The sequence below is a fragment of the Pseudomonas sp. GW822-FHT02E03 genome (assembly GCF_058802325.1).
Genome location: NZ_JBXAOA010000031.1, coordinates 1 through 42941, shown reverse-complemented (window position 1 = coordinate 42941; position 42941 = coordinate 1). Strand labels below are relative to the sequence as shown.

The window sequence follows — 42941 nt, the reverse complement described above, 5'->3', positions numbered from 1 at the left end:
TTTGCTTTGGCTTTGGCTTTGGCTTTGCTTTGGCTTTGGCTTTGCTTTGGCTTTGGCTTTGGCTTTGGCTTTGGCTTTGCTTTGGCTTTGGCTTTGGCTTTGCTTTGGCTTTGGCTTTGCTTTGGCTTTGGCTTTGGCTTTGGCTTTGGCTTTTGATCTTGATCTGCCCCGTCGGAAGGCCGAGCGCAGGTTCTGCGCAGTGGGCAACCCGGCATGGATGCCGGGTTAGCCGCCCCCGGCCATGGATGGCCGATGGCGGCGGGCCCACGGAGCAGGACCGGAGCGAGGGTATGGCGAGCCTGGGCGAGCCACCGTACGTCAGGGGCGAAAGCGCTTTGGTTACTTTCGCGCTTTTCGAAAGTGACCCGCTGTAAGAGCGGAACCAATAGTAGTCGTTACGGCAGAAATGGATATGTACTCGGTCAACAAACCACGGACCACATCACCCCAACGAATAACCGTTATCAACCTTCCAATCCTGCCCATAAACACCCCGGGCGCCTTGGGACAGTTGAAAGATAATCACATTGGCCACCGCCGACGCATCCAGAAAATGCCCCGGCAGCAGACGTTTGCCCAAGGTGTCAGCGACGTCATCGAGCTCACCGTCACTCAACCCCAGGTTGTCCCACATCGAAGTCGCGGTCGGCCCCGGCGAGACCAGATTGATGCGCACGTCATAACGCGCAAACTCCACCGCCAATGTGCGTGCCTGAGCCACCAGCGCAGCCTTGCTGGCGATGCAGGCAGCCAGACCGGGAAAGCTCGAACCGGTCAGGAAACTACCGACAAACACCACCGAAGCCGGGCTCGCCAACTCACCGCGCAACGCCGCCAGGGTGTTCAACGCCCCGGCACCGTTGACCGCCCATTGGCGCTGGAAGGCCGGCATGTCCAGGCTGTCGGCCATTTCGGCAATGCCCGCGTTGGGCACCAGATAATCCACCCGCCCCAGCGCCGCCGCCCTCCGGGCCAGCCCTTGCAAGTCGTCCTCGCACGTGACGTCCCCGGCACACCATTGCAGCCGTTCACCGTAGATCTGCTGCAAGGCTGGCAAATCACCGGCAGTGCGTGACATCGCCAGCACCTTGACCCCACGCGGCAACAGCGCGGCGCACAACGCCAGGCCAATCCCGGAACTGGCACCGGTGATCACCGCCAGACGATCCTGAAACTCGGTTTGCATCATGTTCTCCTGGGCATCGTTAATGCCAAGCACTGGGGACGTTGTGAGCCCCTATCTTTGAACAGACGCAGAAATACTGACTTGACGGCGATCACTTTTCTCGATGGCTCGCCGATCAATGAGTCGAGTGCGACATCGCTGGCTGCTGCTGAAGCACCGCCTGATCGATCTCGCTGAACCGCAGCACACGACCGCCCTGCTCGGCGGCCATTTTTTCCGCAGCCTGCTGACTGGAGAAGGACGCCAGTACCACACCCATTGCCCCCTTGAGCTGGGTGCCGACCACGTAAAACGCATCCTTGGCATCGATCAGATGGGCATCATTGGGTGCGTTCCATGGGCTGCGGCCCATGTCGTGGACATACAACCGGGCCTCGCCATGATGATTTTCCGGTTGCAGCCACCAACCGATCATCTCCGCCGTGGAGCAGAATTTCTTGATGCCGCTGCGCTCGACCACTTCGCCCTTGGGCCCGGGGAAGCCGTCGATGATCATGCCGCAAACATGGCATTCATCACTGGGATGGAAGGCAGCGGCGGCATCGCTGTAGGTGGCTTGCACCGGTTTGTCACAGGCCGCCAGCAGCAGACAGACTATCAGGCCCGCCGCGGCGCGTACCGTCGTCGAATACAGATTACTCATCGTCAGATGCTCCAAAAACCAAGGTGTGAATTCATGTCGCCCGTCGACGGAACAGCAACCAGGCCAAGCCCAAAGGCACCGCCACCCACAGCAACAGGCACAACCAGAGCATCGAGCCCGGTACAGGCAAATCGCTGCCCAGGGTCAGCACACCAGCGCTACCGGCACCGGGCTCGAAACCGGAGAGATTGATCAGGCGATAGACATCGGCGGGGTTGAGTAGCAGTAACCAGGGCAATACTTTCGGGTTGAACTGCCCTTCGCTGAGCACCAGCAGTGCCAACAGTGCCAGGTCGAACACCAGCACGAAGAAGAACCACACCCCCAGCGCCAACCCAGCGGCGGTGGATTTCTCGGCAGACACACTGCTCAGCACATAGGCCAGCCCTAGAAAGCCCCAACCCAGTAACGTCGACGACAGCATGAATCGTCCAAACGCCCAGAGCAGCAGGTTCAGTTCGACGTCCTCCACCAGCACCGCAATCGCGAGCATCGCGCAGCCGAAACCGATGAGGGTCGCCAGCGCCAGGATCAATCCGTGGCCGACGAATTTGCCGAGCAGGATGTGCCCGCGCCCCAGCGGATAGGTCAGCAACAGCAGCAACGTGCCGCTTTCGTCTTCGCCGACGATGGCGTCATAGGCCAGCAGCAAGGCAATCAGCGGCATCAGGAACGTCGCCAGGCTGGCCAGGCTGGCGATGGTGGCGGGCACCGAGGTGAAGCCCAATTGCCCGGAAGCCGCGGCCCCCAACCAGGCGATGCCGGTCGCCAACACGGCGAACAACAGGCTGATCGCCAACAACCAGCGGTTGCGCAAACCGTCATTGAATTCCTTGCGGGCCATGTTCCAGATCGGGTTCATACGGTCTCTCCACTGGGGGTCGCACCGGCCCGGCCCATGTAATAGCGGTAGATGTCCTCCAGGGACGGCGGGTCGATTTCCACGTCGGCCGGCTCGTGTTCATTGAGTAATTGGCGCAACAGGTCCAATTTGTTGCCATTGAGCGCAGCCACTTCAAGGCCCTCCACGCCCCAGCGCTGAGTGACATGCCCGGCATTGTTCCAGGATCGCTGCAACGGCCCGACGTGCTTGAGCCCGTTGGCCCGAATCAACGTCGGCAACCCGGCTTCCTCGCGCAAACTGCGCAGACTGCCGAGAGCCAGCAGGCGCCCCTGGGTCAGAATCGCGGCACGGTTGATATGCGCCTCGACCCCCGGCAATACATGGGAACAGAGAATGATGCTGGTGCCCTGGCTGCGCAGCCGATCGAGCAACCGATAGAGGTCTTGAGTGGCAATCGGATCGAGGCCGACGGTCGGTTCGTCGAGCAGCAATAAACGCGGCTCGCCGAGCAAGGCTTGCGCCAGTCCCAGGCGCTGGCGCATGCCTTTGGAATAGGTCTTGACCCGTCGATGAGCCGCGCCCGCCAGGCCGACTTCCTCCAGCAGCACGTCCACCTGCGCGAGCGCTGCGCCTTTGAGTCGGGCGAAATGCCGCAAGGTCTCCAGGCCGCTCATCTGCGGATAGAAGGTCACGTTCTCCGGCAAATAGCCCAGCAGTCGCCGAACCTGCGGATCACTGGGCAATCGGCCGAACACCCGGACCTGCCCTTCACTGGCCTGAAGCAGACCGAGCACCAGTTTCATGCTGGTGGTCTTGCCCGCGCCGTTGTGCCCGAACAAGCCCAGCACTTCGCCTTCGCCCAGACTCAGGTTCAATTGATGCAACACCGTGGTGTACCCATAGCGCTGGCTGACGCCTTCCATGTCGATGACGTTCATGCGGTGGGCTCCTGGGTCAGGGGTTGGGTGGTGGGATTCATCAGCGGATGGCTGTCCAGAACGCCCGGCGACTTCATCACCGGAAAGGCCCGTTGCACCCAACGCAGCAATTCGATCCCGGGGCTGTTCATCAACAGCCGCACCTGCGGGTACAGCCACAGCAAGCGGTCGACGTTGTCGTTGGGTTCATAGGCGACATCGCCCAGGCCATCGTTGTTGCGATCCCAGCCCAGATAATCGCTCCAGTAATTGCCCCGACCATCCGCCGACCATTCCTGCAAGCGGGTGGCGACGTATTTGACCTGCCGTTGGTTGCCGACAAAGGCGTTGTCGGCGATGCGGTTGTCTTCGGAACCGGCGGTGAGGTGAATGCCCACGGCGCTGTGCTCGAAGTGGTTGTGTTCGATGCTGTTGAACAGCGAGTTGTAGATGAACAACGCCTTGCCCTCGGCGCCGCTGATCATGCTGTCGCCGGTCGAGCCGTCGCGCACGTCCGTGACGAAGTTGTCGCGCAAGGTTGAATAGGTGATGTAGTTCATCAGGATGCCGTAGTTCTGATCCTGTTCGGAGCGGTTGCCGATCACCGTGAGCTTGCGGCTTTGCATCAGGGCGTAGCCGGTGCGGGTGCGGCGGGTGGTATTGCCGATCAGCCGGTTGTCGTTGGCGAACATGTAATGCACGCCGTAACGCAGGTCTTCCAGGGTATTGCCCTGCAGCAGGTTGCCGTTGGAAGTGTCGATGTAGATGCCATCGCGGGTGTCGCGCACATGGTTGCCGATGACCCGGGCGCCATGCACCGCATACAGGTGAATACCGTTGCCGCGATCCTGGGAGCGCAGCGCCGGATCCCCCTGAATGTTGTTATCGATCAGGCTCGCATCCTGCGTCCCGTCGACCCAGATACCGAAACCCTGGCCCTGCAGGCGATTGCCTTTGATCACCGCGCCATGGGCCTTGGGCTGGAGAAACACCGCCGCATTCATGGCTGTGAGGTCGTGCCCCCAGTCCACAAAGGTACAGCCCTCAATCCGCACATCGGGCGCGCTGACAATCACCCCGTTGCCCTGCCCTTGCGCCTGAAACACCGCGCCGGGCTCGCAGAGAATCTGCATCGGTTGATCGACGCTGAACGAACCAACGTACTCGCCCGCCGGCAAGTGCCAGCGTTGTTCAGCGTCAACCCGCAACGGCAACGTGGTGATGGGTTGCACCGCCGCCAGTGCGCCGCCTGACATCAACAGGAGCGCAAGGGCAATGACCTTCACCGGGTTTTCCTTGATCTCGGTCATCGGCCCGCTCCCGTCGATTGGCAACTGTCAGGCCCGCTCGACCTTCATGCGACCGACCATTTCCATGTGCAGCGCATGGCAGAACCAGCTGCAGTAGTACCAATGCAGGCCGGCCTTGTCGGCGGTAAAGGTGATAGACGAGGTTTGCTGCGGGCTGATCTCCATGCTGGCGCCATGGTTGGTCATGACGAAACCGTGGGACACGTCCTCGATCTGGTCGATGTTGGTGATGATCACGGTGACCTCGTTGCCCTGCTTGACCGTGAACTCGGTCAGCCCATAGGCCGGGGCCATGGAGGTCATGTAGACCCGCACATGATTGCCGTCGCGGATGACCTTGTTGTCAGTCTCCAAGTTGATCCCGTCTTTCTTGGCCAGTTCCACGGTGGCGGCGAAGAACGGGTCGTTGCGGTTCCAGATCTTCTGGGTCTTGATCTGGTCCCGGCGCGCCAGGATGCAATCGTGGGGTTCGGCAAACGCAGGGCCGTCATGCACCAGCTTCATCTCGTCGCCGGAAATATCGATCAACTGGTCATTTTCCGGGTGCAGCGGCCCGGTCGGCAGGAAGCGGTCCTTGGAGAATTTGCACAACACCACCAGCCACTTGCCGTCCGCTTCACTGGTTTCGGTCAGCGAGGCGTGGTTGTGGCCGGGCTGGTAATGCACGTCGAGCTTCTGCTTGATGTAATTGACCTTCTCGCCCTTGTAGGCGCGTATCGCTTCTTCCATGTTCCACTTCACCACCTGGCTGTCGATGAACAGCGTGGTGTAGGCGTTGCCGCGACCGTCGAAGGTGGTGTGCAACGGGCCCAGGCCCAGTTCCGGCTCGGCGACGATAACCTCGCGCGGGTCCTTGAATTTATCAGCGAACAGGTCGTCCAGCCGGTCGATGGCAATCATCGATACCGTTGGCGACAGCTTGCCGTTGGCAATGAAGTACTTGCCATCGGATGAGGTGTTGAGGCCGTGGGGGTTCTTCGGCACCGGGATGTAGCGAGTGAACTCGGAGTCCTTGCCATCGGTTTTACGACCGTCGACCACCGGCACTTTCGAGTCTTCCAGGGTGATGAATTTGCCAGCCTTGATCGCAGCCTCGATGCGCGGGATGTTGAACACCACGACCCAGTCGCGCTCGTTGCGCATCATGCCGCCAAGGTCGTAAGCCTTCTCCGAGTTGTAGCAGGTGGACGCGGCGTACTTGCCGGTGTAATCCGCGTCGGAGTTGTCCAGGTTGCCGTCGACAATGACCTGGAAGGCCATCTCCATTTTCTCGGCATCGATGGCGTTGAACATGGTGAAGCTGTTCTTGTCTTGCAGGTCGAAGGTGCGGCCATCATTGGGGTGCGGGATGACGAATTCAGCATTGGCGAACACGTACTTGGTATAGGGCACTTTTTGCAGACGCAGGCCGTGGATGGCCTGCACGTTCGGCACGGTGAGGATCTTGTCGCACTTCATGATGTCCAGGCGGATGCGCGCGACCCGGGAGTTGGCCTTGTCGTTGATGAACAGGTATTTGCCGTCGTACTTGCCATCGGTCATGGAGATATGCGGGTGATGGCAATCGCCGTTCTGGAACTTTGCACTGTCGCCCAGGATCCGTTTGCTTTCGTTGGTCAGACCCCAACCGGTGGCCGAGTCGACGTTGAACACCGGAATACGCATCAACTCACGCATCGACGGCACGCCGAGCACCCGCACTTCGCCCTGATGACCGCCGCTCCAGAAGCCGTAATATTCGTCCAGCTCACCGGGGCCGACATGGATTTTCGCCTGCGCATCCTTGACCGCCGCGGCCCACGACTCGCGGCTGAACACTGCGCCGCCCAACGTCGTCGCACCCGCCAGCACCGCACCGGTGACGGCGCTGCTGCCCAGAAAACCGCGACGGCTGAGTCCCGCGTGTTCTTCTTCCTGCACGGGTTTTGTGGATTCTGTGTCAGTCATGTTGCGTACTCCTTGAAGGGATAAAACGGTCACTGCGCAGGTGCGCTCGCGAGCTTCATTCAGCCGCCTGCAATTCCACGACGGGTATCAGCTGCACCGCCACGGGTGCCGCTTTGCCGCGCTTCTTGCGCTTGTTGATCAGCGGCGGGCATTTGTCTTCGTTGTGGTAGGTCATCTGGCAATCGAGGCAGTAGTGACACTCGTTGGCATTGATCCGGCCATCAGGGTGAATCGCCTGGATCTCGCATTCCTTGGCGCACAACTGGCAGGGGCTGCCGCATTCCTGGCGGCGTTTGAGCCAGTCGAACAGACGAAATTTGCTCGGAATCGCCAGCGCCGCACCCAACGGGCAGATGTAGCGGCAATAGACTTTGCGCGTGAAAATGTTGATCACCAGCAGCGCCACCGCGTAGAGCACGAACCACCACTGGCGGTCGAACCTGAGGGTGATGGCGGTCTTGAACGGTTCCACCTCGGCGAACAGCTCGGCGGTGGACATCGATTCCAGGGAGATGCCGAAAAGCAGCAGCAAGATGATGTATTTGATCGCCCACAGCCGCTCATGCACCGCAAAGGGCAATTCGTACTGGGGAATTTTCAACTTGCGCGCGGCTTCGTTGATCAGCTCTTGCAAGGCGCCGAACGGGCACAGCCAGCCGCAGAACACGCCACGGCCCCACAGCAGAATGCTCGCGGCGGTAAAGACCCAGAGCATGAAGATCAGCGGATCGGTGAGAAACAGCTCCCAGCGAAAGTGCTCGAACAGCGCATGCACAAAGGTCAGGACATTGACCACCGACAGCTGCCCCAGGGCATACCAACCCAGAAAGACCACGGTAAAGAGCAAGTAACCACGACGCAGCCAGTGCAGAAAGCGTGGCCGGCGGGTGAGCTTGTCTTGCAGGAACAGGATGGCCGTCAGCAGCAACAATGCGCTCGCGAGGACGGCGATCTGGAAGTGTTTCTGGTACCAGATGTTCAACCACATCGGCCGGCTGGCTTCCTCGATGGCCGCCCGTTCTTCGGCACTGGGCGCAGGTCGCTCAAGGTAGGGTTCGGGCAGTTGATAAGGCAGTTCGAAGCTGCTGAAGGTGCCGCTGACCGGTCCCGTCTGACGCCGCACCAGGAGTTCCAGGGACCAGGGTGATCCCGGATCGAACCCCGCCGGTTTGCGCACAATGAACACCGACATTTCAGTGAACTCGGGCATGCCCTTGGCAAACACGTCGGAGAGCCGCTGATGGTCCATGTCGCGAAAGCTGATGACGTTGCCGAACTGGCGCAATTGCACCCGATCGAAAATCCCTCCGCGCACATAACCCGAGCCTTTATAGGAAAACAGCCCACGCCCCAGCACCACGATGGCCTGTTCGCCGGGTTTGAGTTCCTGCATGAGGAAGCGATATTGATTGTCGCCCAGTAGCGCACGGCCAATGGTCGGTGGGTTCAAGTCGGCGGTGTACAGCTCGATAAAGGTGTCATCGACTTGATCCGCGCCGGCGTTGTCGACGCCTTCGGCGTCGGTGCCCTTGAAGGCAGCATCGACCTGCCCACGGGTCAGGTTCAACCGGCGAATGGCGCCGTTACCGGTCAGTTGCTCCCAGGTGGCAGGCTCGTAAAAATCCTGGCGCACGGTGGCGGGCCTGTTCACCACCCCGCCCCTGTCCTCAATCAGCTTCAACGATACGGCCACCTCATGGGCGGCACGCATGATGACCTCATTGACCACCATGGCGGTGACGGTTGCGCCGGCGATGGCATCCACGGTGACCGCGCTCGGATCGCTGGAATGCCCGACGACTACCCGCTGGCTGACCTTGATCCCTTTGTATCGGGCGCTGAAGCCGTGGAGTTTTTCTTCGGGGATGCCGATCAGCAGAATCGGTTCGTGGTGCTCCAGTACATAGGCGTCCTGAATCACCCCGGCGGTGTCGAGGATCACCTGAGTGTTGATCGGCTTGCCCGAGTAGGCCGGAATGTCCACCACATCCAGGCTCTGGAACACATAACCGATGACCTTGCCGGCCGCCGACAGCGTGCGTACCTTGAACGCGCCTTCGGCGGCGGAGATTGAATCGGTTTGCGGGAAGACCTTCTCGATGCGCTGCTGCTCGATGTCGCCGTATGACTTGGCATGCACCGTCGCGAACGCGGCGATCATCAGCAAGACCATCATCACCAGCCCGACGCTCCAGATGCGCGGATTGCCATGTGTCGAAGGCTGATGGATTGTCATGAATTCGCTGATTTCAAGAGGGCTTGCGGCCATGTTAGGCAGCGTTGTGTGCCTCGCCCTTGATTGAAATCAACTCGATAAAATTCCTCGCGCCAGAGCGCCCGACGCCTCAAACGGTGCGGGAAAACCGGCCTTTTTGCTCCCCTCCCAGATAGGCATCAAATGCCATCGCGGCACTGCGCATCATCAAATGCCCTTGCGGCAACAGCACCAACTCGTCGCTGTGAATCTGCAACAGTCCGTCACGCACCTGCTCGTCCAGTTGCGCCAGCGAATCGGCAAAATACTCGGTGAAGCAAATGCCATGACCCGCTTCGAACTTGGCGAAATCGATCCTGCCGTGGCACATCAGGTCGCTGATCACTTCGCGGCGCAGCAAGTCATCGGCGCTCAAGCGGTAACCTCGATGCACCGGCAACAAGCCTTGATCGATACGGGCGTAGTACTGCGAAAGCTCTTTGACGCTCTGGCTGTAGCTGTCGCCGACCTTGCCGATCGAAGACACCCCAAGGCCGATCAAGTCGCAGTCGGCATGGGTCGAGTAGCCCTGAAAATTGCGTTGCAGGGTGCCATGGGTGCGGGCCAGCGCCAGTTCGTCGTCCGGCAAGGCGAAATGGTCCATGCCGATATAGACATAACCGGCCTCGGTCAGGCGGCGGATGGTCAGCTCGAGCAACTCCAGCTTGCGCTCCGGTGGCGGCATGTCCGCCGGACGAATCATCCGTTGCGCGCGCACCAGCTCCGGCAAATGTGCGTAGCTGTAAGCGGCAATCCGGTCCGGGCGCAGGGCGATGATCTTGCTGAGGGTGATGTCGAAACTGTTCACGGTTTGCAGTGGCAGGCCGTAAATCAGATCGACGCTGATCGACTTGAATTGCGCCTCACGCGCCGCCGCAACCAGCGCGTAAATCTGTTCTTCACTTTGCTGGCGATTGACCGCCGCCTGCACGTCGGGATCGAAGTCCTGCACGCCGAAGCTCAGGCGATTGAACCCCAGTTGGCGCAGCGACTGGATCTGCTCGGTGCTGATGGTGCGTGGATCGACCTCGATGGAAAACTCATGCTCATCGCTGTCGTCCATGTCGAACGCCTGGTGCAGGCAGTCCATCAGATCCGCCAGCTGTTCACGGGTCAAATACGTCGGCGTGCCCCCGCCCAGGTGCAGTTGCGTGAGCTTGCGCGTGCTGTCGAACAAGGCCGCCTGCATGGCGATTTCACGTTTGAGGTACGTCAGGTATTCGACGGCCCGATGGGTTTTCTGGGTAATGATTTTGTTGCAGGCGCAGTAATAGCAAAGGCTCTTGCAGAACGGAATATGGATATACACCGACAACGGCTTGGGCACCGCCGCCAGGTTGCTGTCGGAGGCGGCACGCTGATAGTCGTCGACGGCAAACGCCTGATGAAACTGCGGCGCCGTAGGGTAAGAGGTATAACGCGGCCCGGGACGGTCATACTTTTCGACCAGGGCTCGATCGAAATCGAATGCAGGTTTCATGATCAATCAACTCGCAGGTGGGTTAATGCCTTGCATTGCCCGAATCTTTTTCAAACAGGTTGCAAATGGCATCCACTTCCGGCCGGCCGGCGGGAAGAATGCTGATGAAACGGTCCGACAATTCAATCAACCCCTCACGACTCAATTGCTCCAGCAATGGCCAGACAGATGAAAAATACTGATGGAAAATCAGCCCATAGCGCCGCTCGATGGCGCGGATATCCAGCTCTTGATCACACGCCAGACGCTCCATGACCATGTGCCGTATCTGATCCCCCGCCTCGAAACGCCAGCCACGAGACGTCGGCAATTGGCCCCGGTCCAGTTGCTGCTGATAGCGCTCGATTGCGTCGGTGTTTTGCGTGTACAAATCGTCGATCTGACTGATAGCCCCCAAACCGAAGCCGATATGGTCGCAATAGCCGTGACGGGTAAAACCGTCACACGTGCGACGTAACCGGCCGCGCTCCTGAGCGATCGCCAGATCATCGTCGGGCCGCACAAACTGCCCCATACCGATGTAGTGATAGCCCACAGCGATCAACTGTTCGAAGGCGATCTGGCGCATCGCGCCTTTATCGTCCTGGCTGCACAGTCCCTGACCTTGTGGCCGAGCCTTGGCCGATAGCGGCGTGGTGGTCGGGCATAGTCGAACACCATCAACCTGTCCGGCTCCAGCTCAATGATCGCCGCCAGCTTCAGCGCGAAGCTTTCTGGCGTTTGCCAGGCATGGCCAAAACCCAGATCGACATTGATCGATCGATAACCAAAGGTGCGGGCGGCATCGATCAGTGAATGAATGGGGGCCGGATTCTGATAGCAGGCCACCGACATGTCACAGTCGGTGTCGATATCCGGTACGCCAATGCTGACATGATTGAATCCCTGGTTGCGCAGCGCGCCCATGGTCGTCCAATCGGTATGGTGAAGGTCGACGTCAACGCTGTAGTCGCCGCACTCATGTTCGAGAAAGTTGAACCGGCCACGCAGATGACTCATCAGCCGCTCGAGATCAGCGCTGGTGGGTGTTCCGCCGCCCAGATGAAATTGTTCGACCCGCTGCTGCGAACTCAGGTGGCAACCGACGAGGTCGATCTCGTGTTCCAGGCGCTGGAGGTACTGTTCGATGTCGCCATGCTCGCAGGAGGCATCGCGCGGGGAACAAAAGGATGGCTTGAGCCGGGAAGGCAACTGCACGTTCAGGGCGATCGGGCGTCGTTTCTGGCGGCTGACGCGCAAGGCACGGAGCAAATCCAGGGAGCCTATGCCGTCATGAAACTTTTGCGTGTCGGCATGGCAGTTGGGGTCGAGTACGCCCTGATCGCACCGAGCGATCAGCTCGCCGGGGGTGTGAGAAAAATCGAGCATGACAGGTCTCCGAGACTGGCTGCGGATCAACAGTGTCCGGGATTGGCGATCCATGCTCCTTGACTTGTATCAAGCGCAAGCCACGTGCTTGCAGGACAGACCTTGGGGCAAGGCCGCTCACCACGTCAGGTAGAACATCCCCTTGGCCAGCAGCACGATGACGACCATATGGCAGAACACACTGCCATGGATGAAATGCAGGTAGCGAGCGTTCATTCGGCCGCTTTTGAACAAAAACATGGCGACCAGGAAATGCAGCAGCACGCTCACGGCAACCATGATTTTCAGCAGCAACAAGGTGCTGAACGATGAGGCCATTGGCGTTGCAAGAACGGGTAAATAGCGCAGCCAGACCATGCCCAGCCCCGCGCCGAACAGTACCAGCAGCACCCACGGCATCAGCGTGCGGGCGCGGCGGCCAATACCCTGCTCGACCAGCAGCATTACTTTGGCGGGCAACTGTTTGCGGATGCTTTCCAGGAACAGGACTTCGAAGAACACCGTGCCGATAAAGATCAGGGCGGCAAACAGATGAAAGGTCAAAAACAGCGGATAGAGCATGAATGTTCGCCCTCGGTTCAGCTGTCGGTTTCTGCGCAGAATACAGAGCAGGTCGACTCAGGCGATTGACATCAATCAAGAAACCCGCGATGCGGCCTGGCCGCGGGTTGCGAACACAAGCGGCGACCCTGTTTTTTTGAAGGCGTTGCTGGTTAGACAGCCTCAACGATCACCTTGAAACTATTGTCTAAGCTTAAGCTTCAGCATGAGGGCCCAGCCATGTGCGGACGACTTTCGCAGTATCGGGGTATTCACGAGTTCGTGGCGGCGCTGAGCATGCCCAACGCCCTGGTCAATAATGCTGGCGATCAGCCGCTCGAGCTCTACAACGCCGCGCCGTCGACTCCGCTCGCCCTCCTCCACGAAGAAAGCGGCATGCTGCACGCCGACAGGGTTCGTTGGGGCTGGCGACCGCACTGGGCCAGGGATCACGCGACACCGATCAACGCCAGGGTCGAGAAAGTTGCCCACGACCCGTTCTTTAAGGAGATATGGCCGCACCGGGCAATTATTGCCATCGACAACTGGTTTGAATGGGTTTACGAGGGCGGTCCGAAGAAACAGCCTTACCTGATCCGCCGCAAGGATCGTGCGCCGATCCTGTGCGCCGCGATTGGTCAGTATCCAAGGTACGAAAAGCAGCCGGACGAGCATGACGGCTTCGTGATCATTACCGCGGACAGTGAAGGCGGCATGGTGGATGTTCACGATCGGCGGCCAGTGACGCTCAGTCCCGAATTGGCACGGGAATGGATTGATCCATACACACCCAAGGAGCGCGCCCAACAGATACTCCTGCAGCAACGCGAACCTTGCGACGTCTTCGAATGGTTCAAAGTGGACATGGCCGTGGGTAATGTGAGGAACCAGGGCTCAGAACTGATAGAGCCTATCGACGGCCCGAGCACATGACTTGCCCCTGGATTGCGAATCCCCAATGAGGCTGCGCCACCATGACGAGCGGGGACAAAACAATCGGAACCCGCACTTCCCCTCCCAGTCGAAAAATTTGGCAGCCCTTAATCACCGAAGCATCACTTTAAAGGAGTCTTTTCATGAAGATTTCGGAAGTCATGACGAAAGATGTTTTAACAGCCAAGCCAAGCCAGACGATCCAGGAGGCCGCGAACATGATGGCCAGGATCGATAGCGGCGCCATTATGGTTGAGGAGCAAGAGCGTCTGATTGGCATGATCACGGACCGGGATATAGCTATTAGGGCCGTAGCCGAAGGACTCCCCGGCAAAACCCCTATCAGCAAAGTAATGACTGGCGGCATCCGTTACTGCTTTGAGGATGAAGACATAGAGAATGTGGCTAAAAACATGGCGGACGTGCAACTGCGTCGCCTGCCCGTGCTCAACCGGGACAAGCGTCTGGTTGGCGTCGTATCGCTGGGAAACATTGCCAGCACTCGATCTCAATCCGCCGCTGTTACTGTTTTGCGCGGAGTGGCGCAGGCCCATTGACCGGTGGGACAACGGGTCGTCTAAACGCTCATCAGGATTAAAGTGGCCATGGATCCGGCATTCGCTCGCCTGGCTTGGGCTGGAATCCTTGCATCCGGTTTCAGCGGTCAGGCGAGTCATTCTCCCGGCATCCGCTAAGGCATCAAGCAAGCGCCTTTCGCTGGATCCGGCGCACGCTCTGTGACAAGTCAGTCCGGCTCGATGAGCAGGTCTTTGTCTTCCGCGCCTAGCGCCGGCTCTTGGTCTTCCAGGTCGTCAGTTTCACGCTTCTTTTTCAGTCGGGCTCGAGCGCGCTCGGTGTCATAGATTTTTCCGTCGGCCAAGCCGTTCAGGGTTGTTGAAATCCGATAGTAACCACCGCACGGCTCGCAATGAATGCGTAAGCCGGCCCCGTACGAAGAATCTTCCAGCGCATAAGTATTTCCACAAAGCGGACAGTTCATAGCCACCTCCTGATCACTCAGCCATAGCCGCTTCAGCCCGCCATCAACGCTGACAACCTGGATAGGGAGAGTGACAAATAGCGGGGACGCTCTTCTGAAACTTGTTCCTCATCGACCTATCGTCCGATAGATCGAGCAAATGCCTGCGCTGACGGTGTTACAGCCAGGACCTAATCCGAAGTCAGCGGCTCCCTGGAGCGAATCGGCGCGATGATCGACCTCTCCTCGGTGTCGCGATGCAATAAGGCAACGTGATAGTCATAGGTGGATATCAACGGCACCGGCTCATCGATGCGTGACATCTCAAGCCATCGTCTTGTGCGTTCGATGTCAAAGAACTCGTTCTTTAATTTCATTTTCGCCACAAGGTTCGCAGAGACCTTGTAGCGTCCACATCCGGCCGGGCATTTGATTTCTGACCAGTCTCCAGCCGCGTGAACAGCATTAGAGGTAGCCTGACAGATTAGGCACTTCATGTTCGATCTCCGTATCCATGAACTACCAACTGTAGACGATCCGCGACCAAGGAGCGTTCACTTCGCAGAAAGATAAAGCATCAAAAAGCGAAGAGCCCAGCGCAATGGCTGGGCTCAAGTTATCTTCTGTTTTCCAGCATCTTATCGGCGAGTGCTTTGGCCCTTTGGATTAACAGATTCTGCCTGTCTTCGTGGGTGGCTTCTCCTACCACCGGTGCCGTCAGATGGCTTTCGGCAATCAACGCGGCACAGAAGTATTGATCCCAAACAGCGCCTTGCTCCGACTCCTGTCTATTCATTTGGTCGGCGATCATATGCGGCTCCTTTTGCTGAGGTAGCTTTTTAAGTTTACTCCCGAATCGTGGACTACCCGCGTCGCGAAGGATGACCGGCACCTCATTGCCATCCGCCCACTGGCGACAAGTCGTTTCCTCAACTAGGATTTTTAGCGCACAGGACTTCGCCCACTGTGTTGTCGGGCGATTCATCAAAGGAGAGATAGATGACATCTACTCGAATTTCCGAGCAAACCTATCGTGGATGGTCCAACCCCATCTTGCTCGAACTCAAGGAGAGAGAACATCAGCTAAGCCCTTCGGCACGCCAGGCTCTGCAAAATGTCCTGGTGGAAAGAAGGCTTCTTGACACTGGCAACCCATCCGGCAGCGATCGCCGCAAGGCTGATCCAGCCGGGTAACGACAGGCATCAATAACGTTTGTCCATCATGCTCATCATCGATGCTGCTGGCTCTCTGCCGGCAGCACGCTCATAAGCCATTCCAAATTCCAGACAAAAAAAAGCCCAGGCAGCTGATGGACGCCTGGGCTTTAAAAATGCATAAACCGTGGTGGTGAACGCGGGGCGATATTACCCAATTGCGCGACTTGTAACAAGAAATTCTGACTCACTATCCAGTTACTAAATCTTCTAACCCATTAAATATCCACACTATTTTCAAGTCATCTGCTGACTGTTCCGCTCCCGACACCATCGCTTGTAGCAGAAAAAGCTCCCCGTGCATCGCGCACCAGCTCACGCCATTCGGCGTTGTTTATGAGCCCGGCCCCTTCCATTTCATCCGCCGCCTTCAGCAGTTTGTCGTAGTGTTCTTCACAATCCATCCCGGCCTCCGGTTCTCTCAAGAGCCGGTACCAGGCATCGAGGGCTGCCTTTTTTCGATCATCATTCATAGCCAAACTCCCTAGGGCTGTCAGCTCTTGGAAGTTGATTCAGGAATGACCGTTCCTCAGTTCCGACATACGGCAGCTGCGGGCGTTACAAACAATCCCGGACAGCCTGGCGCAGCGCCCCTGACTTGGCCCACGGAGGCCCTTGGTAAAGCGATACCCGGCTGCCATCCTTCGATTTCACGATAACCAGAATTTCGTCAGCTGTAATGACGCTGGGTGCGGTGATCCGGTAGCCATTGGAAATCGGCGATTGCGTCGATCCCGGAATGTCCTGACGCCATAACGGTAATACACACGCGGCATATTCCTTGGGCGCCTTATCGCTGTATTTGCTGATATTGGGCTCGCCGGGCACCACGGATGCGGGTAATGAACAGCCCGCCAACACAGCCACCGCTATTCCCGCTATCAACATGCGCATAACGCTTCCTTATCCTGAAAAACGGGAAATGTAGCCTGCAATTGCGCAGACATCCAGCGGACACCCGACGCTCTCTATACAGGGGCTTCGCCCTGCCCCGGCTCGGCCCCCGGGCCGGAATCGGGATACGACCTCGCATTCAGGTACGTCATCCATCGCTCATACGCTTCATGCTGCCATTTCGTGACCCGCTCCCATTCCGGGCCGCTCAACTGATGGGTCGAGATCAGTTTCATCATTTCCGTGGTTGCCGTATCCAGGTCAACGATCAGCTCATGCGCATGGTGTCTGAAATCATCGGTAATCGTCATTTGAGATGGCCTCCCTAGCGAATGAATCATTACCTCAATACGACAGCAGAGCTGTTCATTCGCGTTAATGTTCCCGACCAATGGAAGCACCTTCCCTCTCTACCCCTTCACGCAGACCACCTGTCGCAAGGTGTGCACTACTTCCACCAGATCACGCTGGGCGTACATGACTTTATCGATGTCCTTGTAAGCCATCGGAATCTCATCGATGACCGCCGCATCCTTGCGGCACTCCACATGAGCGGTCGCGCGGATCTGGTCTGCGACAGTGAAGGTGTTTTTGGCTTTGGTGCGGCTCATGGTCCGACCGGCACCGTGGCTGCAGGAACAGAACGATTGCTCGTTGCCGAGCCCTCGAACGATAAAGCTTTTGGCGCCCATGGAGCCGGGAATGATCCCCAGTTCGCCCTTCTTCGCCGACACCGCGCCCTTGCGGGTGACCAGCACGTCTTCGCCGAAGTGCCGCTCTTTCTGCACGTAATTGTGGTGACAGTTCACTGCCTCCAGCGCGACCTCGAAGGGTTTGCGGATCACTTGCCGCGCTGCCTGAATCACCGCCTGCATCATCAAGGCCCGGTTCTGCCGGGCGAAGTCCTGAGCCCAGCCCACCGCTTCGACGTAGTCAGCGAAGTGCCGGCTGCCTTCCTTGAAATAGGCCAGATCGCGGTCCGGCAGATTGGCGATGTGCTGGCGCATGTCCGCTTGGGCCAATTGAATGAACAGAGTCCCGATGGCATTGCCAACGCCGCGAGAACCGCTGTGCAACATGAACCAGACGCGGTTGGCCTCGTCCAGGCAGACCTCGATGAAGTGATTACCGGTACCGAGAGTGCCCAGGTGCTGACGGTTGTTGGTGCTGGCGAGTTTCGGGTATTTGTCGGTGATCGCCTTGAACCGTGAGCTAAGCGCCGCCCAGGCTTGATCGGCCTGGTGTGGAACGTGGTTCCAGGCGCCTTCATCGCGGCGGCCACGGCTCAACGTGCGGCCATGGGGCACGGCCTTTTCGATGGCGCTGCGCAGGCCGTGCAGGTTGTCTGGCAAGTCGGCGGCGGTCAGTGACGTGCGCGCGGCAATCATGCCGCAGCCGATGTCCACCCCCACGGCCGCCGGAATGATCGCGCCCACGGTGGGGATCACGCTGCCGATGGTGGACCCTTTGCCCAGATGCACATCCGGCATCACCGCCAGGTGCTTGAAGATGAACGGCATCTTCGCGATATTGATCAATTGCTGCCGGGCTTCGCTTTCAACCGGCACTCCCTCGGCCCAGAGTTTGATCGGCTTGCCGTTGGCGACTTCCAGCAATTGGTAGACAGGTTTTTGCATGATTTCGACTCTCTTGCGATCAGACGAACATAACGCTCCAGACAGGTAAATAGGACTACTATTTCGTAGCGGGGAATTGCAGGAGGTCATCATGTGGCTTAACGAATATGAACAGCAACTTCGGCGCGACCTGCAAGGTGTAGCCTCGGACCTGAGGTGGTCGGCGGTAGAGCTTTTGCGCATCGCAGAGCAGTTGCGCCAGGCCGGCAATGATGTGGACGCAGAGGCAACACTAAGGTTGTGCGCGTTGTTCCAGGGCGATGAAGAGCGACTGGCGGGCTATGCTGAAGAAGTGAAAGCAAAATCCATCACTCGAACGAAAGTTCACTAGAGAGCGCTGCCATGAACAAGCCTCTATGCGCGCTGATCGCCGTGCTGGCGGCGTCAGGTGGCTGCAACACGGAATCACATATTTATCGAGACCAACCGCTGGTCGCCAAGGTCGAGACTGGCATGAGCAAGGAACAAGTCCAGCAGATTGGCGGCCAGCCTTTATCAATAACAAAGCGCACGGTGGAACCTGGTACCTGCTTTGACTACAAGCTGATCCAGGCCGGCCATCAGCAGCCGTACAACGTCAGTTTCGACAAGCTGGGCAAGGTCGACCACAAAAGCTTCATGACCTGTGCGCAATGGAGTCGTGCCCAACAAAAAGCCAGAGAATATTCCCCTTCCACAGGCGGGATGGGTGGCGGCGGGTATTGACCCCCTGTAGCAGCTGCCGAGCCTGCGAGGCTGCGTTCGGCTGCGAAGCAGTCGTAAACCTGCATACAAGGTCATACTGAAACACCGCGCCGCCTGAAATAACGACCGCTTCGCGGCCGAACGCAGCCTCGCAGGCTCGGCAGCTGCTACCACGCCCCGGCGTACCGGGGCTTCAGCGCGCTATTTGTCTGATTTGTGGCTACGCGACGCTTTACTCGACCGGGCTCTGTAGGCGGGAAGCGAAGCTGCATAAGCCAGCGCCTCCTCTCTGCTGCCAAAGGCTCCCAACCGGTCACCTTTGGTGCACACCCGCCAGGGGCCGTTGTTCACGCTGAGTACGTCGTAGCCGTTCATGTGCATTTTGGTCAGCATCGGAACGCTCATAGTCACCTCCATTTCGGCAGTGATAGTCCTGGATCGACTCAATTACCTTACACCCGACCTTCACTGAAGTGCCAGCCAGACGTCGCGTCAGGATTCCGGCATTTCATTGCACTTTCAGCCGCCCTGTCGACTCCAACCCTTGAAGAAGACACTTCTTCGGATTTCGGTCTGAATATTGCATTTTTATGACTGTTTTGTGACAGACAGCAGTCGAGTAACCCATGAAAGTACGTGCAACCGTCATTTGCGAGCAGTATCGGCATATTCTCCTGGTGCGCAAACCCAAGTGTCGCTGGACCTTGCCAGGCGGAAAAGTCGAGCCTGGCGAAACCGCTGCGGGCGCGGCCATGCGAGAGCTCTACGAGGAAACAGGGCTTGAGGTCGATGACATGCTGTACTTGATGGAATGGGAAACGACCAGCACCCGGCACCATGTATATGAGGCGTCGGTCGTAAACCTGGCAGAGGCTCGGCCACAGAATGAAATCTTCGACTGCATCTGGTATCCGCTGGAGGCCGTCCACAACCTGAAAATAAGCGACGCCGCGCTCAGAATCGTCAAAGCGTTTCAGCGTCGCTTGTAGGTCGCAGGTATTCAGGCTTTAGCCGACGCCATCTGCAAGCTTTTCAGCCCAGATCGCCGCCACCGACCGGCATGACCATGCCGGTGATGTAGGAGGCTTCGTCGCTGGCCAGAAACAGGATAGCGCTCGCCTGCTCATCCAGCGTGCCATAGCGCTTCATCAAACTGCTGTCGAGGGTCTGGTCGACAATCTGCTGGTACCAAAACTTTTCCTGAGCGCTCTGTTGCGCGGTGTTGCGTGGGATCAGTCGCGGTGGCGCCTCGGTGCCACCGGGGGCGGTCGCGTTGACCCGCACGCCACGACCGGCCGTTTCGAAGGCCAGGCATGCGGTCAGCGCATTGACCCCGCCCTTCGCCGCACCGTATGGCACGCGATTGACACTACGGGTGGCAATGGACGAAACGTTAACGATAGCGCCGCTGCCTTGTTCGAGCATGAACGGCAGTGCGGCATGGCAACACCACAGCGTCGGGAACAACGAACGGCGGACTTCGGCTTCGATCTGCTGCTCTTCATAGTGCTCGAAAGGCTTGGTCCAGATCGTGCCGCCGACGTTATTGACCAGCACATCGAGGCGATCAAAACGTTCGACAGCGGTGCGCATCACGCGGCTGCATTCGCTGTACTGCTCAAGGTCGGCGGTCAGGGCAAGTACCTGGCTGCTCTGCCCCAATTCCTTCTGGAGTTCGAACACCAGATCGGAGCGGTCGACCAGAATCAACCGCGCACCTTCGGCGGCCATGCGTTCAGCCACGCGCCGGCCGATGCCCTGGGCGGCACCGGTAATCAGCGCGACTTTTTCGTGGAATCTGTTCATGTGTACCTCGTGACGAAGGATGCCGGCCAGTTAGTTCTGTGGGAGCGAACCAGGTAAGTTAAAACGCAGAACCTGTGGGAGCGTGGCTTGCCCGCGATGAACGATGACGCGTAATGCCTGTAAAACCGCGGTGCATTCTTCGCGGGCAAGCCACGCTCCCACAGGATTTTCATCGCGCCCCCCAGCACGGCTCAGGCCGCGCTGGCGGCAAATTTCTCGTAGTAAAAGTTCGCAGGCGCAATGCCTTGATCGCGGATGAACTGGCTGACCGCTTCGACCATCGGCGGCGGGCCGCACAGGTAGACGTCGACGTCACCTTCGTTCAAATGCCGTGGCTCGATGTGTTGGGTCACGTAGCCCTTGAGCGGATGCCGGCTGTCGGGATTGGCCACGCAGGCACTGAAGCTGAAGTTCGCAATTCGCGCGGCGAAGGCCTCCAGCCGATCGAGTTCCACCAGGTCGAAATCGTTGGTCACGCCGTAGATCAAATGCAGTGGATGCTCACTGCCCTGCTCAGCGATTTTTTCCAGCATCGCGGTGAACGGCGCCAGACCGGTGCCCCCCGCCAGCAGCAACAATGGACGGCGGATGTCGCGTAGATAGAAGCTGCCCAACGGTCCGGCCAGGCTCATGCTGTCACCGGCCTTGGCCATGCCGGTCAGGAAGCTGCTCATCAAGCCGCCAGGCACGTTGCGAATCAGAAAGCTGACTTCGCCGTCGCGCTGCAACGAGCTGAACGAGTAAGCGCGGGTCTGCTCACTGCCGGGCACCCCGAGGTTCACATACTGCCCCGGCAGGAACGCCAGCTTGCTCAAGGACTCGCCCTTGATCGACAGCGCGATGGTGCTGTCGGACAGCTGACGCACGGCGCTGATGGTTGCGTCGTAACTGGCCTGACGGGTGCGGCAGACATCCGATGAAACCGGCACCCGCACCACGCAATCGCTCTGCGCGCGCATCTGGCAGGTCAGGACAAAACCCTGCTGCGCTTCGTCAGCGCTGAGGGCGTCTTCGATGTAGTCCTCGCCCAAATCGTAGCGGCCAGCCTCGGCGAAGCACTTGCAGGTGCCGCAGGCGCCGTCGCGACAGTCCAGTGGAATATTGATGCCCTGGCGATACGCGGCATCGGCCACGGTTTCGCCGGCGTTGGCGTCGATGAATCGGGTGACGCCGTCTTCGAAATTGAATGCAATGGAATGAGTCATGACGGCCGCCTCAGAGGTGGTAGACATCGATGACCTGACGAACGTAGTCGTTCTTCAGGATCACTTTCTTGGCCTTGATCAACGGGTTCTCACCGCGCACATCGAGGGTGTAGAAGCTGCTGCCGAAATAGCTGTCGACGGTCTTGTAACGAAAGCTCAGGGTGTGCCAGTTGAAGCGCACCTTGCACAGCCCGTCGGCCTGTTCGAGCAGCTCGATGTTGCTGAGGTTGTGCGAGGTGCGGGTGTCCGGCACGCTGGCGCTGGAACGCTCGGTCTTGATGCGGAAGATGCGGTCTTCCAGGCCGGTGCGGTTGCCGTACCAGATCAGCGAGATTTCCCGCTGCGGGTCTTCAGTCAGCTCGTCATTGTCGTCCCAGGACGGCATCCAGAACGTGGCGTCCGGCGCGTACAACTCCAGCCAGTCGTCCCATTGTTTGTCGTCAAGGTAGCGTGCTTCGCGGTAGAGAAAATCGCGCACCGCGTCATAGGTAATGGTCATTGCACGGCCTCCACTGCAATCAGTTCGGACTGCTCCGCGGCCAACGCCTTGAGCATCGTTTGCTGCCAATACTTGTGTTGCAACACGAACAGGCCTTCGTCTTCGGTACGCACGCCGCTGAGCAGCGGATGCAGGTCGATTTCCTTGGCCGCGTCATCAGCGCCTTCGACCCAATGTTCGGCACCACGGGACATGTCGTTCCAGGCGGTGACGCTGCCCTGGTAACCCGTCTGACAGGAGCGAAACTCTTCCAGATCGTCCGGGGTCGCCATGCCGCTGACGTTGAAGAAATCCTCGTACTGACGAATCCGGCTCGAACGGGCGTGGTCGCTTTCGCCTTTGGGGGCGATGCAGTAAATGGTGATTTCGGTGCGGTTGACCGAGATCGGCCGGGCAATGCGGATCTGCGAGCTGAACTGGTCCATCAAGTACACGTTCGGGTACAGGCACAGGTTGCGCGAGTTCTCGATCATCCAGTCGGCGCGAGCCTTGCCGAAATCCCGGGCCAACTCGTCGCGACGTTCGTACAGCGGACGGTCCTGGGGGTTGGCCCAACGGGTCCAGAGCAGCATGTGGCCCTTGTCGAAGGAATAGAAACCGCCGCCCTGCTTGGCCCAGCTGCCAGCGCTCATGGTCGGGTTGCAATCACCGGCCTCGCGCTGTTTGCGCTGGTTCTGGGTGGCCGCGTAGTTCCAGTGCACCGAGCTGACGTGATAACCGTCGGCACCGTTTTCGGCGGTGAGTTTCCAGTTGCCTTCGTAGATGTAGCTGGAGGAACCGCGCAGCACTTCCAGGCCATCAGTGGACTGATCGACAATCATGTCGATGATCTTCGCCGACTCGCCCAGGTGCTCAACCAGCGGCACGACATCGGCCTTGAGGCTGCCGAACAGGAAGCCGCGATAGGATTCGAAACGCGCGACTTTGGTCAGGTCGTGGGAGCCTTCGCAATTGAAGCTCGCCGGGTAGCCGGCCGCCGCCGGGTCCTTGACCTTGAGCAGCTTGCCGGAGTTGTTGAAGGTCCAGCCGTGGAATGGGCAGGTGTACGTGCTCTTGTTGCCAGTCTTGTGCCGGCAGAGCATCGCTCCACGGTGGCTGCACGCATTGATAAAGGCGTTCAGTTCACCGTCCTTGTTGCGCGCGATGAAGATCGACTGACGCCCCATGGTGGTGGTGTAGAAATCGTTGTTGTTGGGGATCTGGCTTTCGTGGGCGAGGTACAGCCAGTTGCCTTCAAAGATGTGTTCCATCTCGAGGTCGAACAGCCGCGGATCGGTGAACATCTCGCGCTTGCAGCGATAGATGCCCTGCTCTGGGTCTTCTTCAAGCAGGGAGTGAAGGTATTCGGGTCGCAGGGACATGGCCGCCGCCTCCATTGTTTTTATTCAGGCAGGGCCATGCTAGGGCGAGGGGATGGGGCGGACTATCCGCGGGGTGCAGACCTGTATCCGTTTACTGCAATCCGTTAGTGCTGATGCCCGATCGTTCCCATGCTCTGCGTGGGAATGCAGCGCGGGACGCTCTGCGTCCCAAAAGCGGACGCGGAGCGTCCGTTGAGGCATTCCCACGCGGGAGCGTGGGAACGATCAAACAGCAGTGGGTGGCGTTTGCGAGGTCAATGACGGCGTTTGAGGGTATCCGATGGCAATTCGCCGAACTGTTTGCGGTAGCTGTCGGAGAACCGGCCCAGGTGCAGAAAGCCGTAATCCATGGCCACTTCCGTGACGTTGCGCACGTTGCAGGTCGGGTCGCTCAGGTTGGCGTGAATACGTTCGAGCTTTTTCTGCCGGATGTAGTTTTTCGGCGTGTCCCCCGCGTTGCGTTCGAACAACCCATACAGCGACCGCAGGCTCATCCGCGCCTGGCGCGCCAGTTCTTCGCTGTCGATGTCCTGCTTGAGGTTGCACGCGATGTAATCGACCAGCGCCTCGAACGTGGCCGAGGGTGAGCCGGGATCGGTGCGCATGACGTTGGTCTTCATCAGACCAAGCATTTTGCTGACCACGATTTGCGCATAGTGCTCCTGCACCCGGGGAATCTGCTCGGTAGCTTCCGCCTCTTGGCAAATCATCGCCAGCAGACCGACGAAACCTTCCAGTTCATTGAGTTGATAACGGTTCTCCAGGAACCGCACGCCCTGCCCCGGGTACCGCCAGCGCTGCTCTTCGCACACCGACTCCAGCAGCCGCGAGGGGACTTTCAGGATGAATTTTTCGCAATCACTGGAATAGGTCAGATCCACTGGATCGTCAGGGTTGATCAGCAGCAACTCGCCGGGAGCGAAGTAATGTTCCTGACCATGGCCACGCCACAGGCAGTTACCGCGCAGCAACACTTGCAAGTGATAGATGCTGTCCAGCGCATGGGACATAACCCGCACGCTGGCGCCGTAACTGATGCGGCACAGGTCGAGGCTGGCGAATTTGCGATGATCGAGGCTGGCCAGCGGCCGACCGGCGCGAGGCATCTGGAGGCAATGATTGCCAACATGCTGATTGACGTAGCCCGATACCGCGTAAGGGTCGGCATGGTCGAAGACTCTGCTGCGATGACTCAACAATTGCGCTTGCATCATCGGTTCACTCTCATTGTTGTTATCGGTGGCGCCGACATTCTAGGGTACTGGCTGTGATGCAGAAGGCCACGAGATAAACGGTCGGTTATCTCGTGGCCCGGATCAGCTCGCAGTGGCGTCAGTCCTCGAGTGCACGAACCCGTTCGTGGCGTTGCTGCTCCTCAGGCTGGGCAGACGACTGCAGCGTGAAGTCAAAATCGATTTCGGCAAAACGCCCGCTCACACCATGGGCCGCCGCACGCTGCGGATCATCGCTGAAGGTGATCTTGGCGATCAGTTCGTCACGGGTGGCGTAGGCGAAATCGTCATGCAGGTATTGATCGCCGTCGAGGTTGATCTGGGTGGTCAGGTGACGATGATCCGGCGCGGAGATGAAGAAGTGAATGTGCGCCGGTCGCTGACCATGACGGCCCAGTTGATCGAGCAATTGCTGGGTCGGACCGTCCGGCGGGCAACCGTATCCCGACGGCACGATGCTGCGAAAACGGTACCGGCCCTCGGCATCGGTGACGATACGACGACGCAGGTTGAATTCCGATTGAGTGGTATCGAAGTACGAATAAGTGCCGCCGGTGTTGGCGTGCCAGACATCCACCACCGCGCCAGCCAACGGTTCACCGGCGGTGTTGCGCACCTGGCCCTGCATGAACAGCACCACACCCGGATCGACGCCATCGTCCAGCCGCGCTTCACCTTCCGACAGTGGCGCACCCGCCACATACAGCGGCCCTTCGATGGTCCGTGGTGTGCCGCCGGCCTTGCCGGCCTGCTCGTCTTCGGCATCCATCAGCAGATCGAGGTAATGCTCCAGACCGAGCCCGGCCACCACCAACCCGGCCTCTTGACGCGCACCTAGCACGTTGAGGTAGTTGACGGCTTTCCAGAACTCTTCCGGGGTCACGGCCAGGTCTTCGATAATGTTCACCGAATCGCGCAGGATCCGGTAAATCAGCGCCTTGACCCGCGGATCGCCGGCTTCGTTATGCAGACCGCTGGCGTCTTCGAGAAACTTCTGGGCACTGGCAGTGTGGGAAATCTTGACGTTCATGGTGGTTCCTCATCTTGTAATTATTAGCGTAGCGAACTGAACAGGCTGGGTTCAGCGGTCATCCTCGCGAATGGAAGAAGGATGCCGGCACATCGCGGTGACTTCGATCGCCATGTACGGGTACAGCGGCAATTGCATCAGCAGGTCATGCAGTTCCTGAACGCTGTCGACATCGAACACGCTGTAATTGGCATAGAGCCCGGCGATGCGCCATAGATGACGCCACTTGCCTTGCTCTTGCAGGCGCTGGGCCAGGGCTTTTTCGTCGGCCTTGAGTTGAGCGGCGCGCTCCGGATTCATGTCGACCGGTAAATTCACAGTCATTTTTACGTGAAACAGCATGATGCCCTCCTCAGGCTTGATGAACGGCAGTGGATGTGGTCCTGGAGACTTTGTCCCGCCGGAAAAACGCCAGGCGCTCTTCATCCAGGCTCAGGCCCAGCCCCGGTGTTTGCGGGACGTGCAGTTGGAAATCGCGGTAGACCAATGGCTCGCTGAGAATGTCTTCGGTGAGCAGCAGCGGGCCGAACAACTCGGTGTCCCAGCCCAGTGTGTTCAGCGTGACAAAGGCATGGGCCGAGGCCAATGTGCCGATACCGCCTTCGAGCATGGTGCCGCCGTACAGGCCAATACCGGCCGCCTCGGCAATCGCGGCGGTTCGCAACACGGCACGTGGGCCGCCGTTCTTGGCAATTTTCAGGGCGAATACCGAAGCCGCGCCCTCCCGCGCCAGGTTGAAGGCATCTTCCACGCATTCGATGGATTCATCGGCCATGATCGGCGCCGGGCTCACGGTATTCAGGCGCACCATGCCGGCGCGGTTATTGCGCGAGATCGGTTGTTCGATCAGGTCGATGCCGTTGCTTCCGAGGATCCGGCAGGCCCGCAGGGCAACCGCTTCGTCCCAGGCCTGATTGACATCAACCCGCACGCTGGCGCGATCGCCCAGCGCCTTTTTGATCGCAATGACGTGGGCCAGGTCGCGGTTGACCTCGCCTGCGCCGATTTTCAGCTTGAAGATCCGATGGCGGCGCAGGTCGAGCATTTGTTCCGCTTCGGCAATGTCCTTGGCGGTGTCGCCGCTGGCCAGGGTCCACGCCACCGGCAGCGCATCACGAACGCGACCGCCCAGCAGCTCGCTGACCGGCAGGCCGAGGCGCTTGCCTTGGGCGTCGAGCAAGGCGCTTTCGATACCTGACTTGGCGAAGGTGTTGCCACGAATGCTGCGCTCCAGGCGCAACATTGCGGCATTCACATTGCCGCTGTCCTGGCCGATCAGCAATGGCGTGAAGTGTTTGTCGATGTTGGTCTTGATGCTGTCCGGGCTTTCGTTGCCATAGGCCAGACCGCCAATGGTGGTCGATTCACCAATCCCTTCAATACCGTCGGCACAGCGCACACGGATGATCACCAAGGTCTGGTTTTGCATCGTGTGCATCGCCAGCTTGTGCGGGCGGATGGTCGGCAGATCGACGATGATCGTCTCGATCGATTCAATGGCAGTTGCACGCATGTCGATACCCGTCAGGTTCTTAAAGTTCTGGAACGGATTCTGGTACGGCTTTTTTCGGGAAGCCAATATAGAATTGGTCTGACTCGATACCTTAAAGGTATTTAACAGACCGACGTCCGGAGGCCTCATGGAACTGCGTCACCTGCGGTATTTTCAGGTGTTGGCTCAAACCCTCAACTTCACCCGCGCGGCCGAGTTGCTGCACATCGCCCAACCGCCGCTGAGCCGGCAGATCCAGCAGCTGGAAGACGAACTCGGGGTGCTGCTGCTGGAGCGCGGCCGACCGCTGAAGCTGACTGACGCCGGGCGGTTTTTCCATGAACATTCCACCGCCCTGCTCGAACAGTTGGCCAAGGTGTGCGACAACACACGGCGGATCGGGCTGGGCGAAAAGACCTGGCTGGGCATCGGCTTTGCGCCATCGACACTCTATGGCGTGCTGCCGGAACTGATTCGCCGACTGCGCAGCGGTGAGCCGCTGGCGCTTGAGTTGGGGCTCTCGGAAATGACCACGTTGCAACAGGTGCAAGCGCTCAAGGCCGGGCGCATTGATATCGGCTTCGGGCGCATCCGCATCGACGACCCGGCGATCATCCAGACTGTTTTGACTGAAGACCGGCTGGTCGCCGCCCTGCCCGCCGGCCATCCATTACTGGCCGGACCGATCAGCCTTCGTGACCTGGCAAAAGAACCCTTCGTGCTCTACCCCGGCAACCCGCGGCCCAGCTACGCCGACCACGTGATCGCGTTATTCGAATCCTATGGCGTGCACATCAACGTGGCGCAATGGACCAATGAGCTGCAAACAGCAATCGGCTTGGTAGGTGCGGGAATCGGGGTGACGTTGGTGCCGGCCTCAGTGCAGTTGCTGCACCGCGACGACATTGGCTTCACCCCGGTGCTGGAAGACAACGCGACCTCGCCGATCATCCTCAGCAGGCGCGTGGGCGATGTATCGCCGGGGTTGAATCATTGTTTGCAGATGATCGATGAACTGCTGCCGCGCGACCGACCAGAAAACCAGGCGTGAGCCGTAATGCAATCTGTAGCAGCTGTCGAGCCCCAGCGAGGCTGCGTTCGGCGGCGAAGCAGTCATAAAATCAGAGATTGCGATACATCAGGCAGACCGCGTTAGCCGGATTCACGACTGCTACGCAGCCGAACGCAGCCTCGCTGGGGCTCGACAGCTGCTACAGGGAGTCTTGGTTAGGCCATTACACCAGCGAAGGCTCGGCGCCCGGCGCGCATTTCGGTGCGAAGTTCGCCGATCAGATTGGAAATATCGCGGACACTGGTCAATTCGTCGGGAGATACACCGGTGATCAACAGTTCAATCCGCCCGGTAGTGCGATCGAAGACCTTGATCCGCAATGTTTCATCGCGATTCACGGTGCACTCGCAGGACAGCGGTTTGAAACCGGACTCCACAATGCTGCAAAGCTGGGTAACTGGAACCATGACGAGCGCCCTCGGGGACGGTTTTCCGATTGGATCCACTCAAGCGTAGATCAACTTGCGCAACGCGCCAGCGAGTTCGGCGAGCTGCCGCTACACAGTCAATCGCCCGACATCGATCAGTGGGTATCTGCGCCCCATAACCAGTTCCAGATGCCTGGCAACTCAACCGCTTCTGAACTGTCACGGACAGTCCGCGCCATGGCCGCTCGCTGCAGCGCTGCCGTGTCGTCATAAAACGCTTTCTGCGCCGTGACCAGACCGGTGGCACTGGCACTGTCGAGGAGGATTTGCAGGTATTCCCGGGTATGCCGGGCGGTGTAGCGATTCAGGTCGTGAAAGGTCACTACCACCGGAATCACTCCGTCCACCGTCGGCAACTCGCCGAGGGCAATGCGCTCGCGGACTTCGGACAGTTGCCGCAGCATATTGGCCCGCCGACGGGGGCTGGCGTTGAAGCCCCAGATCTTGCCGTCATTGGCGCTCAGGTCAGTCAGCAATACGTGCATACCATGTTGTTGATAGGCCGCAAAGGTACGTTTGTCATAGTTCCAGAATGGCGGACGCACCAGGGTCGGCGTGGTTTTGCTGATCGCGGCGATGTCTGCACTGCCATCAGTGAGCGACTGTTCCAGCTCTTCCGGGTCCAGTGAACGATGGTTGGTGTGCCGGCGCGTGGCGGTATGGAAGCCCAACAGGTGACCTTCGGCATGTTCGCGACGCATGATCTGTCGACCCGCTTCACTGCCGCCGGCGCGTGAGTCACGGGTCTGCACGAAGAACACCGCTTTAATGTCGGGTTGCAGCGGATTGCGCGCGAGGCTGTCGAGCACGGTGACGGTCGGGTTGTAAAAACCCGACGCGCTGGGCCCGTCGTCGAAGGTCAGCAGAAAGCGGATCGGCGCTTGTGTGCGCAGACCCTGTTGCGTCTGCGGCGTCATTTCAATGGGCGCGGCAATGCAGCCCAGCAAGCCGACTGCGATGGCGAACGCGGAGAGAACCTTGACCAACTGTTTCATGTTTTGCCTTGGACCAGACCTTGCGGTCATCACGTTTAATGGCAAAAACCCCTCGCCCATTCATCCCTCGACCGGCCCGCAAATCGCTGCAAGCCGAGGTTGGATAAGGGTACACAGTGTTTGGTTCCGGCGCCCGCACCCGGACTCGCGTCATGCCTGCGATTTTCGGTTATTGCGCCAGCGCCTGCTGGAACGAGCTGTCGATGATCGGTGCCGTCGCCAAGGCCGCCGGCAATGCCTTGACCTTGAACAGGAAGTCCGCGGTGCTTTGCAGATCCGCCGCGGCCTGCTGATCCACCGGGCCGACAGTCATGTGCGCCTGGCGCAGCCAATGGCGTGACACGTTCTGATCAAGGTTGGCCTTTTTCGCCCAGAGATCGGCGTACTCGTCAGTGTGGGTGTCGACCCAGGCCCGGGCCTTTTTCAGGCGCACCAGGAAGTCGGCAATGGCTTCGCGTTTGCTGTTGATCGAAGGCGTCGAAGCGGCGATGGCGCTCAGGCCGGGCATCAGGTTTTTGGCAGTAAGAATCGGCCGGGCGCCGGAGAACAGAATCTGCTGGGAAATGTAGGGTTCCCAGACCGGAAACGCGTCGATGCTGCCTTGGGGTAACGCGGCAGCGGCGTCGATTGGCATCAGTTTGATGAAGTCGACGTAGTTGTCCGGCAAATCGGCTTGTTCCAGGGCGCGCAGGGTAAGCTGCTGGCTCCAGGCGCCGGGCCAGTAAGCGACTTTCTTGCCCTTTAGATCGGCGATGGTTTTGACCGGCGAGTCCTTGGGCACCAACAAGGCGATGGTGTCCGGGTTCTGCCGCGACACGCCGATCAGCTTGACCGGTGCCTGTTTGGCGGCCAGAAACAGAAACCCCGAATCACCGAGAAAACCCAGGTCCAACGCGCCGGTATTCAGCGCTTCGGCCAGCGGCGCAGCGGCCTGGAAGTGCTTCCAGTCAACGGTGTAGGGCGCTCCTTGCAGCACACCCGATGCCTCCACCGAGGCGCGAATGTTGTAGTAGTTCTGATCGCCGACGTGCAACACCACGGGCTCGGCACCGTAGCTCAAAGGCGCGGCAAACAAAGCGCAGGCCAACAGACCGCGCAAGTATCGGGACAGGTTCATCAGGGGCTCCTGGAGGGCTATTTTTATAGACCATAACGCTCTTACATGGATATTTTAAATTCTATTTATGCATAAGCTCATGACCGGGAACAGTGAGTGTTTACCCCGTAACAGTGGCTCAACAGACTGCATTTCCCGGTACATTTCTCTGTCTGCGGCGGCACATTGTCTTATCTGTGGGAGCACAGGCATTGGAAACTAAAAAGCCCCGCTGTCTATGGCGGGGCTTTGGGCAGGTGCAGATCTGTCAGGGCTTCAGCGGGCGCTCCTGGTCGCGGTCCGACAGTTCTTTACCGTCATCAGGATGCTTCCAGTCCGGCGTCGAACGCCTCTGCCGCTCGAGCTCTTCCTCCGTCGGCTCGTCGATGTCCTCATCCGGGTCCGGACGCTTTGGTTCAGTGGCCATGTCCACCTCCATTCCTCAAGGGATCAGTCATCTTTCTTAAGCGTAGAACAGTTTCTCCGGGGACGACTCAGAGCCACCACCGCAGGAAAAAGAAGAACCCCATGCTCAACAACATGCTGAGCAAGGTGTTGCGGGTGTAAAGCACCAGGCCCACGGCCACCAGCGAACTGATCAGGTACGGGTTGTCCCACTGCAGGTTCAACTGCTTGTCGGGCATGAACACGATCGGCCCGCAGATGGCGGTAAGCATGCCCGGCACCGCGAAACCGAGGAACTGCCGGGCATTGCTGCTCAAGCGCACCGGCAGCCGAGGCTCGAGAAATACGTAGCGGTTCAGGAACACCAGCAGGCCCATCCCGATAATCACAGCCCAGACCATCATGTGCGCCCCACATAGAGTTTGTTGCAGATAAAGCCTGCGGTCATGCCCGCCAACCCCGACAACACCAGGGCCGAGCCCCATTGCCAATAGCTGAACAGCACCGAACAGAACAGTGAAACCGCCACGCAGACCACCGTCGGAACATTGCGCACCACTGGCGTGATCAAGGCGATAAAGGTCGCCGCGATGGAAAAGTCCAGCCCCAGGTGTTCAAGGCCCGGAATGCTGCTGCCCAGCACAATGCCCGCCAGGGTGAAGAGGTTCCACGCGATGTAAAACGTCAGGCCCACACCCAGGGCATACCAACGATTGAATTGCTGTTTGTCATGCTGACTGGTCAGGGCGAACAACTCGTCGGTGAGCAAAAAGCCCAGCCCCACACGCCAGCGGCCCGGCAACGGGGAAATCACTGAACGCATACTCATCCCGTAAAGCAAATGCTGGGAGGTCAGCAACAACGTGGTCAACAGAATCGAAAAGACCCCGGCACCACCCTTGAGCATGCCGATGGCGACCAGTTGAGCCGCGCCGGCAAACACGATGCTCGACAGCCCCTGGCCTTGCAGCGGTGTGAGGTTGGCTTCGATGGCCATGGAACCGGCCAGCAACCCCCAAGGCGCGGTCGCCAGGGACAACGGCATGATGGCCGCGGCACCGCGAAGGAATGCACTGCGCGGCATGAGTGAGTTGGACATAACGCTCTACAACCAGGGAAAGACCCCAGACTGTGCCAGCAGTCGCGGTGAATGGCTTGAACAATCTTGCGCACTTGCAGGCGACCGGTGCTGATTTTCGAGATTGACAAACATCGCGCCGACTTTTAAAACTGAGCACCTCATTCAGGGTGTAAGCAACCATGTCCGCAACCTTCAACCTCAACACTGTCGTCATTGGCTTGAATGCCAAGGCGCAAGGTTGCGTTGCGCACGCCCTCAAATCGAAGAAACAGTCGCTCATGTGACCGGGGCGCGCTGTCCCGTCAGATGAGCTGACAGGACATTGAGCGCGGCGGATACTCCCTCCTTCTTGCTGACTTCCTTCTACGCTTCTGACGGTGACGAAATCGGTCAACCTTCAGGAGAAAGTGCATGTCATCGTTTCAAGGTATCTGGGTTCCCATCGTTACGCCGTTTCACGATGGTGCGATTGACTTCGCCGGGTTGCGGCGGCTGGTCAGTCATCTGCTGGAAAAAGGCGTCGATGGCATTGTGGTCTGCGGCACCACCGGAGAAGCCGCGGCGCTGGGCAAACATGAGCAATTGGCGGTGCTCGATGCGGTGCTGGAACTGGTTCCGCCAGAACGTGTGGTGATGGGCCTGGCCGGCAACAACCTTGCCGAGTTGCTGCAATTTCAAAGCGAAATCCTCAAACGTCCCTTGGCGGGTTTACTGGTTCCACCGCCGTACTACATCCGCCCTTCCCAGGCCGGCCTCGAAGCTTTTTTCAAGACCGTCGCCGATGCGTCCAGCGTCCCGGTGATTCTCTACGACATCCCCTATCGCACCGGCATCGCCTTCGAACAGGCGACCCTGCTTCGGATCGTCGCCCACGAGCGGATCGTCGCAATCAAGGACTGCGGCGGCAATCCAGCCACCACTCTTGCGCTACTCTCCAGCGGCAAAGTCGACGTGTTGTGCGGTGAAGACCACCAGATCTTCGGCGCGTTATGCCTGGGAGCCACAGGCGCGATTGCCGCCTCGGCCCATGTTCATCCCGAGTTGTTCGTGGCGCTGTATCAACAGATCCGCGACAACCAGTTAGCGGTCGGTCGAGCAACCTTCTTCCAGTTACTGCCACTGATTCACAGCCTGTTCATCGAGCCCAATCCCGCCCCGGTGAAAACCGCCCTGGCCCTTGAAGGGTTGATCCGCGACGAGCTGCGATCGCCGATGCAACGCAGCAGTGAAACCACGGCGGTGCGTTTGAAGGAAGTATTGGCAGTGCTGGAAAACAGCAATCGATAGAGCACACGCGCCCAGCCCGAGTACCATGGAGCGATTCACATAACGCGTCAGGGAATCGACATGCTTTACCGAATCGCCGCCGACGGGCTGGTGCTGTCTCATTTGCTGTTCATTCTGTTCGTGCTGTTCGGCGGGCTACTGGTGCTCAAATGGCACCACTTGGCCTGGTGGCACCTGCCTGCCGCCGCGTGGGGCGTGATCGTGGAAGTTTTCCACCTGACGTGCCCACTGACCGAATGGGAAAACCTCATGCGCCACGCGGCCGGGCAAACCGGTTATGGCGGCGGTTTTATTGAACATTACGTGTGGCCGATTGTTTATCCGGCCGGGCTGACCCCCACGATTCAGCTAGGGTTGGGCAGCGTGGTGCTGGCGATCAACGTGCTGATCTACCTGCGGCTGATCCGCTTATGGAAGCGGCGACATCCGACTCATTCAGGGCAATAACCGCTCTGGTTGAGCTCAGTTGGCAATGACGCTCATGTTCCGGCCGCTGGCCTTGGCCACATACAACGCCTTGTCTGCGGCGCCGATCAAATCTTCGGGCTGGCTCTGCGCCGTCTGGTTGTAGGCACAGACCCCCAGGCTGACCGTGACGAGGCCTTCGGGGCTGCCGCTATGCTTGATGTCGACTTGCTGAACCGCGCGACGGATCTTTTCCGCCACCAGAAACGCCCCCACATAATCGGTGCCGGGCAGCACCACCGTAAACTCCTCACCACCGAATCGGGCAGCAAGATCGCCGGGGCGCTGGATGTTGTCGGTGATGATGGTGCTGATCTTGCGCAAACACTCATCGCCTGCCAAATGACCGTAGTGATCATTGAAACTCTTGAAATGATCGACATCGATCATCAGCAACGCAAGGCTGGTATGGGTACGCCTGGCACGGCCCATTTCCGCCAGGATGAACAGGTCGAATTGACGCCGGTTGGAAAGGCCGGTCAGTGCATCCTCCAGAGCCAGCAACTTGAGGCTATGGTTGACCTCAATGAGTTTTTCCTGAGCCTCCAGCAATTCGTTCTGAATAGTATTCTGCTGCTTCATGACACGGATCAGGCGATAGCCGAGAACGCTCACAAACCCCAGCAGCAATGAGACGATCCCCGCGCTGATTATTGACTCCTGCAGCCAGCTGGCCAGGACTTCTTTTTTGTCGAGCGCGGCAAAAACGATAAGCGGATAACCCTCCACCCGCCGAAACCCCACCACCCGCTCCACCCCGTCCACGTAGGATTTGACGATTGCCGTACCGGAATCGCCCTTGGACAACAGCTGGGTAAACAGCGGCCCCTTGGCGACGCTGGTGCCGATATCGGTTTCCTTGAACGGTCGGCGAACGACGATGGTGGCGTCGTCGGCGATCAAATTGACCACCCCGTTACTGCCCATGTCGATGCTGTTGTACAGGTCCAGGAAATGGTTGAGATAGATCGAAGCCACCACCACGCCGGCAAACCGGCCATCGGCGTGATTGATCCGGCGTGACACGGTCATGATCCACTCGCCGGTCGAGCGACTTTTTATCGCCGGACCGATATGAGGACCGCGGTCGGGATGATCACGGTGGTAGATGAAATATTCACGGTCGGAATTATTGGCATTGGGCGGTATGACGTTAATGGCGTTGGCGAGCCAGCGTCCTTCTTCGTCGAATACGAATAACCCATGGATCTGCACCAGCTCACTGCGCTGGGCGTGGAGCAAACGTTGCAGTCTGGGAAATTTCGCCGGTTCCATGCCGTCGATTTCAAGGCGATCCACCAAGGCAAACAGCAGCGTGTCGGCCTGCTTGATCGATGCCTGCGCCTGCGAGGCGAGGGTTTGCGCCAGGTTGGACATCTCCACTTCGCTGCTGCGCAAATGATACTGACGGGCGTTCCAGCCTTCCCCGATCGCAATGGCCGTCATGGACAGGCACACCGCAACGAGCAGGAAGACTGCGTATCGAACCTTGAGTTTCGACTCAACCTGCCCGGGTAACCAAGGCGTGGCGAGTCGGGTGCTTTCGATACGATCTTTGACGGACGGATGCCCCATGACGCTCCCTTAATCCCTTATGACATGGCGAATTTTCCCGTTCGCCCTTTTAGCGCCAGCCAGCCGTGGCTGGCGCTCAGACCACTATGACTCATCAACGAATACGATAGGTGATTTGCGCGAAAATGCTCATCGCCAACAATCGCAAGGCTACATCTGCGTCTGTTTCACCGCCTCAAGCCAGGCCGGATTCAATTGCATCTGGTCGGTCTCGATACCCAGCGCTTCCATCCGCGCCTTGTGCTGGTCCATTTCACGGGTCAGCTGGCTATGGTCGCTGGAGTTGCCGTCCAACTGGTGCATCTGGCTCAACCCCAAGTGATAAAAACGCAGCAGCTTCATGGCGCTCGGATCGCCCTTCTCCACTGCCGCCGTGACCTGGTGCATGACGTTGGTGATGCTCATCAGGCTGCGTTTGAGCTGCCAACCGTAGACCGCTGGCGCCATCCATTCCTGGGTCCAGAACTTGCCGCGCATCAGCGCCACCATCAGCAACAATGCGGCAAACACGCCGCCCACGTTGAAACGCAGATTGTCGCCGCCGGGCTCACCGAACAGCGCCACCGCCGCCGTGGACAGTACCATCGCCATCGCCAGGAACATCAGGGCGATGATTACCGTGCTGCGCCGCGTCTGGCGTCGATAGGTTTCGGCATTCATTGGCTGGATTTCGAACATCGCGACGGGGTTCCTTGCATCAATGGTAAAAGGCTCTGTGGCAAAAAGACTGCGGGGCATTATCGCCTCCCCGAAGGATTTAGCTATGCTGGGGCTCCTTTTCATCTTTCCATCGTCAAACGGGGAACATGGCGATACAGCGCAGTTCGTGCCATCTTCTCCATGGATACACACTATTCGGATGCCATGCGCCTGCCGGCGGGTGACATCGTTTTAAGGATCATTGAATGACCCAACGACATGTAATCAACGCCTCGGTCAGCCCTAAAGGCAGCCTGGAAACACTGTCCCAACGTGAAGTACAGCAACTGAGCGAAGCCGGAACCGGCCTCACCTACACCCTTTTCCGCCAGTGCGCCCTGGCCATCCTCAATACCGGCGCTCACGTCGATAACGCCAAGACCATCCTGGAAGCCTACAAAGACTTCGAAATCCGCATTCACCAGCAAGACCGTGGCGTGCGCCTGGAACTGCTGAACGCCCCGGCCGACGCTTTCGTCGATGGTGAAATGATCGCCAGCACCCGTGAAATGCTCTTCAGCGCCCTGCGCGACATCGTCTACACCGAAAACGAACTCGACGCCTTGAGCATCGACCTGAGCACCTCCCAGGGCATCAGCGACTACGTCTTCCACCTGCTGCGCAACGCCCGCACCCTGCGCCCCGGTGTCGAACCGAAAATCGTGGTGTGCTGGGGTGGCCATTCGATCAACACCGAAGAATACAAATACACCAAGAAAGTCGGCCACGAGCTTGGCCTGCGCAGCCTGGACATCTGCACCGGTTGCGGCCCGGGCGTGATGAAAGGCCCGATGAAAGGCGCGACCATCGCCCACGCCAAACAGCGCATCCACGGCGGCCGTTACCTCGGTTTGACTGAACCCGGGATCATCGCCGCCGAAGCGCCGAACCCGATCGTCAACGAACTGGTGATCCTGCCGGACATCGAGAAACGTCTGGAAGCGTTCGTGCGCGTCGGCCACGGCATCATCATTTTCCCGGGCGGCGCGGGCACAGCCGAAGAATTCCTGTACCTGCTCGGCATCCTGATGCACCCGGACAATGAAAGCCTGCCCTTCCCCGTGGTCCTCACCGGGCCGAAAAGCGCCGCGCCGTACCTGGAGCAGTTGCACGCCTTCGTCGGTGCCACCCTCGGTGAAGCCGCGCAGCAGCACTACGAGATCATCATCGACGACCCGGCTGAAGTGGCGCGGCAAATGACTCAAGGCCTCAAAGAGGTCAAACAGTTCCGCCGCGAGCGCAACGATGCGTTCCATTTCAACTGGCTGCTGAAGATCGACGAAGGCTTCCAGCGCCCGTTCGACCCGACCCACGCCAACATGGCCAACCTGCAACTGAGCCGCAACCTGCCCTCCCACGAACTGGCCGCCAACCTGCGCCGCGCGTTCTCCGGCATCGTCGCTGGCAACGTCAAAGACAAGGGCATCCGCCTGATCGAAGAACACGGGCCGTACCAGATCCGTGGCGACGCGGCGGTGATGCAGCCGCTGGACAAACTGCTCAAAGCCTTCGTCGCCCAGCACCGGATGAAACTGCCGGGCGGCGCGGAATATGTGCCGTGTTATCAGGTGGTGGCGTAACAATATTGATGTGAGCTTTAACATCACCCCTGTGGGAGCGGGCTTGCTCGCGAAGGCGGCGTAACAGTCGACATCTCTGTTAAATGTTAAGCAGCTTTCGCGAGCAAGCCCGCTCCCACACTTTGACAAGAAACCCCGCGTGATGCGGGGTTTTGATCGTTCCCACGCTCTGCGTGGGAACGATCATCCTCGCTAACCTCGTGGGTCGAGGTTATCCAGCACCCGATTCACCGCCAACTCCCCAAGCATGACCACGGATTGAATCCCCAACATCATGTTGCGATGTGGCATGTCCATCAACCCGGCGAACTCACTGAGCATCATGCTCGCTGACGCCAGGGATTCGCAGGCGTTGACCAGCAGGGTTTCGTTATCGACCTCGGCGCCAACATGGTAAATGGTGCTGGGTTTGCGCTTGGTGTCTTTGGGGATGGGCGGCTTGAGGTAGTAATCGAGGGCGCGGTCGGCGGCTTCGTTGAGTTTTTTCGAATCGAGGGATTCGTAGGGGGATGTTGGATCGGTTTCCGGTGGATTGGGTGTCGGTTTGATCACGATGAAGCTCCTAGAGTCATGGAGCGGCCACGGTTCGCTGCGAGACGAAAAGAGGTGGCAGCTATACGCAGGTCGCAGACCGGGACTCTAGAACCGGCAGACCCGAAGGTCTCCCACGTACAGCCGCCATAACATGAACGGACAGACATACCTGTTCACGAACGGAGGATGTTGTGCGTCTAGAGATACACGGGCTGCGAGACCCGATCACTGATTCGTCAGCGACTCGGAAACGATAGAGCCCGGCCTCAAGGCGCACAAGCCGGCGGATTCTGGCGTAGTCGTAGGCAACGGCGCAAGGCTGTGTAGCCTGAGTGAGTATCTGGAAGTGTCGTTTAAACAGTGTTTGTTTAGTGGTCTGACACCGGGCCTTGTGGTGGCTGTACCGGCCTCATCGCGGGCAAGCCCGCTCCCACAGGTATCTGCTTTGACCAAAGAGTTTGTGAACGACACCGATCACTGTGGGAGCGGGCTTGCCCGCGATGAGGCCCGAAAAAAACACCCTCCAACTTTCGGTCAAACCACCAATCGCGCCGCAAGAGACTTGGCCTGGCTCGCCACGTCGGTCACTGCCGTGCTCTCCCACCACATCCCGCGCAACGGTGGGCCCAAGGCGAACAAACGGCTGGCGACCTGCCCGTCAGCGCCTGACACCGCGCCGTCATCCGCGGCGGCAATGCCCAACGCCAATGGCCCCGGCCGCACCAACCCGCGCGCCAATAGCTGCTGCGGCAATGGCCGCGCCACCCGCCGCCAGTCGTATTCGATGCCGCTGGAATTGATCAGTGCCGCGCCGTGCACCACGCAGGTTTCGGCCTCGCCACGGCGACGGATGCGGATACTCACCCCAGCGCTCAACGAAGGCTCCAACCCTTTGAACGATGCAGCATGAATCCGCAAACGCCCTTCCTCGTGCAGCCGCGCCACCAACTCGGCACTCAACGGCGGGGAGCGATGGTGATGGCTCTCCCACCACGGCCGCACATGGCGCACGAATTGCCGGCGTTGCACGTCCGTCGCCTGGTTCCACAACCGCCCGATGTGCGCCCGCACCGTGTCGAGTGGCGCTTGCCAGTCGATGCCTTGGGCGATGGCATCGCGGCAATGCCGACGCAGTTCGCGCATCAGCTGGCGCGGTGTGCGAATGCTGTGATCCTCGGCCAAAAAATCCACCCAGGCCGGCGGCTGCCTACGCACGTGAGGCAGCAGACCATGCCGGGAAAACACTTCGATCGGCCCGCGATGCCCGGCCTGCTCCAGCGACACCACGGCATCGACCATGGTCAGCCCGGAACCGATGATCAGCACCGTGGATTGTGGATCGAGCTGCCGCATGGAGACCACGTCCCACGGGTCGAGGGCGGCGGCGTTCAGGCCGCTGGATTCGGTCTGCGGCGTGCGTGCGGCGGGGAACATACCGGTGGCCAGTACCGCATAGGCGCCTTGCAAGCATTGCCCATCACTCAAGGTCAATTGCACTGAATCGTCCCGGGTTTGCAGGTCCACCACTTCGGCACGCACATGTTCGACGGTCGAACCGTGGCACTCACCCACTGCTTGCGCTTCGGCCAGACGCTGCTGCACATAGACCCCAAACAGCCCACGCGGCGGGAACAATTCACTGACTGGCACATGTTGCTGATCCGACTCCGGCCATCCACCCGCCGCGATGTGTTCGGTGAGCCATTGGGTCAAATCATCAGCGTTGTCGGGATCGACACTCATGCGCGCCGCGTTGCCGTTAAGCGTATGCCCCAGTTCGACCGCACTATAAGCCTCGCCCCGACCGAGTTCGGCGCGGGGCTCGATCACCAGCGCCTGACGCTTGCCCGGCAAACGCAACAGCTGCGCCGCCAGCATCGTGCCGCTCAGGCCACCACCGATGATCAGGATATCCGCGTGGCGGATGGGTTTGGTCGCCTGTCCGCTTGGGGTGTCAGTCATGCCGTTCTCACTGGTCAATGTTTACCTGAATAGACATCGGGCATATCGCCCCATGCAGTCACTCATCGGCGCTGCCGGACAGCCCAGCGTAGAAGAAAACACATCAACTAAAAAATGCAAGATGTTCCACTGTTGCCCCGCCAACAGCCTGGCCTGTCTCACCAACGCATCGATACGCCCAAATCGAGCACTTCGCTTTTATGGAATGGATCGTCGACCCAATACCGCATCTGCATTCCCCCCGCCCACAGACTGTTAAAAAATGCGCGAGCAGGAATCAAGAATGATGCTCGCCCCTCTTGAAGTGGAATCACTAATCTATTGAGAGTCTTGCCAACCATATATTCAAGGGTCACCTGCGTGCCCGGATAGACGTTCCGGTTCAATTCAATATCGACCCGGGCACCGGCAATGACATCTTCGATAAAGACATTGTCGCCGTAGGCCACGGGTAGTACGGGTGCAGGTAAAAGCTCTGACGGCTTTTTGTGATTAATAGACATGTCTGAATCCAATTTTAAGGAGTGGGCCGCCATTCGCCGGCGCACTCATCATTGTTGGATCCGAGGCACATCGTCTACTGTGAGAAGCAACAGGTATATACGTGTTTTACGCGACAAAATCGGCACCGATCAAATCACCACATTACGCACAAAGCGCGCCGCCACGGCCCCCTCATTGCGATAGGAATGCGGCTGATTACTGGCAAACATAAAGAACTCACCCGCCGCGATTTTCTGCGGCTCGTTGCCGAGCATCAGGGTCAGGCAGCCTTCAAACACATAAATCTGTTCGCTATAGCCATCGGCATCCGGCTCCGAGGGGTAATGCTCGCCCGGCTCAAGGCGCCATTCCCAGAGTTCCACTTCACGAGTGGCGATAGCTTTGGCCAGCAACACCGCTTTACTGCCAGGGATCGTGCCGGCCCAGGCCAGTTCATTGATGCGGCTCGGGTCGAGGGCTTCAGGGGCCTGGATCAAATCGCTGAAGGCTACGTCCAGCGCTTCGGCCACGCGGTCGAGGGTGGTCAGGCTGACGTTCTTCTCGCCGGCCTCGATGGCCACCAGCATGCGGCGACTGACACCGGATTTTTCGGCCAGGGCGCTCTGGCTCATGTCGGCGGCGTGGCGCAGACGTCGGACGTTCTGGCTGACGTGCTGGAGGACCGACGCCCGTTGGGTGGAATCTTTGTGCACTATATTGCTCACTTGATGGTGTTGCGCAGTATACTGCCCAACTTCCGGCGCATTGTGCGTCTCCCTCAGGTAGCACGCAAGGTCATGACGTCGGTGAACTCCTCCCCTGCTTCCTCCCGTTTCTCACGGTTCAGCAAAGCTGAATGCGTGTTGGTGCTGATCACTATGGTCTGGGGCGGCACCTTTTTGCTGGTGCAGCATGCAATGACCGTCAGCGGGCCGATGTTTTTCGTAGGCCTGCGTTTTGCCGCGGCAGCGATTATCGTTGCCCTGTTCTCCTGGCGTCATCTACGCGAACTGACCCTGTTCGAACTCAAGGCCGGGGCGTTTATCGGCGTGGCGATCATGCTCGGGTATGGCTTGCAGACCGTGGGCTTGCAAAGCATTCCCAGCAGTCAGTCGGCGTTTATTACCGCGCTGTACGTGCCGTTCGTGCCGTTGCTGCAATGGCTGGTGCTGGGACGGCGTCCGGGGTTGATGCCGAGTATCGGGATCATGCTGGCCTTTACCGGGTTGATGCTGTTGTCGGGGCCGGCCGGTGCTTCGTTCAATTTCAGCCCCGGTGAAATCGCCACATTGATCAGCGCCGTGGCGATTGCAGCGGAGATCATTCTGATCAGCACCTATGCCGGCCAGGTCGACGTACGCCGGGTGACGGTGGTGCAACTGGCGGTGACTTCGGTGCTGGCCTTTTTGATGGTGGTGCCGACTCAGGAAGTGATTCCGGGGTTCTCCTGGTTGCTGTTGTGCAGCGCATTGGGGCTGGGCGCGGCGAGTGCGGCGATTCAGGTGGCGATGAACTGGGCGCAGAAGAGTGTTTCGCCGACTCGGGCGACGTTGATTTATGCCGGAGAGCCGGTGTGGGCCGGGATTGTCGGGCGGATCGCCGGAGAGCGGTTGCCGGCGATTGCGTTGGTGGGCGCGGGGTTGATTGTCGCGGCGGTGATTGTCAGTGAGTTGAAGACAAAGGGTAAGGCGGTTCTTGAGGTTGAGGACGATCTGGATCGCGAAGCCGAGCACTGATCGTTCCCATGCTCTGCGTGGGAATGCAGCCCGGGACGCTCCGCGTCCCAAGAGCGGACGCAGAGCGTCCATTGAGGCATTCCCACG

General features: G+C 59.1%; 48 protein-coding genes and 1 pseudogene. 11 read left to right on the top strand and 38 right to left on the bottom strand.

The window, feature by feature from the left end; all coding sequences use genetic code 11:
* Nucleotides 1-442: 442 nt before the first annotated feature.
* The 10 genes and pseudogenes from AC1RQB_RS20820 to AC1RQB_RS20775 form a co-directional block, all read right to left on the bottom strand.
* On the bottom strand, nucleotides 443-1186 hold the full coding sequence (locus tag AC1RQB_RS20820; RefSeq protein WP_008075013.1) for an SDR family NAD(P)-dependent oxidoreductase: 744 nt from the start codon (nucleotides 1184-1186) through the stop codon (nucleotides 443-445).
* A 115-nt stretch (nucleotides 1187-1301) separates the two neighbouring features.
* Complete coding sequence (locus AC1RQB_RS20815; protein ID WP_063340240.1) at nucleotides 1302-1829, bottom strand: nitrous oxide reductase accessory protein NosL; 528 nt, start codon at nucleotides 1827-1829, stop codon at nucleotides 1302-1304.
* A gap of 31 nt (nucleotides 1830-1860) precedes the next feature.
* Nucleotides 1861-2691, bottom strand: coding sequence for an ABC transporter permease (locus AC1RQB_RS20810; protein WP_063340241.1), 831 nt, complete (start codon nucleotides 2689-2691; stop codon nucleotides 1861-1863).
* Nucleotides 2688-3611, bottom strand: a complete 924-nt coding sequence (locus AC1RQB_RS20805) for an ABC transporter ATP-binding protein (RefSeq protein WP_063340242.1) — start codon at nucleotides 3609-3611, stop codon at nucleotides 2688-2690. The genes AC1RQB_RS20810 and AC1RQB_RS20805 overlap by 4 nt, the downstream gene beginning before the upstream one ends.
* Complete coding sequence (locus AC1RQB_RS20800) at nucleotides 3608-4900, bottom strand: nitrous oxide reductase family maturation protein NosD (RefSeq protein WP_063340243.1); 1293 nt, start codon at nucleotides 4898-4900, stop codon at nucleotides 3608-3610. The genes AC1RQB_RS20805 and AC1RQB_RS20800 overlap by 4 nt, the downstream gene beginning before the upstream one ends.
* Before the next feature lie 27 nt (nucleotides 4901-4927).
* Nucleotides 4928-6847, bottom strand: coding sequence for a TAT-dependent nitrous-oxide reductase (gene nosZ, locus AC1RQB_RS20795; RefSeq protein WP_063340244.1), 1920 nt, complete (start codon nucleotides 6845-6847; stop codon nucleotides 4928-4930).
* Nucleotides 6848-6902: 55 nt separating this feature from the next.
* Entirely contained in the window at nucleotides 6903-9116 is a 2214-nt protein-coding gene (gene nosR, locus AC1RQB_RS20790) for a transcriptional regulator NosR (RefSeq protein WP_063340245.1), read from the bottom strand.
* Nucleotides 9117-9192: 76 nt separating this feature from the next.
* Nucleotides 9193-10581 (bottom strand): oxygen-independent coproporphyrinogen III oxidase, encoded by a 1389-nt coding sequence (hemN, locus tag AC1RQB_RS20785; protein ID WP_063340246.1) that lies wholly within the window; start codon nucleotides 10579-10581, stop codon nucleotides 9193-9195.
* A gap of 22 nt (nucleotides 10582-10603) precedes the next feature.
* A pseudogene (locus AC1RQB_RS20780) lies at nucleotides 10604-11949 on the bottom strand (oxygen-independent coproporphyrinogen III oxidase).
* A 117-nt stretch (nucleotides 11950-12066) separates the two neighbouring features.
* Entirely contained in the window at nucleotides 12067-12510 is a 444-nt protein-coding gene (locus AC1RQB_RS20775; protein ID WP_008075008.1) for a CopD family copper resistance protein, read from the bottom strand.
* 219 nt (nucleotides 12511-12729) lie between these two features.
* On the opposite strand from AC1RQB_RS20775, the gene AC1RQB_RS20770 reads away from it, so the two are divergent.
* Entirely contained in the window at nucleotides 12730-13422 is a 693-nt protein-coding gene (locus AC1RQB_RS20770; RefSeq protein ID WP_008075006.1) for an SOS response-associated peptidase family protein, read from the top strand.
* Nucleotides 13423-13565: 143 nt separating this feature from the next.
* Nucleotides 13566-13979, top strand: a complete 414-nt coding sequence (locus AC1RQB_RS20765; protein ID WP_063340247.1) for a CBS domain-containing protein — start codon at nucleotides 13566-13568, stop codon at nucleotides 13977-13979.
* A 188-nt stretch (nucleotides 13980-14167) separates the two neighbouring features.
* Here AC1RQB_RS20765 and AC1RQB_RS20760 read toward each other — a convergent pair whose 3' ends face one another.
* The 3 genes from AC1RQB_RS20760 to AC1RQB_RS20750 all read right to left on the bottom strand — a co-directional run bounded on the left by AC1RQB_RS20760 (nucleotide 14168) and on the right by AC1RQB_RS20750 (nucleotide 15212).
* Nucleotides 14168-14422, bottom strand: coding sequence for a hypothetical protein (locus AC1RQB_RS20760; RefSeq protein ID WP_063340248.1), 255 nt, complete (start codon nucleotides 14420-14422; stop codon nucleotides 14168-14170).
* Nucleotides 14423-14592: 170 nt separating this feature from the next.
* Nucleotides 14593-14724 (bottom strand): hypothetical protein, encoded by a 132-nt coding sequence (locus tag AC1RQB_RS20755; RefSeq protein ID WP_493095050.1) that lies wholly within the window; start codon nucleotides 14722-14724, stop codon nucleotides 14593-14595.
* Between the two features lie 293 nt (nucleotides 14725-15017).
* Nucleotides 15018-15212 carry a hypothetical protein gene (locus tag AC1RQB_RS20750; protein WP_063340250.1) on the bottom strand — a complete coding sequence of 65 codons (195 nt, stop codon included), beginning with the start codon at nucleotides 15210-15212 and terminating at the stop codon, nucleotides 15018-15020.
* Nucleotides 15213-15400: 188 nt separating this feature from the next.
* Here AC1RQB_RS20750 and AC1RQB_RS20745 point away from each other — a divergent pair, with 188 nt between their 5' ends.
* Entirely contained in the window at nucleotides 15401-15595 is a 195-nt protein-coding gene (locus AC1RQB_RS20745; protein ID WP_008074997.1) for a hypothetical protein, read from the top strand.
* A gap of 263 nt (nucleotides 15596-15858) precedes the next feature.
* Here the strand turns inward: AC1RQB_RS20745 and AC1RQB_RS20740 are convergent, their stop codons facing one another.
* The 4 genes from AC1RQB_RS20740 to AC1RQB_RS20725 all read right to left on the bottom strand — a co-directional run bounded on the left by AC1RQB_RS20740 (nucleotide 15859) and on the right by AC1RQB_RS20725 (nucleotide 18147).
* Nucleotides 15859-16089 (bottom strand): hypothetical protein, encoded by a 231-nt coding sequence (locus AC1RQB_RS20740; protein WP_008074996.1) that lies wholly within the window; start codon nucleotides 16087-16089, stop codon nucleotides 15859-15861.
* A gap of 85 nt (nucleotides 16090-16174) precedes the next feature.
* Nucleotides 16175-16510 carry a hypothetical protein gene (locus AC1RQB_RS20735; RefSeq protein WP_008074995.1) on the bottom strand — a complete coding sequence of 112 codons (336 nt, stop codon included), beginning with the start codon at nucleotides 16508-16510 and terminating at the stop codon, nucleotides 16175-16177.
* A gap of 74 nt (nucleotides 16511-16584) precedes the next feature.
* Nucleotides 16585-16821: a hypothetical protein gene (locus tag AC1RQB_RS20730; RefSeq protein ID WP_063340251.1), complete on the bottom strand. Its 237-nt coding sequence runs from the start codon at nucleotides 16819-16821 to the stop codon at nucleotides 16585-16587.
* Nucleotides 16822-16920: 99 nt separating this feature from the next.
* Nucleotides 16921-18147: an RtcB family protein gene (locus AC1RQB_RS20725; RefSeq protein ID WP_063340252.1), complete on the bottom strand. Its 1227-nt coding sequence runs from the start codon at nucleotides 18145-18147 to the stop codon at nucleotides 16921-16923.
* Nucleotides 18148-18238: 91 nt separating this feature from the next.
* On the opposite strand from AC1RQB_RS20725, the gene AC1RQB_RS20720 reads away from it, so the two are divergent.
* Both AC1RQB_RS20720 and osmE read left to right on the top strand, forming a co-directional pair.
* Nucleotides 18239-18478: a hypothetical protein gene (locus AC1RQB_RS20720; RefSeq protein ID WP_007895573.1), complete on the top strand. Its 240-nt coding sequence runs from the start codon at nucleotides 18239-18241 to the stop codon at nucleotides 18476-18478.
* Nucleotides 18479-18489: 11 nt separating this feature from the next.
* Nucleotides 18490-18852, top strand: a complete 363-nt coding sequence (gene osmE / locus AC1RQB_RS20715) for an osmotically-inducible lipoprotein OsmE (RefSeq protein WP_008074992.1) — start codon at nucleotides 18490-18492, stop codon at nucleotides 18850-18852.
* A 180-nt stretch (nucleotides 18853-19032) separates the two neighbouring features.
* On the opposite strand, the gene AC1RQB_RS20710 is transcribed toward osmE, so the two are convergent.
* Nucleotides 19033-19236 carry an SPOR domain-containing protein gene (locus tag AC1RQB_RS20710; RefSeq protein ID WP_008072154.1) on the bottom strand — a complete coding sequence of 68 codons (204 nt, stop codon included), beginning with the start codon at nucleotides 19234-19236 and terminating at the stop codon, nucleotides 19033-19035.
* 221 nt (nucleotides 19237-19457) lie between these two features.
* Between AC1RQB_RS20710 and AC1RQB_RS20705 the strand changes: the two genes are divergently transcribed.
* Nucleotides 19458-19820: an NUDIX hydrolase gene (locus tag AC1RQB_RS20705; RefSeq protein WP_063340253.1), complete on the top strand. Its 363-nt coding sequence runs from the start codon at nucleotides 19458-19460 to the stop codon at nucleotides 19818-19820.
* A gap of 43 nt (nucleotides 19821-19863) precedes the next feature.
* On the opposite strand, the gene AC1RQB_RS20700 is transcribed toward AC1RQB_RS20705, so the two are convergent.
* The 8 genes from AC1RQB_RS20700 to AC1RQB_RS20665 form a co-directional block, all read right to left on the bottom strand.
* Nucleotides 19864-20637 carry a 1,6-dihydroxycyclohexa-2,4-diene-1-carboxylate dehydrogenase gene (locus AC1RQB_RS20700; protein ID WP_063340254.1) on the bottom strand — a complete coding sequence of 258 codons (774 nt, stop codon included), beginning with the start codon at nucleotides 20635-20637 and terminating at the stop codon, nucleotides 19864-19866.
* A 191-nt stretch (nucleotides 20638-20828) separates the two neighbouring features.
* Nucleotides 20829-21842, bottom strand: a complete 1014-nt coding sequence (gene benC, locus AC1RQB_RS20695) for a benzoate 1,2-dioxygenase electron transfer component BenC (protein ID WP_063340255.1) — start codon at nucleotides 21840-21842, stop codon at nucleotides 20829-20831.
* A gap of 10 nt (nucleotides 21843-21852) precedes the next feature.
* Nucleotides 21853-22341 (bottom strand): benzoate 1,2-dioxygenase small subunit, encoded by a 489-nt coding sequence (gene benB / locus AC1RQB_RS20690; protein ID WP_007895555.1) that lies wholly within the window; start codon nucleotides 22339-22341, stop codon nucleotides 21853-21855.
* Nucleotides 22338-23702, bottom strand: coding sequence for a benzoate 1,2-dioxygenase large subunit (gene benA, locus AC1RQB_RS20685; protein WP_063340256.1), 1365 nt, complete (start codon nucleotides 23700-23702; stop codon nucleotides 22338-22340). The genes benB and benA overlap by 4 nt, the downstream gene beginning before the upstream one ends.
* Before the next feature lie 254 nt (nucleotides 23703-23956).
* Nucleotides 23957-24916 carry an AraC family transcriptional regulator gene (locus AC1RQB_RS20680; protein ID WP_063340257.1) on the bottom strand — a complete coding sequence of 320 codons (960 nt, stop codon included), beginning with the start codon at nucleotides 24914-24916 and terminating at the stop codon, nucleotides 23957-23959.
* A 118-nt stretch (nucleotides 24917-25034) separates the two neighbouring features.
* Nucleotides 25035-25964: a catechol 1,2-dioxygenase gene (catA, locus tag AC1RQB_RS20675; RefSeq protein WP_007895548.1), complete on the bottom strand. Its 930-nt coding sequence runs from the start codon at nucleotides 25962-25964 to the stop codon at nucleotides 25035-25037.
* A gap of 51 nt (nucleotides 25965-26015) precedes the next feature.
* Nucleotides 26016-26306 (bottom strand): muconolactone Delta-isomerase, encoded by a 291-nt coding sequence (gene catC / locus AC1RQB_RS20670; protein WP_007895545.1) that lies wholly within the window; start codon nucleotides 26304-26306, stop codon nucleotides 26016-26018.
* A gap of 10 nt (nucleotides 26307-26316) precedes the next feature.
* Nucleotides 26317-27477, bottom strand: a complete 1161-nt coding sequence (locus AC1RQB_RS20665; protein WP_198537171.1) for a muconate cycloisomerase family protein — start codon at nucleotides 27475-27477, stop codon at nucleotides 26317-26319.
* A 127-nt stretch (nucleotides 27478-27604) separates the two neighbouring features.
* Between AC1RQB_RS20665 and AC1RQB_RS20660 the strand changes: the two genes are divergently transcribed.
* Nucleotides 27605-28507 carry a LysR family transcriptional regulator gene (locus AC1RQB_RS20660; RefSeq protein ID WP_008072144.1) on the top strand — a complete coding sequence of 301 codons (903 nt, stop codon included), beginning with the start codon at nucleotides 27605-27607 and terminating at the stop codon, nucleotides 28505-28507.
* Between the two features lie 176 nt (nucleotides 28508-28683).
* On the opposite strand, the gene AC1RQB_RS20655 is transcribed toward AC1RQB_RS20660, so the two are convergent.
* From AC1RQB_RS20655 to AC1RQB_RS20630, 6 genes are all read right to left on the bottom strand, one after another.
* Entirely contained in the window at nucleotides 28684-28935 is a 252-nt protein-coding gene (locus AC1RQB_RS20655) for a DUF1652 domain-containing protein (RefSeq protein ID WP_063340259.1), read from the bottom strand.
* Nucleotides 28936-29051: 116 nt separating this feature from the next.
* Nucleotides 29052-29951: a polysaccharide deacetylase family protein gene (locus tag AC1RQB_RS20650; protein WP_032830638.1), complete on the bottom strand. Its 900-nt coding sequence runs from the start codon at nucleotides 29949-29951 to the stop codon at nucleotides 29052-29054.
* Nucleotides 29952-30120: 169 nt separating this feature from the next.
* Nucleotides 30121-31068, bottom strand: a complete 948-nt coding sequence (locus AC1RQB_RS20645; protein ID WP_063340260.1) for an ABC transporter substrate-binding protein — start codon at nucleotides 31066-31068, stop codon at nucleotides 30121-30123.
* 247 nt (nucleotides 31069-31315) lie between these two features.
* A complete protein-coding gene (locus AC1RQB_RS20640; RefSeq protein ID WP_008075203.1) occupies nucleotides 31316-31474 on the bottom strand; it encodes a hypothetical protein in 159 nt (52 codons plus the stop codon).
* A 67-nt stretch (nucleotides 31475-31541) separates the two neighbouring features.
* Nucleotides 31542-31853, bottom strand: a complete 312-nt coding sequence (locus AC1RQB_RS20635; protein WP_198537178.1) for an AzlD domain-containing protein — start codon at nucleotides 31851-31853, stop codon at nucleotides 31542-31544.
* The gene (locus AC1RQB_RS20630; protein WP_032830637.1) at nucleotides 31853-32551 is read right to left on the bottom strand and encodes an AzlC family ABC transporter permease; all 699 of its coding nucleotides are present in this window, start codon (nucleotides 32549-32551) and stop codon (nucleotides 31853-31855) included. Before AC1RQB_RS20630 ends, AC1RQB_RS20635 begins: the two co-directional genes overlap by 1 nt.
* 393 nt (nucleotides 32552-32944) lie before the next feature.
* Between AC1RQB_RS20630 and dapA the strand changes: the two genes are divergently transcribed.
* Nucleotides 32945-33820, top strand: a complete 876-nt coding sequence (gene dapA / locus AC1RQB_RS20625; RefSeq protein ID WP_063340262.1) for a 4-hydroxy-tetrahydrodipicolinate synthase — start codon at nucleotides 32945-32947, stop codon at nucleotides 33818-33820.
* Nucleotides 33821-33880: 60 nt separating this feature from the next.
* Complete coding sequence (locus AC1RQB_RS20620) at nucleotides 33881-34267, top strand: DUF2784 domain-containing protein (protein ID WP_063340263.1); 387 nt, start codon at nucleotides 33881-33883, stop codon at nucleotides 34265-34267.
* Between the two features lie 15 nt (nucleotides 34268-34282).
* Here the strand turns inward: AC1RQB_RS20620 and AC1RQB_RS20615 are convergent, their stop codons facing one another.
* Together AC1RQB_RS20615 and AC1RQB_RS20610 are read right to left on the bottom strand one after the other, a co-directional pair.
* Nucleotides 34283-35860: a sensor domain-containing diguanylate cyclase gene (locus AC1RQB_RS20615; RefSeq protein WP_063340264.1), complete on the bottom strand. Its 1578-nt coding sequence runs from the start codon at nucleotides 35858-35860 to the stop codon at nucleotides 34283-34285.
* A gap of 150 nt (nucleotides 35861-36010) precedes the next feature.
* On the bottom strand, nucleotides 36011-36538 hold the full coding sequence (locus AC1RQB_RS20610) for a DUF3087 domain-containing protein (RefSeq protein ID WP_063340265.1): 528 nt from the start codon (nucleotides 36536-36538) through the stop codon (nucleotides 36011-36013).
* Between the two features lie 227 nt (nucleotides 36539-36765).
* Here AC1RQB_RS20610 and ppnN point away from each other — a divergent pair, with 227 nt between their 5' ends.
* Nucleotides 36766-38139 (top strand): nucleotide 5'-monophosphate nucleosidase PpnN, encoded by a 1374-nt coding sequence (gene ppnN / locus AC1RQB_RS20605; protein WP_008075186.1) that lies wholly within the window; start codon nucleotides 36766-36768, stop codon nucleotides 38137-38139.
* A gap of 192 nt (nucleotides 38140-38331) precedes the next feature.
* Here ppnN and AC1RQB_RS20600 read toward each other — a convergent pair whose 3' ends face one another.
* From AC1RQB_RS20600 to AC1RQB_RS20585, 4 genes are all read right to left on the bottom strand, one after another.
* Nucleotides 38332-38691, bottom strand: coding sequence for a DUF6124 family protein (locus AC1RQB_RS20600; RefSeq protein WP_063340266.1), 360 nt, complete (start codon nucleotides 38689-38691; stop codon nucleotides 38332-38334).
* Between the two features lie 516 nt (nucleotides 38692-39207).
* Nucleotides 39208-40635 (bottom strand): FAD/NAD(P)-binding protein, encoded by a 1428-nt coding sequence (locus AC1RQB_RS20595; RefSeq protein ID WP_063340267.1) that lies wholly within the window; start codon nucleotides 40633-40635, stop codon nucleotides 39208-39210.
* A 158-nt stretch (nucleotides 40636-40793) separates the two neighbouring features.
* Nucleotides 40794-41138, bottom strand: a complete 345-nt coding sequence (locus tag AC1RQB_RS20590; protein ID WP_131815869.1) for a hypothetical protein — start codon at nucleotides 41136-41138, stop codon at nucleotides 40794-40796.
* 129 nt (nucleotides 41139-41267) lie between these two features.
* Nucleotides 41268-41831: a helix-turn-helix domain-containing protein gene (locus AC1RQB_RS20585; protein WP_063340269.1), complete on the bottom strand. Its 564-nt coding sequence runs from the start codon at nucleotides 41829-41831 to the stop codon at nucleotides 41268-41270.
* A 15-nt stretch (nucleotides 41832-41846) separates the two neighbouring features.
* Here AC1RQB_RS20585 and AC1RQB_RS20580 point away from each other — a divergent pair, with 15 nt between their 5' ends.
* A complete protein-coding gene (locus tag AC1RQB_RS20580) occupies nucleotides 41847-42854 on the top strand; it encodes a DMT family transporter (RefSeq protein WP_198537179.1) in 1008 nt (335 codons plus the stop codon).
* Nucleotides 42855-42941 lie beyond the last annotated feature (87 nt).

Bases quoted from the DNA above. Each gene is read 5' to 3' on its own strand.
- AC1RQB_RS20595 (WP_063340267.1), bottom strand. From the start codon at position 40,635: ATGACTGACACCCCAAGCGGACAGGCGACCAAACCCATCCGCCACGCG.
- AC1RQB_RS20655 (WP_063340259.1), bottom strand. From the start codon at position 28,935: ATGGTTCCAGTTACCCAGCTTTGCAGCATTGTGGAGTCCGGTTTCAAA.
- AC1RQB_RS20820 (WP_008075013.1), bottom strand. From the start codon at position 1,186: ATGCAAACCGAGTTTCAGGATCGTCTGGCGGTGATCACCGGTGCCAGT.
- AC1RQB_RS20645 (WP_063340260.1), bottom strand. From the start codon at position 31,068: ATGAACCTGTCCCGATACTTGCGCGGTCTGTTGGCCTGCGCTTTGTTT.
- AC1RQB_RS20760 (WP_063340248.1), bottom strand. From the start codon at position 14,422: ATGAACTGTCCGCTTTGTGGAAATACTTATGCGCTGGAAGATTCTTCG.
- AC1RQB_RS20765 (WP_063340247.1), top strand. From the start codon at position 13,566: ATGAAGATTTCGGAAGTCATGACGAAAGATGTTTTAACAGCCAAGCCA.
- ppnN (WP_008075186.1), top strand. From the start codon at position 36,766: ATGACCCAACGACATGTAATCAACGCCTCGGTCAGCCCTAAAGGCAGC.
- AC1RQB_RS20590 (WP_131815869.1), bottom strand. From the start codon at position 41,138: ATGTCTATTAATCACAAAAAGCCGTCAGAGCTTTTACCTGCACCCGTA.
- nosZ (WP_063340244.1), bottom strand. From the start codon at position 6,847: ATGACTGACACAGAATCCACAAAACCCGTGCAGGAAGAAGAACACGCG.
- AC1RQB_RS20630 (WP_032830637.1), bottom strand. From the start codon at position 32,551: ATGTCCAACTCACTCATGCCGCGCAGTGCATTCCTTCGCGGTGCCGCG.
- AC1RQB_RS20810 (WP_063340241.1), bottom strand. From the start codon at position 2,691: ATGAACCCGATCTGGAACATGGCCCGCAAGGAATTCAATGACGGTTTG.
- AC1RQB_RS20610 (WP_063340265.1), bottom strand. From the start codon at position 36,538: ATGTTCGAAATCCAGCCAATGAATGCCGAAACCTATCGACGCCAGACG.
- benC (WP_063340255.1), bottom strand. From the start codon at position 21,842: ATGACTCATTCCATTGCATTCAATTTCGAAGACGGCGTCACCCGATTC.
- AC1RQB_RS20815 (WP_063340240.1), bottom strand. From the start codon at position 1,829: ATGAGTAATCTGTATTCGACGACGGTACGCGCCGCGGCGGGCCTGATA.
- AC1RQB_RS20650 (WP_032830638.1), bottom strand. From the start codon at position 29,951: ATGAAACAGTTGGTCAAGGTTCTCTCCGCGTTCGCCATCGCAGTCGGC.
- AC1RQB_RS20735 (WP_008074995.1), bottom strand. From the start codon at position 16,510: ATGCGCATGTTGATAGCGGGAATAGCGGTGGCTGTGTTGGCGGGCTGT.
- AC1RQB_RS20620 (WP_063340263.1), top strand. From the start codon at position 33,881: ATGCTTTACCGAATCGCCGCCGACGGGCTGGTGCTGTCTCATTTGCTG.
- AC1RQB_RS20755 (WP_493095050.1), bottom strand. From the start codon at position 14,724: ATGTCACGCATCGATGAGCCGGTGCCGTTGATATCCACCTATGACTAT.
- catC (WP_007895545.1), bottom strand. From the start codon at position 26,306: ATGCTGTTTCACGTAAAAATGACTGTGAATTTACCGGTCGACATGAAT.
- AC1RQB_RS20580 (WP_198537179.1), top strand. From the start codon at position 41,847: ATGGTGTTGCGCAGTATACTGCCCAACTTCCGGCGCATTGTGCGTCTC.
- nosR (WP_063340245.1), bottom strand. From the start codon at position 9,116: ATGGCCGCAAGCCCTCTTGAAATCAGCGAATTCATGACAATCCATCAG.
- AC1RQB_RS20700 (WP_063340254.1), bottom strand. From the start codon at position 20,637: ATGAACAGATTCCACGAAAAAGTCGCGCTGATTACCGGTGCCGCCCAG.
- AC1RQB_RS20720 (WP_007895573.1), top strand. From the start codon at position 18,239: ATGTGGCTTAACGAATATGAACAGCAACTTCGGCGCGACCTGCAAGGT.
- AC1RQB_RS20750 (WP_063340250.1), bottom strand. From the start codon at position 15,212: ATGATCGCCGACCAAATGAATAGACAGGAGTCGGAGCAAGGCGCTGTT.
- AC1RQB_RS20730 (WP_063340251.1), bottom strand. From the start codon at position 16,821: ATGACGATTACCGATGATTTCAGACACCATGCGCATGAGCTGATCGTT.
- hemN (WP_063340246.1), bottom strand. From the start codon at position 10,581: ATGAAACCTGCATTCGATTTCGATCGAGCCCTGGTCGAAAAGTATGAC.
- AC1RQB_RS20775 (WP_008075008.1), bottom strand. From the start codon at position 12,510: ATGCTCTATCCGCTGTTTTTGACCTTTCATCTGTTTGCCGCCCTGATC.
- AC1RQB_RS20615 (WP_063340264.1), bottom strand. From the start codon at position 35,860: ATGGGGCATCCGTCCGTCAAAGATCGTATCGAAAGCACCCGACTCGCC.
- AC1RQB_RS20660 (WP_008072144.1), top strand. From the start codon at position 27,605: ATGGAACTGCGTCACCTGCGGTATTTTCAGGTGTTGGCTCAAACCCTC.
- AC1RQB_RS20770 (WP_008075006.1), top strand. From the start codon at position 12,730: ATGTGCGGACGACTTTCGCAGTATCGGGGTATTCACGAGTTCGTGGCG.
- AC1RQB_RS20640 (WP_008075203.1), bottom strand. From the start codon at position 31,474: ATGGCCACTGAACCAAAGCGTCCGGACCCGGATGAGGACATCGACGAG.
- AC1RQB_RS20800 (WP_063340243.1), bottom strand. From the start codon at position 4,900: ATGACCGAGATCAAGGAAAACCCGGTGAAGGTCATTGCCCTTGCGCTC.
- AC1RQB_RS20725 (WP_063340252.1), bottom strand. From the start codon at position 18,147: ATGCAAAAACCTGTCTACCAATTGCTGGAAGTCGCCAACGGCAAGCCG.
- AC1RQB_RS20680 (WP_063340257.1), bottom strand. From the start codon at position 24,916: ATGATGCAAGCGCAATTGTTGAGTCATCGCAGCAGAGTCTTCGACCAT.
- osmE (WP_008074992.1), top strand. From the start codon at position 18,490: ATGAACAAGCCTCTATGCGCGCTGATCGCCGTGCTGGCGGCGTCAGGT.
- benB (WP_007895555.1), bottom strand. From the start codon at position 22,341: ATGACCATTACCTATGACGCGGTGCGCGATTTTCTCTACCGCGAAGCA.
- AC1RQB_RS20635 (WP_198537178.1), bottom strand. From the start codon at position 31,853: ATGGTCTGGGCTGTGATTATCGGGATGGGCCTGCTGGTGTTCCTGAAC.
- AC1RQB_RS20745 (WP_008074997.1), top strand. From the start codon at position 15,401: ATGACATCTACTCGAATTTCCGAGCAAACCTATCGTGGATGGTCCAAC.
- AC1RQB_RS20710 (WP_008072154.1), bottom strand. From the start codon at position 19,236: ATGAGCGTTCCGATGCTGACCAAAATGCACATGAACGGCTACGACGTA.
- dapA (WP_063340262.1), top strand. From the start codon at position 32,945: ATGTCATCGTTTCAAGGTATCTGGGTTCCCATCGTTACGCCGTTTCAC.
- AC1RQB_RS20705 (WP_063340253.1), top strand. From the start codon at position 19,458: ATGAAAGTACGTGCAACCGTCATTTGCGAGCAGTATCGGCATATTCTC.
- catA (WP_007895548.1), bottom strand. From the start codon at position 25,964: ATGAACGTCAAGATTTCCCACACTGCCAGTGCCCAGAAGTTTCTCGAA.
- AC1RQB_RS20805 (WP_063340242.1), bottom strand. From the start codon at position 3,611: ATGAACGTCATCGACATGGAAGGCGTCAGCCAGCGCTATGGGTACACC.
- benA (WP_063340256.1), bottom strand. From the start codon at position 23,702: ATGTCCCTGCGACCCGAATACCTTCACTCCCTGCTTGAAGAAGACCCA.
- AC1RQB_RS20740 (WP_008074996.1), bottom strand. From the start codon at position 16,089: ATGAATGATGATCGAAAAAAGGCAGCCCTCGATGCCTGGTACCGGCTC.
- AC1RQB_RS20665 (WP_198537171.1), bottom strand. From the start codon at position 27,477: ATGCGTGCAACTGCCATTGAATCGATCGAGACGATCATCGTCGATCTG.